This is a genomic window from Catellatospora chokoriensis (assembly GCF_011297315.1).
Classification (GTDB): Bacteria; Actinomycetota; Actinomycetes; order Mycobacteriales; family Micromonosporaceae; genus Catellatospora; species Catellatospora citrea.
In genome coordinates this window covers 1-57671 of record NZ_JAAOTI010000008.1, presented here as the reverse complement: position 1 = coordinate 57671, position 57671 = coordinate 1, and the positions used below count along the sequence as shown (strand labels likewise).

At 68.4% G+C, this 57671-nt stretch carries 48 protein-coding genes, 1 rRNA gene and 1 pseudogene (1 of these 50 running past the window's edge); 24 read left to right on the top strand and 26 right to left on the bottom strand.

Translation table 11 applies throughout. The features are described 5' to 3' along the window. On the top strand, positions 1-419 hold the 3' end of the coding sequence (locus HAV39_RS13825) for an acyl-CoA dehydrogenase family protein (protein WP_191839621.1). 661 nt of this gene lie to the left of the window's left edge; only the last 419 of its 1080 coding nucleotides appear in the window; its start codon lies off the left edge, out of view; it ends in the stop codon at positions 417-419. Positions 420-423: 4 nt separating this feature from the next. Here HAV39_RS13825 and HAV39_RS13820 read toward each other — a convergent pair whose 3' ends face one another. After that, positions 424-1134 carry a response regulator gene (locus HAV39_RS13820; protein WP_203736281.1) on the bottom strand — a complete coding sequence of 237 codons (711 nt, stop codon included), beginning with the start codon at positions 1132-1134 and terminating at the stop codon, positions 424-426. A gap of 194 nt (positions 1135-1328) precedes the next feature. Continuing rightward, positions 1329-1589, bottom strand: coding sequence for a hypothetical protein (locus HAV39_RS13815; protein WP_120319589.1), 261 nt, complete (start codon positions 1587-1589; stop codon positions 1329-1331). Between the two features lie 455 nt (positions 1590-2044). On the opposite strand from HAV39_RS13815, the gene HAV39_RS13810 reads away from it, so the two are divergent. The 4 genes from HAV39_RS13810 to HAV39_RS42220 all read left to right on the top strand — a co-directional run bounded on the left by HAV39_RS13810 (position 2045) and on the right by HAV39_RS42220 (position 5739). Continuing rightward, a complete protein-coding gene (locus HAV39_RS13810; protein ID WP_191839619.1) occupies positions 2045-3007 on the top strand; it encodes a hypothetical protein in 963 nt (320 codons plus the stop codon). A 286-nt stretch (positions 3008-3293) separates the two neighbouring features. Continuing rightward, on the top strand, positions 3294-3800 hold the full coding sequence (locus HAV39_RS13805; protein WP_191839618.1) for an NUDIX hydrolase: 507 nt from the start codon (positions 3294-3296) through the stop codon (positions 3798-3800). 118 nt (positions 3801-3918) lie between these two features. After that, complete coding sequence (locus HAV39_RS13800; RefSeq protein ID WP_191839785.1) at positions 3919-4476, top strand: alpha/beta fold hydrolase; 558 nt, start codon at positions 3919-3921, stop codon at positions 4474-4476. A 369-nt stretch (positions 4477-4845) separates the two neighbouring features. Then, positions 4846-5739 (top strand): helix-turn-helix domain-containing protein, encoded by an 894-nt coding sequence (locus HAV39_RS42220; protein ID WP_239120625.1) that lies wholly within the window; start codon positions 4846-4848, stop codon positions 5737-5739. Positions 5740-5812: 73 nt separating this feature from the next. Here HAV39_RS42220 and HAV39_RS13790 read toward each other — a convergent pair whose 3' ends face one another. From HAV39_RS13790 to HAV39_RS13780, 3 genes are all read right to left on the bottom strand, one after another. Next, entirely contained in the window at positions 5813-7756 is a 1944-nt protein-coding gene (locus HAV39_RS13790) for a hypothetical protein (RefSeq protein ID WP_191839616.1), read from the bottom strand. Positions 7757-7765: 9 nt separating this feature from the next. After that, the gene (locus HAV39_RS13785; protein WP_191839615.1) at positions 7766-8713 is read right to left on the bottom strand and encodes a hypothetical protein; all 948 of its coding nucleotides are present in this window, start codon (positions 8711-8713) and stop codon (positions 7766-7768) included. 250 nt (positions 8714-8963) lie between these two features. After that, positions 8964-9632, bottom strand: a complete 669-nt coding sequence (locus HAV39_RS13780) for an HAD family hydrolase (RefSeq protein WP_239120626.1) — start codon at positions 9630-9632, stop codon at positions 8964-8966. 500 nt (positions 9633-10132) lie between these two features. On the opposite strand from HAV39_RS13780, the gene HAV39_RS13775 reads away from it, so the two are divergent. The 4 genes from HAV39_RS13775 to HAV39_RS13760 all read left to right on the top strand — a co-directional run bounded on the left by HAV39_RS13775 (position 10133) and on the right by HAV39_RS13760 (position 13651). Next, positions 10133-11404 (top strand): pectate lyase, encoded by a 1272-nt coding sequence (locus tag HAV39_RS13775; protein WP_191839614.1) that lies wholly within the window; start codon positions 10133-10135, stop codon positions 11402-11404. A gap of 194 nt (positions 11405-11598) precedes the next feature. Continuing rightward, positions 11599-12135: a hypothetical protein gene (locus HAV39_RS13770; protein WP_191839613.1), complete on the top strand. Its 537-nt coding sequence runs from the start codon at positions 11599-11601 to the stop codon at positions 12133-12135. A gap of 157 nt (positions 12136-12292) precedes the next feature. Continuing rightward, positions 12293-12469: a hypothetical protein gene (locus tag HAV39_RS13765; protein ID WP_191839612.1), complete on the top strand. Its 177-nt coding sequence runs from the start codon at positions 12293-12295 to the stop codon at positions 12467-12469. A 132-nt stretch (positions 12470-12601) separates the two neighbouring features. After that, positions 12602-13651 carry a LacI family DNA-binding transcriptional regulator gene (locus HAV39_RS13760; protein ID WP_239120627.1) on the top strand — a complete coding sequence of 350 codons (1050 nt, stop codon included), beginning with the start codon at positions 12602-12604 and terminating at the stop codon, positions 13649-13651. Positions 13652-13751: 100 nt separating this feature from the next. On the opposite strand, the gene HAV39_RS13755 is transcribed toward HAV39_RS13760, so the two are convergent. The 12 genes from HAV39_RS13755 to HAV39_RS42215 form a co-directional block, all read right to left on the bottom strand. Next, positions 13752-15044 (bottom strand): glycosyltransferase 87 family protein, encoded by a 1293-nt coding sequence (locus tag HAV39_RS13755; RefSeq protein ID WP_191839610.1) that lies wholly within the window; start codon positions 15042-15044, stop codon positions 13752-13754. A 2-nt stretch (positions 15045-15046) separates the two neighbouring features. Then, positions 15047-16546, bottom strand: coding sequence for a glycosyltransferase family 4 protein (locus HAV39_RS13750; RefSeq protein WP_191839609.1), 1500 nt, complete (start codon positions 16544-16546; stop codon positions 15047-15049). Further along, entirely contained in the window at positions 16543-17325 is a 783-nt protein-coding gene (locus HAV39_RS13745; RefSeq protein ID WP_203736283.1) for a glycosyltransferase, read from the bottom strand. The genes HAV39_RS13750 and HAV39_RS13745 overlap by 4 nt, the downstream gene beginning before the upstream one ends. Then, positions 17322-18020: a transglutaminase-like domain-containing protein gene (locus HAV39_RS13740; RefSeq protein WP_191839608.1), complete on the bottom strand. Its 699-nt coding sequence runs from the start codon at positions 18018-18020 to the stop codon at positions 17322-17324. The genes HAV39_RS13745 and HAV39_RS13740 overlap by 4 nt, the downstream gene beginning before the upstream one ends. Before the next feature lie 58 nt (positions 18021-18078). After that, positions 18079-19218: an acyl-CoA dehydrogenase family protein gene (locus HAV39_RS13735; protein ID WP_191839607.1), complete on the bottom strand. Its 1140-nt coding sequence runs from the start codon at positions 19216-19218 to the stop codon at positions 18079-18081. A 5-nt stretch (positions 19219-19223) separates the two neighbouring features. Further along, positions 19224-20669 (bottom strand): AMP-binding protein, encoded by a 1446-nt coding sequence (locus HAV39_RS13730; protein ID WP_191839606.1) that lies wholly within the window; start codon positions 20667-20669, stop codon positions 19224-19226. A gap of 46 nt (positions 20670-20715) precedes the next feature. After that, positions 20716-21504, bottom strand: a complete 789-nt coding sequence (locus tag HAV39_RS13725; protein WP_191839605.1) for a maleate cis-trans isomerase family protein — start codon at positions 21502-21504, stop codon at positions 20716-20718. Continuing rightward, on the bottom strand, positions 21501-23003 hold the full coding sequence (locus HAV39_RS13720) for an MFS transporter (RefSeq protein ID WP_191839604.1): 1503 nt from the start codon (positions 23001-23003) through the stop codon (positions 21501-21503). The genes HAV39_RS13725 and HAV39_RS13720 overlap by 4 nt, the downstream gene beginning before the upstream one ends. Before the next feature lie 7 nt (positions 23004-23010). Continuing rightward, positions 23011-23700: an HAD family hydrolase gene (locus HAV39_RS13715; RefSeq protein WP_191839603.1), complete on the bottom strand. Its 690-nt coding sequence runs from the start codon at positions 23698-23700 to the stop codon at positions 23011-23013. Next, the gene (locus HAV39_RS13710; protein ID WP_191839602.1) at positions 23697-24611 is read right to left on the bottom strand and encodes a pseudouridine-5'-phosphate glycosidase; all 915 of its coding nucleotides are present in this window, start codon (positions 24609-24611) and stop codon (positions 23697-23699) included. Before HAV39_RS13710 ends, HAV39_RS13715 begins: the two co-directional genes overlap by 4 nt. 87 nt (positions 24612-24698) lie before the next feature. Further along, entirely contained in the window at positions 24699-25070 is a 372-nt protein-coding gene (locus HAV39_RS13705; protein WP_191839601.1) for an ectoine synthase, read from the bottom strand. A gap of 87 nt (positions 25071-25157) precedes the next feature. Next, entirely contained in the window at positions 25158-26372 is a 1215-nt protein-coding gene (locus HAV39_RS42215) for an acyl carrier protein (RefSeq protein ID WP_203736284.1), read from the bottom strand. 185 nt (positions 26373-26557) lie between these two features. Here HAV39_RS42215 and HAV39_RS13695 point away from each other — a divergent pair, with 185 nt between their 5' ends. Next, complete coding sequence (locus tag HAV39_RS13695; RefSeq protein WP_191839600.1) at positions 26558-26752, top strand: hypothetical protein; 195 nt, start codon at positions 26558-26560, stop codon at positions 26750-26752. Positions 26753-26870: 118 nt separating this feature from the next. Here HAV39_RS13695 and HAV39_RS13690 read toward each other — a convergent pair whose 3' ends face one another. From HAV39_RS13690 to HAV39_RS13675, 4 genes and pseudogenes are all read right to left on the bottom strand, one after another. Continuing rightward, positions 26871-29900 (bottom strand): AfsR/SARP family transcriptional regulator, encoded by a 3030-nt coding sequence (locus tag HAV39_RS13690; RefSeq protein ID WP_191839599.1) that lies wholly within the window; start codon positions 29898-29900, stop codon positions 26871-26873. A 447-nt stretch (positions 29901-30347) separates the two neighbouring features. Continuing rightward, the gene (locus HAV39_RS13685) at positions 30348-30653 is read right to left on the bottom strand and encodes a hypothetical protein (RefSeq protein WP_191839598.1); all 306 of its coding nucleotides are present in this window, start codon (positions 30651-30653) and stop codon (positions 30348-30350) included. 30 nt (positions 30654-30683) lie between these two features. Continuing rightward, positions 30684-31963 (bottom strand): annotated as a pseudogene (locus HAV39_RS13680) (IS701 family transposase). A gap of 261 nt (positions 31964-32224) precedes the next feature. Continuing rightward, the gene (locus tag HAV39_RS13675; protein ID WP_191839597.1) at positions 32225-32677 is read right to left on the bottom strand and encodes a transposase; all 453 of its coding nucleotides are present in this window, start codon (positions 32675-32677) and stop codon (positions 32225-32227) included. A 274-nt stretch (positions 32678-32951) separates the two neighbouring features. Between HAV39_RS13675 and HAV39_RS13670 the strand changes: the two genes are divergently transcribed. The 5 genes from HAV39_RS13670 to fsxC are packed head-to-tail and all read left to right on the top strand — an operon-like array spanning position 32952 to position 39301. After that, positions 32952-33290 carry a CU044_2847 family protein gene (locus tag HAV39_RS13670; RefSeq protein WP_191839596.1) on the top strand — a complete coding sequence of 113 codons (339 nt, stop codon included), beginning with the start codon at positions 32952-32954 and terminating at the stop codon, positions 33288-33290. After that, positions 33287-34543, top strand: coding sequence for a S1 family peptidase (locus tag HAV39_RS13665; RefSeq protein ID WP_191839595.1), 1257 nt, complete (start codon positions 33287-33289; stop codon positions 34541-34543). The genes HAV39_RS13670 and HAV39_RS13665 overlap by 4 nt, the downstream gene beginning before the upstream one ends. After that, positions 34540-35502, top strand: coding sequence for an AAA family ATPase (locus HAV39_RS13660; RefSeq protein WP_191839594.1), 963 nt, complete (start codon positions 34540-34542; stop codon positions 35500-35502). Before HAV39_RS13665 ends, HAV39_RS13660 begins: the two co-directional genes overlap by 4 nt. Then, a complete protein-coding gene (locus tag HAV39_RS13655; protein WP_191839593.1) occupies positions 35499-36677 on the top strand; it encodes a VWA domain-containing protein in 1179 nt (392 codons plus the stop codon). The genes HAV39_RS13660 and HAV39_RS13655 overlap by 4 nt, the downstream gene beginning before the upstream one ends. Continuing rightward, on the top strand, positions 36674-39301 hold the full coding sequence (gene fsxC, locus HAV39_RS13650) for an FxsC protein (protein ID WP_191839592.1): 2628 nt from the start codon (positions 36674-36676) through the stop codon (positions 39299-39301). Before HAV39_RS13655 ends, fsxC begins: the two co-directional genes overlap by 4 nt. Before the next feature lie 113 nt (positions 39302-39414). On the opposite strand, the gene HAV39_RS13645 is transcribed toward fsxC, so the two are convergent. Further along, complete coding sequence (locus tag HAV39_RS13645; protein WP_239120629.1) at positions 39415-40455, bottom strand: tyrosine-protein kinase family protein; 1041 nt, start codon at positions 40453-40455, stop codon at positions 39415-39417. 274 nt (positions 40456-40729) lie between these two features. On the opposite strand from HAV39_RS13645, the gene HAV39_RS13640 reads away from it, so the two are divergent. Next, positions 40730-40876 (top strand): hypothetical protein, encoded by a 147-nt coding sequence (locus HAV39_RS13640; RefSeq protein WP_191839591.1) that lies wholly within the window; start codon positions 40730-40732, stop codon positions 40874-40876. 297 nt (positions 40877-41173) lie between these two features. Here the strand turns inward: HAV39_RS13640 and HAV39_RS13630 are convergent, their stop codons facing one another. Continuing rightward, entirely contained in the window at positions 41174-42286 is a 1113-nt protein-coding gene (locus tag HAV39_RS13630; protein ID WP_191839589.1) for a hypothetical protein, read from the bottom strand. A 458-nt stretch (positions 42287-42744) separates the two neighbouring features. On the opposite strand from HAV39_RS13630, the gene HAV39_RS13625 reads away from it, so the two are divergent. The 5 genes from HAV39_RS13625 (at position 42745) to HAV39_RS13605 (ending at position 51998) form a co-directional block, all read left to right on the top strand. Then, positions 42745-48507 (top strand): ThuA domain-containing protein, encoded by a 5763-nt coding sequence (locus tag HAV39_RS13625; protein ID WP_191839588.1) that lies wholly within the window; start codon positions 42745-42747, stop codon positions 48505-48507. A gap of 354 nt (positions 48508-48861) precedes the next feature. Continuing rightward, positions 48862-49776 carry a hypothetical protein gene (locus HAV39_RS13620; RefSeq protein ID WP_191839587.1) on the top strand — a complete coding sequence of 305 codons (915 nt, stop codon included), beginning with the start codon at positions 48862-48864 and terminating at the stop codon, positions 49774-49776. A 228-nt stretch (positions 49777-50004) separates the two neighbouring features. Next, on the top strand, positions 50005-50547 hold the full coding sequence (locus HAV39_RS13615; RefSeq protein WP_147433017.1) for a hypothetical protein: 543 nt from the start codon (positions 50005-50007) through the stop codon (positions 50545-50547). Then, the gene (locus HAV39_RS13610; RefSeq protein ID WP_191839586.1) at positions 50547-51503 is read left to right on the top strand and encodes an MvdC/MvdD family ATP grasp protein; all 957 of its coding nucleotides are present in this window, start codon (positions 50547-50549) and stop codon (positions 51501-51503) included. Before HAV39_RS13615 ends, HAV39_RS13610 begins: the two co-directional genes overlap by 1 nt. 9 nt (positions 51504-51512) lie before the next feature. Continuing rightward, complete coding sequence (locus HAV39_RS13605; protein WP_191839585.1) at positions 51513-51998, top strand: hypothetical protein; 486 nt, start codon at positions 51513-51515, stop codon at positions 51996-51998. 187 nt (positions 51999-52185) lie between these two features. Here the strand turns inward: HAV39_RS13605 and HAV39_RS13600 are convergent, their stop codons facing one another. Next, the gene (locus HAV39_RS13600) at positions 52186-52473 is read right to left on the bottom strand and encodes a hypothetical protein (protein ID WP_191839584.1); all 288 of its coding nucleotides are present in this window, start codon (positions 52471-52473) and stop codon (positions 52186-52188) included. Between the two features lie 253 nt (positions 52474-52726). Between HAV39_RS13600 and HAV39_RS13595 the strand changes: the two genes are divergently transcribed. The 3 genes from HAV39_RS13595 to HAV39_RS13585 are packed head-to-tail and all read left to right on the top strand — an operon-like array spanning position 52727 to position 55739. Next, positions 52727-53689 carry an efflux RND transporter periplasmic adaptor subunit gene (locus tag HAV39_RS13595; protein WP_191839583.1) on the top strand — a complete coding sequence of 321 codons (963 nt, stop codon included), beginning with the start codon at positions 52727-52729 and terminating at the stop codon, positions 53687-53689. Next, positions 53686-54408: an ABC transporter ATP-binding protein gene (locus tag HAV39_RS13590; protein WP_191839582.1), complete on the top strand. Its 723-nt coding sequence runs from the start codon at positions 53686-53688 to the stop codon at positions 54406-54408. The genes HAV39_RS13595 and HAV39_RS13590 overlap by 4 nt, the downstream gene beginning before the upstream one ends. Then, positions 54405-55739, top strand: coding sequence for an ABC transporter permease (locus HAV39_RS13585; RefSeq protein WP_191839581.1), 1335 nt, complete (start codon positions 54405-54407; stop codon positions 55737-55739). The genes HAV39_RS13590 and HAV39_RS13585 overlap by 4 nt, the downstream gene beginning before the upstream one ends. Before the next feature lie 98 nt (positions 55740-55837). Here HAV39_RS13585 and HAV39_RS13580 read toward each other — a convergent pair whose 3' ends face one another. After that, positions 55838-57145, bottom strand: a complete 1308-nt coding sequence (locus HAV39_RS13580) for a hypothetical protein (RefSeq protein ID WP_191839580.1) — start codon at positions 57143-57145, stop codon at positions 55838-55840. A gap of 452 nt (positions 57146-57597) precedes the next feature. Next, a 5S ribosomal RNA gene (gene rrf / locus HAV39_RS13575) occupies positions 57598-57671 on the bottom strand; the annotation flags it as partial.

The window sequence follows — 57671 nt, the reverse complement described above, 5'->3', positions numbered from 1 at the left end:
CGGTGGAATACACCGGCTTCCGTCGGCAGTTCGGCACCCGGCTGCGTGACCTGCCGGCGGTCTCGTTCCCCCTGGCCCGGGCCATGGTGGCGTTGCGCGCGACCAGGGCGGCGGTGTACCGGGGAGCCTGGATGGTCGACAACGAGCCGGACGCGGTCGGCACGGAACCGATCATGGCGCTGGCGATGGCCGCGGAAACGGCACGCGACGTCGTGCGGCTGAGCATGCAGAGCTGCGGAGTGCGCGCCATGACGGCAGAACTCGGCCTGCACCGGTACTTCCGGCTGGCCGCGGCCGAATCGGCTCGATACGGCGACCCGGCCGCCCTGTGGCGGACGGTCGGCGTCGATGCCGTTCGCGCGGCTCGGCGCGCCGCGGCCGGCACCGAAGTCCCGACCGCGGCGACGACCGCGGCATAGCTGATCACCTCGAACGCGCTGCCACCGTTGACAGGACACGCTCGTCGCCGAAGGCCGGTCCGTCCGATTGGATGAGACCGGCCCGGTAGGCCAGCGACACCAGCTCGGCACGGTCGCGCACGCCGAGCTTGGTGCGCACCCGGTAGACATGGGTACGGACCGTGGCCTCGCCGATGTACAGCTCGCGGGCCACCTCCTCGGTGGACATGCCCCGCGCCACCATCCTGACCACTTCCCGCTCCCGTGTGGTCAGCTCGTCCGCGCCCGGGTGCACCGTCTCCTGGCGGTGCGGCTGCGTACGGAACCAGCTGACCAGGCGCTGCGCGACACTCGGTGCGAGCACGGTCTGCCCGGCGGCTGCCGCGTGGATCGCGGTGATGATCTCCTGCGGTCTGGCGTCCTTGCCGAGCAGGCAGCTCACGCCGGCGTGCAGTACATCGCTCACCGTCTTGTCGGCGTCGGACTCGGTGAACACCACGACGTTGGGCGGTGTCTCCTCCTTGGCGAGCCTGCGGATCATCTCCAGGCCGGAGATCGTCCGCAGGTTCAGGTCGGTGACCACGACATCGGGCCGCGCGGTCCGAACGAGGACGATGGCCTCCATGCCGTTGTCGGTCGTGCCGATCACGTCGATGCCCGGGACCGCGTCGAGCAGGGTTCTGAGACCGTCCCCGATGACGGGCAGTTCGTCGCAGATGAGTACACGGATGGTCACTGTCTTCCCTTCGATGAAGATAGGTGAGAAGTCCATGGGGTGGCAGCCGTGGTGAACTGTTGAGCCGCCCCCGGCGTGCCGGAGGCGGCCTTGGTCCCCAGTAGTGAGTCTTCGATTCCCTGACGATTGATAAGTGGGCGCGAGCCATCGCGACGACGCCCGGCGGGCGCCGACTTCATTTCGTGTTGCGAGGGTTACCTGATGTGCCAGCCGTCTAGGGCGGGCGCCTTTATCGCTCGTGTCACGATCTCGACCGCCTGGTCTTGGGCGACCGTCTCATCGGCGGAGCGAATAAAGAGGACTATCGTCATAACATCCGTGCCGATCTGTACCCGCACGTGTTCGACGGCGTCGCGTTCTTCCGCGTAAGCCCAGATCAGGTCCGTTGCCACGGCCTGACTGAGCTGCTTGCGAGCAGAGCCGGCATTGTCCAGCGTCACTCTGACCAGATGCATGTCAGCCCCATTCGTTACCTCCGTCAGTCTTGGGGTCGCCAGAATCGCCAGTGGCCGTGACGCTCGGCTGTGCAGCCATGGCGCTCGGCTGTGCAAGAGCCATTCCGAACATCGTGACGATCGCCGCAACAATGATGGTCCGTGCTGTCCACTTCATGTCCGCTACCCGTTTCCGAAGTCTTCGGGACCTCTCTTCGGCCCCGCTGAAACAAGTGTGTAGGAGCGCGCGGGCGAAGTGAATGGAAAGCAATTGGCACCAAAATGCATGGCGTCTTGGTGCCACCTCCCCGCCGTCCGATACCCCAGGCCACGGGCGAGGTGTCGACATGGTCGTCGCGGGCGGCTGGGGGCAACTGCTGGCTCAACGAACTCGGCAGGGGTGAGGTGGCGGCAAACCGTCCCGAGCGCGTCCCGGTTAGATTGCGCCGGGCCACATCGACGGACAGGAGCCAGCCGTGGAGGAGCACTTCACCCTGGAAGTCCAGCTGAACGTGGACCACACGGCCGGCTCCTTCGGCGACATCGCATACCGCTGGCTGGACGAGGTGTCGATGATCGTCGCGCCGGACGCGCGAGCCGAGATCGGGCCGCTGGCCGCCCAGGTCCGCCGGTCCCCGACGCCCTTCGGGCCGCTGGGGCAGCCCGGCACGGTCTTCGGCATCGTCGAATGCAGGCGGATGAAGACGGCCCTGGCGTCCAAGGCCATCGAACGCAACGCCTCCGTGGCGGGTATGCGCTGGCTGCGCACGCAGCTCGCAGACATGCCCGCGCAGGCGTCCATGTGGTTCGGCCGGTTGGACGAGCGCGGCCACCGCTCGGGACGGGCGCTGTCCCTGCGCGCGCGCCGGGTGGCGGAGTCACCGGACTGGCTGCGGCTGGAAACCCATCTGGACGAGTCGGAGTTCACCGACCCGGAGCACGGACCGGGCCTACAGCGGCGATACCTGGAAGCGGTATGGCCGTTCGTCGACGGGTATGACCCCGGCTACGGCGGCATCGACTACACCTTCGACGGGTCGACCGTCTTCGAGACCTCGATGCGCAGCCCCGAACGTCCCCGGCAATGGTGGGACCACACCATGTCGGTGAACCACTGCCGGGAATTCCTGCGGGGCTACTCCTGGCTGACGGTCCTGCCGAAAGAACTCGTCGCCGTCGTCGGCGGCGCCGAGGCGCTGGCGGCCACCGGCGCCTTCACCCAGGTGCGATCCCTGCGCCACGGCGGTTTGTGGCTAGTGGCCACCGACGACTACCGCGACTACGACCAGGCCGCGGTGGAGCGCGTGTTCCGGGCCGTGGCACCGGCGCTGCGGCCGGGCACACCGAAGCTTTGGCCACGCATGAGAGGCCAGTCACCGCAACGCCAGGTGTTCCAGGACGCCGCCGGAGCCGACGAACATCTCCCAGCTAATTGGTGAAGCGCCTACCTACGAACCAGGTTGTATTCCTCGGCTGGCGGACGGGAACCCTGCGATCGCGTGGCCGGCTGGGGTTGTGCCGTGATCCTGGCCGCCGCCGACGAGCACCACCGCTTCGCCGACCGTCGCATCGCCGACCTCGAAGCCCGCATCGCCGAACCACGACCGGGACAGGGAACGAGGTTGATCAGCACAGCGCCAACGGCGGGCCACAAAGACCGGCTGAGGGCTGATAATCTCCAGAGATGTCGATCATTGTTCGCCCCGACGCCGCGTCCGACATCCCATGACGCCGAACCTGCGCCGGTCCGTTCGTGCGATCGTGCTCGACGAGGACGACCGCATACTGTTGTGCCGGTTCGTCCCCCCTCACCCGGCAGTGCCGGCCCAGGCGGAGGGCGTGTGGGCGGCGCCAGGCGGCGGCATCGAACCCGGCGAGGACCCGCTGACGGCCTTGCGTCGCGAACTTCGCGAGGAGACAGGTCTCACGATCACCGTGGACCCACCACACGTCTGGCGCCAGGAACTCGTCGGCAACGGCCTCGCGCCCCGTTTCGACGGCTTGATCAATGACTACTTCCTCATCCGCGCGAGCCACTTCCAACCCCGCGGCGAGCTGACCGACGACCGACTCGCCGCCGACGAATGCCTGGCCGCGTTCCGCTGGTGGCAGCTCTCGGAGATCGTCGACTACACCGGCCGTGAGCTGTTTTCGCCCCGCGACCTCGCCACACCGTTGACCGCGCTTCTCACCGCAGGCACGCCGACGCATCCGGTCCAACTCGGCCTATAGCGCCGTGACCGCGTACCTTCACCGTGGGAGGTAGGCCCATGGCTACGTTCGCGAGAACGGGAGCCAGACGCTTGTCCAAACGCGACCGTGATCAACGCTTGTACGCTCGCCCGTGGAGATGCCGGGCGTCAGCGGTGGGGCAAGGCGCGAGCGTGGAACGATCCGGTTGGCCGGAGCCCGTGCGCTGTGCCGACAGGTCGACGGTGCCGCCGACGACCCGACGCTGCTGTGGCTGCATGGCAGCACCGGTAGCTCCCGGACCGCCCCGGCCCTGCCGGGAGCACGGATCCTTTCATACGACCGGCCTGGCTATGGCGGATCCACTCTTCATCCTCGGCGAACCCTGATGACCGATGCCGATGACGTCGAGGCCTTGCTGGATCATCTTGGGATCGGCCGGACCGCTGTATTGGCGTTCTCCGGCGGGGCCGCGATCGCTTACGCAGCCGGGGTCAGGACACCTCAGCGCGTGACTCGGCTGGGCATGGTCTCTGGCGCGCCCTGGCCTACCGCACCCGCACCGTCCGCGGAAGTCCTGCTGAGCGCCGCGACCGCACTCAGCGCCGATCCCGGTGCCGCGGTGGATCGGCTCGCCGAGCACGCGTCCCTTCGTGATGTTCAGGTCTTGAACACCCCAGCGCTGCGCCATGAGCTGCCGGGGCGACGACCAGGCTGATACCGGCAGCCCACGGAATCCGCAATCCCGTCAACCATCGGCCGCCTACCCGCCGCACCTCGACGCGGCGGCATCGCAGTGCCATGACAGCGACAACGCCCATCGACTGTTACAACTTTATTAACCACCCGAAACAGGCGTATTTCCACTTGTCGATCACGCCCGATCCTCCCGTCTTAACAGGTGGACGGTCCGCATCGCCGATCGGGCACATATTGGACAGTGGGCCTCTCGCAGGTTGCCTGATCAGTGATACTTGCCGATACTCGGACCATGCCACGAGGGGGGCGGTCGATGCTTGCATGGCTCGGCATAGGCAATCTCACGGAGTCGGTGTACAGAGCCATGCTGGCCGATCACACCGCCAGCGTGCAACAGCTCGCACAGCGGCTCGGCGCCACGGAGAAACAGATCCGGCAGGCACTCGATCAGCTCGCCGACCTGTCGCTGCTCACCAACGACGAATCCGGCTCGCTGAAGGCGGTCGGCCCCTCGGTCGGGCTGACCGCGTTGCTCGCACAGGCCGAGCAGGAGGTGCTGGAACGGCAGCAGCAGATCTCCGCGACCCGCGAGGCCATCGCCGCGATCGCCCTGGAACAGGAACGGCAGGCGCAGCGGGAACTGTCCACGCGGCTGGAGGGCATCGACGCGGTACGGGCCCGCATCGAACAGCTCAGCCGCAACGTGCACAGCGAGTGCGTGTCCCTGAACCCGCGCAGTACGCAGACCCCGGACGCGAAGTCGGCCAGCACACCGTTGAACCAGGCGATGCTGGCGCGCGGGGTCGCCATGCGCGCGATCTACCAGGAGAGCTACCGTAACGATCCGGCGCTGGTGACCCATGCGCGCTGGCTGACCGGTCTCGGCGCCACGTTGCGGACGGCCTCCACCATCCCGATGCTGGCCATCGTGTACGACCGCGAGGTCGCGCTGCTGCCGCTCGATCCGCACAACAGCCGGCTCGGCGCCGTCGAGGTGCGCAGCCCCGGCATGGTGGCCGCGGTGTACGCCCTCTTCGAGCAGATCTGGGCCGGCGCGATGCCCTTCGGCGAACCCGCACCGATCGACGACGACGGCCTGAACCCGCAGGACAAGCAACTGCTGTCGATGCTGGCCGAGGGGCACACCGATGAGATGGCCGCCCGCAAGCTGGGCGTCTCGCTACGGACGGTGCGCCGTATGGCCGCCGACCTGATGGAGCGGCTCGACGCGCGCAGCCGCTTCCAGGCAGGGCTGGCAGCCGGGCGCCGCGGCTGGGTCTGACCGCTGCTCGTGCCGGCGGCCACGAGTCACCAGGTCGGGTGATCGACCAGCCCTGCCCGGCCGCCGTCGACGGTCAGCGGATCAGCGTCTCGACGGCCATCGCCGCGTTCGTCAACGACTCCTCGATCTGGCGGACCATCCCGGATACGAGCTTGCGGCGGTTGGCCACACCGGCCGTCGTGCTCTCGGACAGGAACTCGTCCGTGCTGACCCGGACCTGCTTGGCGAACGCGACACGAGACTCGCGCATGCGCTGGCGGACGAGCTCGTCGGTGAACTTGGCCCGGCTGGGCACGGGGATGTTGCGGTTGAGGAACGCCTCCTCGGTCTCGGCACCGGCCAAGGCGCCTACGAGAAAACCGACGACGCCACCGATGATGGTGCCCGCGCCGGGCAGGATCAGCGACCCGATCGCCAGACCGGTGAGGAACGTGACACCGAAGGCCCCGAACGCGAGCACCGCCCCGCCCTGGCCGAGCACCTGCGCTCCCTTGGCCTCCGGAAACATGGTGTGCTCGAACTTCGCTTCGACGATCAGGTTCTTGACGAGCTTGTACGGGATGTCGTAGCGGGCGCTGACCTCCTTGATGAGCCCGCCGACGGTCGTGCTGAGCTGGGTGTGCCATGGCTGCAGGTACTCGTAGAACCGCGTCTGGGCCTGCTCGCCGCCGAGGTGGACGGACAGTTCATCCGACAGCTTTCTGCTCACCTCGGCCAGGGTGTCGATGTTGCCGCTGCGCCACTGTCCGATCAGCCGCAGCGCCAGCTCGTACGCCTCGTGCGTGTACCAGTCCGTGTAGATCCTGATCAGATCCGGCACGGCGTCGTTGACCACCGAGCCGATGACGTTGTCGTCGATCATCGCGGCGACGCTCGTGCGGAAACCCAGCGCGCGCCGGTGGATCGCCCCAGCCCGGGCCAGACCGAGCGAGACGGCGTGTTCAGGCTGGCTCGCCCGGACCACCTCGGCCGTCGGGAAGACGGCCTTGGCCACCGTCAGGGTCGGCTCCATGCGGCTCGCCCCACCCGCAAGGATGACCTTCGAGGGCCGCTCCACGCGGGATGCGACGTCCTTCAGATCGCTCTCGTAGCGGCTGAGCCAGCTCGCGCCGCCCAGGGCCGGTAGTGGCGAGTTCAGCGAGTCGTCGAGGTCGCGCGCGGTGATCCGGTAGGTGAGGTCGATCGGGCCGTCGGCCATCAGCGCCACCGCGGCCAGCAGGCCCGCGGTCTCACCGGGCTCGAACCGCTCGCCGGTGAAGAACACCTCCTTGCGGTGCCGGAACTCGATCAGGGCCCGGGCCCGCTCCGAGGGGTGGCGTTCCATGATGCGGCGGATCCGCCGCCGCTTCAGCAGGCGCTGGCTGTCGATGGCCCGCTCCAGCAGGAATTCCTCGATCAGGGCGCCGCCGAGCGCGGCATTGCCGTCGTCGTCGAGCGCGTTGCTCGTCTCGGACTCGATCGCCAGGGTGAAATCCGTGGTGGAGGAGCCGATGTCGATGATGACGACGCGCTCGCCGAGCGTGGCCTGGTTGAGATCGGAGCCGGCCTCCTCGACGATGGTCAGGAATGCGGCCCGCGACTCGGGCATGACCAGCGTCGCCGCCGGTCGCACGATCTCGGACAGGACCTTCTCGTAGTTGGCGACATCGTCTTCGGACCATCCGGACGGGTGCCCGAAGACCACGAGTGTGTGCTCGTCGACCGGTTCGCCGTTGTTCTCCAACTGCCGGATGACGGCGTCGACGAACGTCCCTGTGGGCCGGCTGACGGCGCGGTCCTTGAGGTTCGCCTTCTTGAACGCCACGGACAGGTCGGTGACGTCCGACCGTCGCAGTGCCTCATCGCCGATCACGCTGACGCCCCCGGGCGCGATCCCGACCGCGGTGGTGATCACCCTGCGCCCGGGGGTGATCTCCAGGACGGTCGGCTGCGACGCGGTGGCCGTCAGGCGCGACACGGATGTCTCACCGTGACCGAAGTCGAACCCGATGATGCGACGGATGTCCCTGTCAGCCATGCGGCTCCCTCACGACTTGGCGACCTGCCCGCGTGCGATCACGCGAGCCGGGTCGACGGCCGAAACGAGTGCCGGGCGCAGCACCACCGGCTGGCGCGGCCCGGGGATCGACTCGAACAGCGCCGCGTTGCCGGCATCGGGCTGCACGGCCCGGATGCCCTCGGCCAGCAGCGCGGGACCGAGACGTTCGGCCGCATGCGTCAGACGCTGCTGGTCCTGCCGCTTCGCGGCACCGAGCAGGTCCTGCAGGACCGACGTGGTGCTGTCCCGCCACGGCCAGGCGTCGCGGCCGGTCGGCAACTCCCGGACCTTCGCCAGGACACGGTCGGCACGGGCCAGGGACTCCCGTACCCAGCGGGCGAGCGCTGCCACGTCAGTCTCGGTCCAGGCGCGCAGCTGCGGTTCGGGCAGGTCGGTCGGCCTGGTCTGCTGGGCGGCGGCGTCCGACAGCAGGCCGAAGATGACCCGGTAGAACCAGGGCACGGCCCGTCTGCCGCGCAGCCGGGCCAGGCGCCGGGCCAGTGGGCTCACCTTGGCCAGCGTCACGCAGAGCCCGATCGTCGACAGCACCCATAGCAGGCCCATGCCGATCGGTGCCAGCGGTTCGAGCTCTCGCAGGTAGAACACGAAGAGTCCGAGACTGGCGACGTTCACGACAGCGAGCCAGAGGGGCCCGTCGATGATGTCGTCGCGCATCACCGCGAGTCTGGCGTCACCGTCGGACAAGAATGCGGCCTTGGCGCGGGGAGCCGCCAGCAGGCGTCGGGCCGTCAGAGCCATGTCGTCGAGCAGCAGCGTGGCGTATGCCGCCTGGGGTTGTGTGATGCCGGGCAGGTCGGCGTATGGGCGCGCCAGCCCGCGCAGCGCCTGGTCGACCGCGTCGGCGACGTCGGCGGCCTGACCGAAGGCATTCTCGTGCTCGGCCTGACGCTGCTTCCAGAGACTGACCAACGACATCCGCACCACACCCCTGAACGCGACGTGACTGGATTGTGGCGGGAGCCGCTGGTTTCGGTCGGCGGCCGCCACGCCGCCGGAAGATGCGCTCACCGCGCCGGTACGGTCCGGTGCGGTGGTGCCACGCAGTCTATGCAGTCAGGCAAACCTGAACCCATCCCAGAAGTCTGGGATGGATGGAGCACCGAGGTGTCTCGCCCAGGCGAACTTGTCGAGACACCTTTCAACCAAACCAAGTACCGAACCAGTTTCAAATTCCGGCCAACGTCAGCACGTGATCGAATCCGCGAAGCTGGGCCGGCGAACTCGTCATCGGTAGCACCAGGGCCGGTATGCCGGCGGCCACGGAACCGCCGTCGCCGCTGGGATGGTCGCCGACCATCAGCGTCCGATCTGGCTGTGCCTCCAGGGCATCGAGTGCAGCACGCCAGATCCGTACATCGGGTTTGAGGAAACCGACCTCGTAGGAAAGTACGAATGCATCGATGTAGCGGTCAAGCCCGTGCCGGACAAAGCATTCGCGAATATCCCAGCCGATGTTGCTCACCACGCCGAGGCGAATGCCGCGCGCGCTCAGGGCGGCGAGAGTGGATGACGTGTCCACGTACGGCTCGAGTGCTTCGGCGTGCGTTTCGTGCAGGGCTCGCGCAAACGGCAGGTCCACCCCACGGATCTGCCGCAGGACAGCCAGAATCGCCCGGTCCCACACCTGCGGGTCCAAGTCGCGGGCAATATGAGCAGGGTCCGTAGCCGTTGTCCGCAACAACTCAGCGAATTCCGCGGCGATGCGCTGAGCGTCACCGGCAGCCACCTCCCGGCCGATCAATGCCGCGGCGCTGGCGACCCAGCGGTCGGGGTCTCTGGCGAACAGGGTCCAGGCGAAGTCGAACAGAACGGTTGTCACGGGGTTCGAAGCCACCAGGTCAACCTAGATCAGCGGAACGACTCCCGTGGGGCCATGATCCTCCTGACTGCGCTCGACCGGAACGATACGCGAGTCTGCCGCAAAGCGCGCGATGCGCAGGGGTCGTCGGTCTTGTGATGGTCGTCGATCGCACCGGTGCCCACCACCCGCTCGACCCCTTCATCGCGTTCCGGTCGGTGGGCGTGAGGTCAAAGCAGCGGTGCCGTGCCCCGGTCACCGACCGTAATCGTGCCAAGAGTCGCCTGCCGTCCACACACCGCGGCGCGTCCGACTCGGCTTGGCCAGCCGGCACGCCTTCGGGCTCGTCAGCCTGGTACAAGTAGCCGCAGCATAAAACGGGAACGCTCCCATCATCGACCGTCTCCTATTGACCAGCTCCGCCAGATGCCCTACGGTACGGCTTGGTAAGCGCTTACCCGATTACACACCGTCCCATCCCCACTCCCCATCCTCAACCCCGAATTGGATCATCGGCGGACCAAACGGAGGAACCCATGCACTCGTCACCCATCGCCCGGAGGCGACGACCGCGGCTGCGCCTGGCACTCGCGATCACCACAGTCGCCACCGTCGTCGGCGGCGTCGCCCTGGCCGCGATGATGCCGGCGTCAGCCGCCACCATCGACACCAGCGCCTACTACCAACTGGTCAACGTGTTCAGCGGCAAGGCGATCGAAGGCAGCAGCGGCTCGGTCGTCCAGCGCACCCCGGACAGCTCGGCGTCCAACCAGCAGTTCCAGTTCCTCGACATGGGCAGCGGTTACTACCGCCTCAAGTCGAAGGCCAGCGGCAAGGTCATCGAGATCGCCGGCAGCAGCACCGCGGACGGCGCGACCGTCCAGATGAACTCCGGTGCCGGCAGCAGCGCCTACCAGCAACAGTTCTCCCTGCTGGACAACGGCAACAACGTGGTCCGGTTCAAGAACCGCAACAGCGCGAAGACGCTCGACGTGTGGGAGTGGTCGTCGGCCGACGGCGCCCGCATCTCGCAGTTCCAGGACCTCAACGGCACCAACCAGCAGTTCCGGCTCGTGAAGGCGGGCAGCGGCGGAACCAACCCGACCCCCACCCCGACCGGTGGCAGCGGCGGCCCCAGCACCACGTGGCCGACGTCGGCCGGGTCGGTCAGCGTCTCCGGCACGATCAGCGTCTCCGGCACGTTCGACGGCGGCATGAAGACCTACTGCTGCATCGGCGACGGCGGCCAGAGCGAGAGCCAGGACCCGATGTTCAAGCTGGCCAACGGCGCCACGCTGCAGAACGTCATCCTCGGCTCGCCCGCCGGCGACGGCGTGCACTGCGAGGGCACCTGCACGCTCAAGAACGTGTGGTGGACCGACATCGGCGAGGACGCCGCCACCTTCAAGGGCACCGGCGGCGGCACGTCGTACGTCATCGGCGGCGGCGCACGTTCCGGCAGCGACAAGGTGTTCCAGCACAACGGCAACGGCACCGTGAGCATCAGCGGCTTCTACCTCAAGTCCGCCGGCAAGCTCTACCGCGCCTGCGGCAACTGCTCCAGCTCGTACCAGCGCAACGTCAAGATCGATAACGTCATCCTGGACGACATCGACATGGTCGCCGGAATCAACAGCAACTGGGGCGACATCGCGACCATCACCCGGGTCACCCTGCTCAACAGCTCCAGCGCCACCGTGTGCGGCAAGTACAAGGGCGTGCCCAAGGGCAGCGAACCTTCGTACCTCGGCGAAGGCTGGAACGACAGCAACTGCAAGGTCAAGGAGAGCGACATCACCTACCGGTAGGCCCGCGTCGGCCTGACCGAGTTCTCACACAGGCGGCGTCCACCGGTCGGTGGGCGCCGCCCGCCGGCTGGTCAAGTGAGGCACCCCGAGTCGGGCCACCGGAGCCGTGGCGGACGCCTTTGGCCCGCCCGCCGCCCGCCGGTAGCTTCGGCGGCATGAGTCGTGCGGCCGCTTTCCGGGAGAGGGCGTCCGTCGTGTTCGTATGGTTGGGCGTGCTCGCCGTCGCGCTGGTCTGGATGTGGTTCAACGCCCAGCTCGTGCAGGAACTGGGCACGGAGTCGCTCGGGCGCTCCGGATGGGTCGGCGTGCCTGGCACCGTCGTGGTCTCCCGCTGCTCCTCGGAGATCATCGACCAGGAGACCGCGACGGAGTGGACCGACTGCGTCGGGTACTTCACGCCCGCGGAGCCGTCGCTGCCGGACCGGACCGTCGGCATGTCCAACACGGGCGGGGCGATCGCACCGGGGACCACCGTCGAGGTGCGGCTGGTCAACGGCTTGGCGTTCGAGCGGTCGTTGTTTCGAGCCGGTATGAGCGGGGCCGGGGCACTGCTGTTCGGCCTGCTGGGCGGCATCCCGATCGCGGCGGCGGTGATGGTGCCCTATGGACTGACGGCCCGCGCCGAGCGGTCGCCGCTGCGGCCCGGGGTGCAGGCCGGCGTGTTCGCGGTGATCGCGCTCGTCGGCCAGTTGCTGCTCACGCTGCTGCTCGCCCGATGGGCCGTGATCTGAGCCGGCACAGCTTGCGACGTTAGGCCAGGCCCTGCCTTGCCCTCGTGATCATGGTGGTGAAGATTTCTGTACCGGTCCAGTAAATCTCTTGACCGGTACAGAGCCGCGGGCTTACTGTATCGGTACAGAAGAAGTTTTCCGAAGTCAGGAGACCGTCGTGGAGATGCCAGCCGCCTTCGTCAGCGCCGTCGACAGCGTCACGTACGAGTTCGCCAGCGCCCGCCCCAACGCTCCGGTCGTCCCGCACGTGGAGCGGCCCCGCCGCATCCGGGCGGTCCGCAACGGGCTCGCCCGCGGCATCACCCGGGCCGCCGGTTTGCTCAAGACGGCCTGAGCCGCCCGACTGCTAATGTGAAACCTCGTCCCATCGGCAACCGCGGCGGCCCGCCGCGGCCGAACCGGACGAGCCGCCGCCGGCCGGTGCGGCGGACGTGGCTCAGCGAGTGGCGGTGACGTGGCGGCACGGGTGACCCTGCAGACGATCGCCGACCGTGTCGGCGTGAGCCGGATGACCGTGTCGAACGCGTTCTCGAAACCGGACCAGCTCTCCGCCTCGCTGCGCGAACGGATCCTCGCCGCCGCCCAGGAGGTCGGCTACGTCGGGCCCGACCCCACCGCCCGTGCCCTGGCCAAGGGCACCACGGGCGCGGTCGGGATCGTGCTGACCTCCTCGCTGCGCTTCGCGTTCACCGACCCGGTCGCCACCAGCTTCCTCGGCGCGATCGCCGAGCAGCTCGGCCCGACCGGTCTGGCGCTCACCTTGCTGACCTCGTCCGATGACGGCGAGGTCGTTCCCGCGCGCGACGTCGCCATCGACGGCGCGCTGATCTACTCCTGCGATCCGACGTCGCTGGCCGTGCAGTACCTCACGCGCCGGCGCCTGCCGCTGGTCTACATCGACCAGACCCCGGTCGACGGCATCGCCGCGGTCAACGTGGACGACCGTGCCGGGGCCCGCGCCGCCGCCCAGCACCTGATCGACCTCGGCCACCGCCGGATCGGCCTGCTGATGTCGGGCGTGCACGGCAGGCACGGGCTGATCGGACCGGAAGACGTGACCGTCGACGGGCACGCGTCGGCGCAGCGGCTGCTCGGCTGGCGCGACGCGCTCGACGCGGCCGGGATCGTGCCGCTGATGGCCCGCCAGGACGGATCCGTGCTGGAGCTGGCGAAGGCGGGGGCCCGGCTGCTGCTGGACCGCCCCGACCGCCCCACCGCCATCCTGTGCTTTTCCGATGCGGTCGCCTACGGTGCGCTGCAGGTCGCCGAGGAGCTCGGTATCAGCGTCCCGGCGCAGCTTTCGATCGTCGGCTTCGACGACAGTCCGCTGGCGACGCAGATCCGGCCGGCGTTGACCACCGTCCGCCAGGATGTCGTGGCCAAGGGCCGGGTCGCCGCCGAGGCGCTCAACGCCGCGATCGAGGACACCCGCGCCGGGCGCATCGTCGCCGCCGAGCACGTCGTGCTGCCCACCGAGCTGGTCGTGCGAGGCAGCACCGCTCCCCCACCGGCCTGAACACCGTGGTTCGCGGCATCCGTGTGCCACGAACCAGTCGCCACGCACACCGGTGCCGCGGGGGACGCCAGGACGTCGTCCCCCGCGGCACCGGTACGGCTCAGCCCGCCAGGGCCTGCACCGGTTCGCGGACCGGGGCGGCCGTGGCCACCGCCGGCGTCACCGCCGGGGCAGGCAGGTTACGGCGCACCCAGAACGGGCCGACGATGAGCAGCAGCAGACCGGTCAGCGGGAACATCGCGCCGATCACCTGCTCCCAGGCTGCCAGCGCCATCGGCGCGGGTGGCGACTCCTGGATGCCCAGCAGCGAGAAGATCCGCACCGTGAACGCCGTGACCAGCAGCGCCGTCGTCACCGCCAGGCCCACCGAACGCTTCTGGTACGCCCGGACCGCCAGCCAGATCAGCAGCGGGATCACGTACACCCAGTGGTGCTCCCAGCTCACCGGCGAGACCAGCAGGCCGGTGATGGCCGCGGCCGAGAAGCCCAGGAAGTCCGAGCCCTGCTGGTGCACGTAACGGGCCACGGCCAGACCCGCGACCGCGACCACGGCCAGCACGACGAGCCACCAGTTCGCGAACTGCTCGACCGACATCGCGCGGGCCATCGCCCCGGACAGCGACTGGTTCGGGGTGTCGAAGACGCCGCCGGCGCGGGAGGAGTGCAGGACCAGGCCGCCCCAGTAGGTCGCCGAGTCGCCCGGCATCAGCACGAACCCGGCCGCGACCGTCGCGAGGAACGCCCCGAGCGCGGTGCCGGCGGCCCGCCACTGGCGGGTGACGACCAGGTACCCGATGAAGATCAGCGGGGTGATCTTCAGGCCGGCGGCGATGCCGATGCCGATGCCCCGCCAGCGGCCGGTGTAGCCGCGGAAGTCGAGCAGCACCAGCAGGAGCAAGAACATGTTGATCTGTCCGGCGATCAGCTGGATCCGCACCGGCAGCAGCCAGGTCGCCAGGGCGAGCACGACGACGGTCAGCACGGCGTGCACCCGCGGGTCGCGGACTCCGGCGATCCGCAGCGACAGCCACGCCACCGCGCCGAGCGCGACCAGCGAGACCGCGTTCCACACGAAGCTCGCCGCGCCGATGGGCAGGAACGACAGCGGGACGAAGAACAGGATCGCGGTCAGCGGCGGGTACAGGTACGGCATCGGGCCGTACAGCGGTGACTGGATCACCACGTCGTACAGGGAGGTGCCGTCGCGCACGGCCAGGCCGCTGGCCAGGTAGACCTTGAGGTCGACGGTCCAGCGCTGGACCCAGTAGGCGTCGTGGGTGAACACGGCCTCGGCGATCAGTGCCAGCACGATGGCGCTGAGGACCACCGCGATCGCGGTGCCGATGACGAGCCGACGGCTCGGGCGGGTGGACGGGGTTTCTGTGGTGTACATGGTCAGCCTCTCTTGAAGGTGAGTGGGCGGCGGTTGGCGGGGATCGGGCTCGGGTCGCGCGGCAGCGACGGTGCGGCCGGCTCCTGTTCCCGGATCGGGGGTCGGGGTCGGGTACGCCGGGCGGATGGCCCGGCCAGTAGCGGGGGCAGCGGATGCGGTCCGATGAGCAGGTCGTCGTGCCCGGCCAGGCGGTGCCCGGCGTCGGTGACGCCCAGGCGGGCCAGCACGCCGAGCGCGTCGTGCTCGTCGCAGCCGTTGAGCATCACGTTGACCTGCCCGTCGGTGGTGGCGACCTCGTCGGTCGGGCGCAGTGCGCCGACCGGCACGTGCGCGCCCGCGGGCAGGCGCACCAGGGTGGCGATGTCGGAGCGGGCCGAGCGGCGGCGGGCCGTGCCGGTGTGGTGCGCGCGGATCTGGTGTTCGACGACCCCGGCCAGCAGCGCGGCGCTGCGCTGCCAGGTGAAGCAGCCGGCCCAGGTCCGGCATGCCTGCGCGGCCCGTCGGACGGTCGCGGGGTCGGCCAGTGCCGTCAGCTGCTCGATCAGTGCTGCGGGCAGGTCGTCCGGGGAGTCGACGAGGTGTCCGGTCCGCCCGGCCCGCAGGAAGTCCCGGGTGCCGGGTGCCTGCAGCGCCACGCCGGGTACGCCGTATGCGGCGGCGGCCAGCAGCGGGCAGCCGCAGGCGGTGCCGGTGGCGGTGGACACGGTCAGCCAGGCGCGGCGCAGCCAGGCGTCCCTTTCGGCGTCGGTGACCCGGCCGTGCAGGGTCACCGTCGCCAGTGAGGTCGCGGCCCGGTCGCGCAGTGCGGCGAGTTCGGGGCCGTCGCCGAGAATCTCGACGCGCAGGCCCGGCACCGCCGAGGCGACCTGCGGCACGGCTTTGAGCAGCAGGTCGATGCGCTGCTCGGCGACCAGGTCCACGTCGACGACGATCGTCGGCGCCGGGGACCGGGCCGGGTCCACACCGGACCCCGCGGACGGTGGCGTACCGGGCGGGACGACGAAGATCGGGCCGCCGAAGCGGTGCCGGTGCCGCAGGTCGTGCCGTGCCGACGGGGACAGCACCACCACGGCCTGGTCGGGGCGGTTCCAGCGGGACACCGGCCCGGTGATCAGCCGGCGCAGGCGCCCGGCGGGGCGTCGGCGGATCCGGTGCACCACCGGCACCACCGGCACGGACTGGCCGGTGACCAGCGGTATCACTGCTCCGTGGTCGCCGCCGTCGAGGATGGCGTCGAACCGGGCGCCTTCGCCGACCAGGCGGGTGAGGGCGCCCAGCGGGCTGAGCGAGCGCAGGATCCGTACGCCGGCGATGGTCTGCTCGGCGCTCAGGCCCGGTGTCCGGGTCGTCGACCAGGTCACCTCGCAGCCGTCGGCGGCCCAGCGCCGGGTGATCTCGTGCAGGTAGTGCTCGACGTCGCCGGCGTGCGGGTGCCCGATGTCGTACCGGCTGAGCACGAGCACCCGCCGGGGGCTGCGCGGGATGGGGTGTGGGGTGTTCATCGGGCACCTGCCTGGCTGGTGCCGAGCCGGTCGGCCCGGTAGAGGCGCAGCAGGTCGGTGAACGCGGCCCGGCCGTCGCGCAGCGGGCGGAACGTCGAGCGTGCGTCGTCGGTCCAGGTGACGGGGATCTCGGCGATGCGGCCGCCGGCGCGGCGCAGCTGGCGTAGCAGTTCCACGTCGAAGGCGAATCCGTTGACCTGGCAGCGGTGCAGCGCCTGCTGGACCGCGACCCGGTCGAAGATCTTGAAGCCGCACTGGGTGTCGTGGATGCCGGGCACGAGCCGGCGGGCCAGTAGCCGGAACACCGACCCGCCGAGCCGCCGCAGCAGCGGCTGCGGGTGGGTCAGTTCGGCGCCGGGTGCGTGGCGGGACGCGATCGCGGCGGTGGCGCCGGCTTCGAGTTCGGCGACGGCCCGGTTGAGGGTCGGCACCGGGGTGGACAGGTCGGCGTCGATGAAGCCGACGAACCGGGCGTTGCTGCCGGCGATGCCGCGGCGCACTGCCGCACCCTTGCCGGGCCGGGAGCAGCCGACGACGACCACCTCCACGTCCCAGCCAAGAGCGTCGACGATGGTGGCGGTGTCGTCGGTGCTGCCGTTGTCGACGACGACGACGCGGGTGTGCCAGGGCTTTGCCGACAGGAAGCCGGTCACCGCGGCGAGCGTCGCGGGCAGCCGGGCGGCCTCGTTGAACGCGGGTACGACCAGTTCCAGGTCGGCGTGCTCGCGTCGGTTCGGTGCCCGCCCCGGCGGCGCCGTGCTGGACTTCAACGGGTTCACCACCCACCTCCCGGGGCGGCGGCATCGGCGATCAGGGAGCCGCGGGCGGTGGTGTGCTCGCCGGCGAACAGCTTGGGGTGGGCGGTGCGGATGCCGCCGACGACCATGTCGTAGGGCACGTCGTCGAATTCGCCGTGCTCGTGCAGGAACTCCATGTGCCGGCGGCCGTCCTCGTCGTACGGGTGGTACATCGAGTCGGTGCGTCCGTCGAACTCCAGCGGCTTGATCTTGTAGAGGTGGCAGAGCAGCTTGTTGAAGACCGGCGTGGCGCGCACCCAGCGTCCGTCGAGGTACACGGTGGTCAGGCTGTGGAAGGTGAAGATGTTGCCGCCCATCAGCTCCTCGAGGCGGGGCGAGGCGAGGTGGTTGCGCACGTCGCCGTAGTAGATGCGGCTGGGCACGCCGACCGAGCGCACCGCGGCGGCGTACACGATGGACTTGTGCACGCAGAAGCCGGTGCCGCGGGTGATCGTGGAGCTGGCCCGCAGTCCGTGGCGGGACAGGTCGGCGCCGTACACCTCGTAGTGGATGCCGTCGCGCACGGCGTAGTAGAGCGCGACGGCCTTCTCGATCGGGGTCAGGTCCGTGCCGCCGCCGGGCAGTGCCCGGGCGACGAAATCACGCACGACGTCGGAGTCGTAGTCGAGGAACTCGGTGGTCTGGAGCAGGGCGGTGTCGACGGCTTGGGTCGGCATGGTGGTTTCCTCCCGAGGTAGGGCTGGTCGATGAGGGCGGAGCGGGGTGGGGACGGCCTCATAGGCCGAGCATCTTGGCGATGCGCTGGCGCTGGATGTCGGAGGTGCCGGAGTAGATGGTCCCGGCGACGGCGTCGCGCAGGTCCTTCTCCAGGCCGTACTCGGTGGTGTAGCCGTAGCCGCCGAAGATCTGGACGGCGGACAGCGCGGAGGCCAGGTTGCCTTCGCTGGCGATCAGCTTGCTGGCGGCGATGTCGACGGTGACGTTCTCACCGTTGCCGAGCCGCTGGCCGGTGTCATACAGCCATTTGCGGGCGTTGTTCACGCTGATGTGCATGTCGGCGATGCGGTTGGACACCGACTGGAAGCTGCCGATCTTCTGGCCGAACTGCTCGCGGGTGCGGGCGTAGTCGATCGAGCGCTCCAGCCGGTGCTGCATCTCGCCGACGTTGATGATGAACGAGCAGAGGATCTCCCACTTCATGACGTGGTCCATGACGAGGTAGCCGGCGCCGAGCGAGCCGATGACGTTGGCTGCCGGAACCCGGCAGTCGTCGAGGAACAGCTCGCAGAACGGTGAGGTGCTCAGGCCCATCTTGGTGACGGGCGGTCCGACGACCAGGCCAGGTGTGTTGCGCTCGACGAGGAACGCGGTCAGCGCGGCGGGGCTGCCGCGTTTTCCGGTCAGCGCGTAGACCACGATGACGTCGGCGATGGGGCCGTTGGTGACGAACGCCTTGCTGCCGTTGAGGACGTAGTCGGCGCCGTCGCGTACGGCGGTGGTGCGCATCGCCATCACGTCGGAGCCGCCGGACGGTTCGCTGATCGCGTGCGCGCCGATGATCGATCCGTCGCAGACCCTGGTGAGGTAGCGGTCCTTGAGGTCGGTGGAGCCGAAGCGTTGCAGCGGCACGCCGGTGCTGACCAGGTGGGTGGACACCGAGAAGCTGAATCCGCCGTCTCGGCAGGCGTAGCCGAGCCCTTCCAGGACGTACATCGTGGTGAGCAGGTCCTGGCCGAGGCCGCCCCAGCGCTCGTCGAAGGGCAGGCCCAGCAGGCCGGTCTCGCGGACCGTCTGCCATGCCGCGGTGCCGAACTCGCGGTGCGCGTCGCGTTCGAGGTGGTCCTTGCCCGCGGCCTCGCCGAGCTCCTCGGCCAGGGCGCGCAGGTCGCGCTGCTCCTCATTCCAGGTGATCATGGTGGTCAGCTCCCTTCGGCGGCCGCGTGCGCGGCACGGCCGCGGCGCTGGCGCAGGACGTTGCGGTCGACCTTGCCGGTCGAGGTCCGGGGCAGGGCCTCGTCGACCAGTTCGAACGAGCCGGGTATGGCGGTGCGGGGCAGGGCGGCGGCGCAGTGCACCCGCAGGTGCAGCCCGTTGACCGCCGACGCGGTCCGGGCCCGGACCACCGCGTGCAGGATGTTGCCGGCGTGCTGGTCCGGCACGGCGATCACGGCGGCTTCGACGACCTCCGGGTGGGCGAGCACGACCTGCTCGACCTCCTGCAGGTTGGTTCGCACGCCGCGGACCTTGACCTGGTGGTCGTTGCGGCCTTCGAGGAAGACCAGCCCGGACTCGTCGCGCCGGACCAGGTCGCCGGTGCGGAACCAGCCGTCGTGCCAGCGCCCGTTGTCGGTGCCGAGGTATCCGCGGGCCCGGAACGGGGTCCGTACGACGAGTTCGCCGGTGCCGGCGCCGGTGAGCTCGGCGCCGTCGGCGTCGACGACGGTGGTCTCGACGCCGGTGATCGGGTGCCCGATCGGCATCGCACCGTGGGCGCGTACCTGCTCGGGGTCGACGTGGTACAGGAAGCTGTCGTTGGTCTCGGTGCAGCCGTAGACGTTCCACAGTCGGGCGTTGGGGAACGCCTCGACGATCCGGTCCAGCAGGGCCGGTGGCACGACGTCGCCGGTGAGCAGCACGTCGCGTACGCCGGGGAAGCGGTCGCCGCCCTCGGTCACCAGCCGGAAGAACAGCGGGACCGCCTGCACCACGGTCGGCTGCCGGTCCCGGCAGAACGCCGCCAGCCATGCCGGGTCGGCGGCTCGTTCCGGGTCCACCAGCTGCGCGCACGCGCCGGCGGCGAGTGCGGCCCACACGTCGAGCAGGCACAGGTCGAAGTTGAGGGGTGCGTAGTTGAGCACCCGCGCGCCGGGCGCGATGTCGAAGGTCATCGCCGTCCAGTCCAGGAACGCGTCGACGCCGTCGGTGGACAGTTCGACGACCTTCGGTGTGCCCGTCGATCCGGATGTGGTCAGCAGCAGGCCGGTGCCGGGCAGCGGCCGGCCGGGGGCGCCGCTGGGCCGGGCCGTGACGCGGCCGTCGGTGCTGTCGAGGATGTCCGCGCAGCCGACGAGCGCGCACAGCCGGGTCAGCGCCTCGGCGCCCAGTGACGCCGAGGGCAGCAGCACCCGGCGGCCTGCCGCGAACGCGGCGATCAGCAGCGCGATGGTGTCGGGGGTCTTCACGGCCGGGATGCAGACCGGCAGCTGCGGGTCGATGCGCAGTGCGGTCAGCGCCTGCCGGGCGAGCAGGACCCGGTTCTGCAGTTGCCGGTAGGTGACGATGTCGCTGTCGGTGGCCAGGGCCGGGGCGTCGGGTGTGGCGCCGACCTGGTCGGCGAAGGCGGCACAGAATGATGGCGTGGGCACGGTTTTCTCCTGTTCGGGTCGCTGAGGGTGGGCGGTGGTGGGCGGGTCAGGGGTGCGCGTCGACCAGGCGGCCGCCGCCGGGGACGGTGTCGTGCAGGCCGGCGATGCTGAGCAGCCGGCGCAGGCAGGCCTGGTTGGAGGTGACCACGGGGACGTCCAGTTGCCGTTCCAGCGCGGCCACCGCGTCCCAGGAGCGAAAGCCGCTGCCGGGGATCAGCACCCCGTCGGCGTCGGGCGGGAATGCGGCGGCCACGTGCCGGCTGACCTCGTCCGGGTCGACCGCCCAGCGGCCGCCCTGGTCGAACAGCCGGTGCCGCTGCACCGTGTCCCAGCCGGCGCCGAGCTGGTAGTGGACCAGGCCCGCCACCTCGTGGCCCGCTTCGGCCAGGTAGCGCTCGGCGGCGGCGAACGTCGGCGCGGTGAACCACGGCGGGGCCACCACCAGCGGGCGGCGTATGCCGAGCTCGTTGAGCCCGGCGCGGATCGCCTCCCCGGCGGTGTAGACCGGGGTGCCGCTGGCGAGTTCGCCGGCCGCGGCGGCGAAGCCGCGGTCGAACTCCAGGCCGCCGAAGAAGCTCGCCGAGGCGAAGCACAGGCAGATCGCGGTCAGGTCCATCTGGCCGAGCTGGGTCAGCCCGCGGCGGATGTCGGGGTGGGCGATCAGGTGCTGCCAGGTCTCGTGGGTGTATTCGGCGCCGGTGCTGGTGGGGCTTTCGAAGCGGGCGGCGTGCACGCTGACCCCGGCCGGTGCGCGGCGCGACAGCTCCGCCTCGACGACGGGGTCGTTGTGCACGACCAGCACGCCGAGCTGCGCGACCCAGGCCGCGGCCCTCACGGCCGGCTCCGGTCGCCGGCCGTGCCCGCGCCGACCCGCGGCTCGGCGCCGGCGGTCGGCTCGCTGTCGGCGAGCGGGGTGTCGTGGCTGGTGCCCGCCGGGCTGCCGGGGCCGGCCGGTGCGCGGCGGGGCAGGCCGAACCAGGCCAGGGCAGCGCCCGCGGCGGCGGCCACGGCGGTGGTGACGAACGCGGCCCCGAAGTCGCCGGGTCCGGGGTCGACGCCGAGGACCAGCACGAGCACGGCGACGCCGAGGGCGCCGCTCATGTACTGCGCGGTCGTCATCAGTGCGCTGCCGACGCCCTGGTTGCGGTCGTCGATGTCGGCGGTGCCGGCGATGAACATCGACACGTACGTGATGCCGTGCGCGAAGCCGGTGATCAGCAGCCCGGGCAGCAGGTGCAGCAGGTAGCTTTCGCCGTGCACCTGCACGGCCAGCAGGCCCAGGCCCACGGCGTTGCCGACGAAGGCCAGGCACAGGGTCGCCCGGACGCCGAGGGCGGCCACGATCCGGGCCGCGACCGAGTTCGCGACGGTGATCGCCGCGGCCATCGGCAGGAACGCCATGCCCGCCGCGATCGGGCCGTAGCCGCGCAGCTGCTGCAGCAGCATGGTCAGGACGAAGAACTGGTTGCCGACGCTGGCCATGTACAGCGCGGTGCTGCCGCAGCCGACCAGCAGCGACCGGGTGCGCCGCAGCAGCGGGTCGACCAGCGGGTGGGCGCTGGCGCGTTCGCGCAGCACGAACCCGGCCAGCAGCACGGCCGCGACGGCGAAGGCGGCCTGCGTGCCGCCGTAGCCCCACCCGTTGCTGGACGCCCAGGTCAGGGCGAGTGCGGTGGACAGCACGGTGCCGGTGCACAGGATCGCACTGGGCACGTTCAGCTGGCTGGCCGTGGCCGTGGTGCCGCGGCCGCGGGAAAGCCACCGCACGGCGCCGATCGCACAGATGAGGGCGAGCGGCAGGTTGATCAGGAACACCCAGCGCCAGGACACGGTGCTGAGCAGGCCGCCGATGACCACGCCGGTGGCCAGGCCGGATGCGCCGACGGTGCCCCATACGCCGAGCGCGCGGTTGCGGGCGGGGCCGGCCGGGAACGACGTGTTGATCAGGGCGATGATCGCCGGTTGCAGTGCCGCCGCGGCGACGCCCTGCACGGCGCGGGCGATCAGCAGCAGTGCGGGGGCGGTGGCCAGGCCGCCGGCGAGGGCGGCGACGCCGAACACGGCCATCGCCGCGATGAACAGGTTGCGGGGCCCGAACCGGTCCGAGGCCCGGCCGCCGACGACCAGGAAGCCGGCGAAGAAGACCGCGTACCCGCTGACCACCCACTGGATGGAGCTTTCGGACAGGTCGAACTCGGCGCCGATGTTGGGCAGGGCGATGTAGACGATGGAGTAGTCCAGGGCGATGAGGAACTGCGCGATCGCCAGGATGGTCAGGGTCGCGGCGGGCGACGTCGGCTTGGCGACGGCCCCGGTCCGCTTGAGAGAGGTCATGATCGGGTCACCTCGGGGTGAGGTCGAAGGGGCGGGCGGTGGGCGCGTCGAGCAGTGCCGGGCCGAGTGCGGCCGGGCCGGCGTAGACCGCGCGGGCGCCGGCCAGGACCAGCTCGGCGCGGGTGGCGACGCCGGTGCTGACACCGATCGGGCGCATGCCGGCGGCGTTGGCCATGCGCACGTCGTCGACGGCGTCGCCGACGACGATGCAGTCGGCCGGGGCGGTGTCCAGGGCGGCAGCGGCGAGCAGGGCCAGGTCGGGGTGCGGCTTGCCGCGCTCGGTCATGCCGTGGCAGGCAAGGGTGTCGAAGGCGTCGAGCAGCCCGGCGGCATCCAGCAGTTCGATGGCGCTGGGCCGTACCTTGCTGGTGACGACGGCCAGCGGGTGGCCGCGTTCGCGCAGCGCGGCGAGCAGTTCGGGTACGCCGGGAAAGACCAGCCGGGACGCGGACGGGATGACGGTCTGGGTGAACAGTTCCCGGGCCCGGTCGGCGGCCTGTGCGACGGCGGGGTGGTCGGCGGGCAGGTCCAGCAGCCCGGCCAGGGACGCGGCCAGCGGGCGGCCGACGGTGGCACGCAGCCGGTCGTCGGCGGCGGTGCGGCCGTGCTCGGCGACGACGGTGCGCAGCACCTTGGTCATCGCGGCGGGGGTGTCGACCAGGGTGCCGTCGACGTCGAACAGGATCGCGGTGGTCATGGCTGCTCCCGCAGGGCGCAGGCGACCTCTGCGGCCAGGGCGCTGGTGGACAGCAGCACCGACCGGTTGGCTGCGGAGGTGCGGCCGCGGGTGGCCGCGGAGACCCGGCTGAGGATGTACGGGGTCATCGCGGGTCCGTGCACGCCGGCCGCTTCGGCCTCGGCCTGGACCTCGCTGATCAGCGCGTAGACCTCCGCCGAGGGCAGCGCGTCCAGTTCGCTGATCGGATGGGTGACCAGGAATCCGCCCTGGTTGCCGACCTGCCAGTGCAGCCGGATCGCTTCGGCGAGTTCGGTGAGGTCCTCGACGCGGCGGGGATTGCGTACGCCGCTGGAGACGCTGTAGTAGGCGGGGAAGTCGTCGCAGCGGTAGCCGACCACGGGCACCCCGAGGGTCTCCAGGTATTCCATGGTCAGCGCGGGGTCGAGCAGGGACTTGGCGCCGGCGCAGACCACGGCGATGCGGTGGCGGGTGAACTCGACCAGGTCGGCGGAGATGTCGAGGCTGCGGGTGGCGCCGAAGTGCACGCCGCCGATGCCTGCCACCGCGAACACTTCGATGCCGACCTGCCCGGCCGCGACGAGGGCGGCCGAGACGGTGGTGCCGCCGTGTCCGCGGCCGGCCAGCACGGAGCCGATGTCGCGGGTGCTGACCTTCGGGATGTCCGGGGTGGTCGCGAACAGTTCGACCTGCTCGTCGGACATGCCGATGACGAACTTGCCGTCGACGATGCCGGTGCGGGCGGGGGTCGCGCCGCCGGCCCGGATGGTCTTGTCGATGTCCAGTGCGGTCTGCAGGTTGAGCGGGTAGCTCAGGCCGTGCACGACGCCGGACGATTCCAGGGCCACCACCGGTCGGCCGTAGGCCAGCGCGTCGGCGACCTCCTCGGAGATCGTGAAATAGCTGTTCATGGGTCCTCCTATACGACGGTGTGGCAGGTGTGCGGGGCCGGGGCGGCGGGCGGGGTGCGCTCCCCGCCCGCCCGCGCCGGAGGCGGTTCAGTACTCGGAGTAGCCGTCGGCGTCGAGGTTGTGCCGCTCGTGGCCCTGCAGCGGCGGGTTGAACACGCTGATCAGTTCCATGTCGGCGTCCGGGTCGGCGATCAGGAAGTGCTCGTCGTGCTGGTCGAGGGCGTAGATGACGCCGGGCTCGATTTCGTGGGTGACGCCGTCGGAGATCACCTGTCCGCGGCCGGAGATGCAGTAGCAGGCCTCAAGGTGGTTGCGGTACTGCAGCGGCGACTTCGAGCCGGCCTTCACCACCGTGTGGGCAACGGCGAAGCCCATGTTGTCCTTGGCGACGAGCAGCCGGAAGCTGGTGCCGTTGCCCCAGTCGACGGCGGGAACCTCGGTCCTGGCCTTGACGATCATGTTCGTATTCCTTTCTGTGTCCGCGCCGGGTTCGGTGGGCGGCGCGGTCGGATGGTGGGTTGGTGCACCTGGCGGTACGGGGGTGGGTCAGACGAGGCTGTGGGCCTCCTCGACGAATGCGGCGATCGAGGCCACCGAGCTGAACTGGGCGGGCGAGATGTTCTGGTCCTCGACGGCGATGTGGTAGCGGTCGGCGACCCAGGCGATGAGCCGCAGCAGCCCGAGGCTGTCGACCAGCCCGTTGTCGAGCAGGTCCAGGTCTGCCTGGAGCTGCTCGGCGGGGACGTCGGGGGCGAAGGTGGTGACGATGAACTGCCGGATCTCGGCCTCGTGGGACATGTGGGGTCCTTTCCTCGGGGCCACCGGCGGCGTTGCCGGGGCGGGCTGGTGGGGCGGGTTCGCCGCGCCGGGGTGCGCCGGCGCGCCGTCGGCAGGGTGCGCAGGGCCGGCGGCTGCGGTGCGGCTGCTGAGCAGCTCGACCAGCAGCACCTGGTCCGGGTCGGCGCGGCCGGCGTTCTCGCCGAGCACGACCTGGCGCAGATCACCGGCGATGCGGTGCGCGCCCCGGTGATGGCGGCGGACGGTGTCGGTCGTCGGGCCGAGGCCTGCGGTGGTGTCGGGCAGCGTGAGGTCGTCGACGAACACCTGGTTGACCTGTGCGAGCACGGCCGGCGGCAGGTCCTGACCGGACACGTTGACCAGCAGCGCGCCCTTGGCCAGGTGCATGGCCGCGGGTGGGTCACCGGCGGCGTAGCCGACCGGATCGGTGATGACGATCAGGTTCGCGCCGAACGCCGACTCCGCGGGCGAGGCCGCCGGGGCCAGCACGATGCCGGCCAGTTCCAGTTCCTCGACCAGCTGCGCGTCGAAGACCTGCCGGTCCGACGGCTGCCGGTGGAGCAGGTCGCGGTGGGGCCGGGTGTCGTGGTCGGAGGTGTCGTGCCGGGCGGCCCGCTGCGGGCCGGCGGCCCCGTCGGTGAGGTACACCGACAGGTGGCTGATGCCGGGCACGTGGCGCGCCAGCACGGTGGTGTGCAGTTGCGCGGCGTCGCGGGAGCCGATCACCGACGCGGTGACCACACCCCGGCCGAGCAGGTGCCGTGCCGCCAGGGCGGCCAGCACCGCGGCGCGGTACGCCGGCCGCTGCGCGGGCAGCCCGGGCGGGCTGTCGATCCGGTCCCAGATCTCGGCCGACAGGATGGACGTCGCGCCGATCATCAGCTGCACGGCCACCGTGTCGACCGGGTCGGCCGCGCCGCCCCAGAGTTCTCCGGGACCTGAACGGGCGAACAAGGTGCCCATCGGGCTCTCCCTCCGTGGTCGTGGTTGCGACTCTCACGGTGGGTGCCGGCGCTATCGGCGCGCCTTCAGGAAGTTATCGACGGGCTTGCCGCCGGGAACAGCGTTCGAAGTCCGCTTCGATAGCGGACTGCGATTTGGTGATGACACAAAGCCACGGCACAGCCACCACCTGGAGGAAAGTCACCATGTTTGTCACCCGCAACGCCGCCGCCATCGCCGTCAAGTTCGCCGTCACCGCGGCCGCGCTCACCGCCGCGTTCGCCATCGGTCTGGCCGGCGGCGCCGACGCCGGTCAGAACTCGGCGGGAGAGGTGATCTGCCCCGCGGACACGCACTGGAGCATCCAGCTGGGCACCTGCGTCCGGGACGACACCTTCTGAACCGCCTTGCCGACATAGCGCTGGGGCCGCCCGCTTAGCGGGCGGCCCCAGCGCTATGTCGGCCTCGGGCGGTCCGGCAGCCGAGCGCCAAGACCCGGCCGGCAGCCCGACCCACCGGCTAGACCGGCCGGTTGCCTGCCAGTCCAGCCCAGGCCGCGACACCTTCGGCCACCGGCGGAGCGAGCTGATCCGCCTTCGCCAGCAGCAGGTTGGCCCGCTCCTGCCAGAACGTGGAACCGAGCCGACCGAACAGTTCCGCGGCCTCCCACAGGTGCGCCGCGCCGGCCTCGGGCCGCCCGGTGGCCAACGCGATCTCGCCGAGCGAGAACCGGCAGCGCGCCTCGACCAGACGCTCGCCGAGGCTGCGGGCCCGCTCCAGGGTGTGCGCGATGATCACCTCGGCGTCGTCGGACCGGCCTTCCCGGTGGCGCAGCAGGCCCAGGCTGTACAGGGCGTGGGTCTCCCCGATCCGGTCGCCGGTGTCCCGGACGATACGCAGCACCTGGTGCAGGCACGGCTTGGCCAGATCGAGCCGGCCCGTCGCCAGGTGGACCTCGGCGAAGCGGTGCAGGACCTGCGCCTGCACCCGCAGGCAACCGGTCTGCTCGCAGATGACCAGCGCCTGGTCCAGCAGTTCGGTCGCCCCCTGGTAGTCGCCCTCGTCCATCCGGTGCTTGGCCAGGTTGCGCATGATGTGGGCCTCACCGATGCGGTCACCGACCCGGCGCATGATGTCCAGCGAGGCCGTGTACTTGCCCAGCATCGACGCGACGTCGCCGCGCAGGCCGTCGATGTGCGCGGCGTTGCGCAGCACCAGGGCACAGCCGTGCTCCAGCCCCTCCGCCCGGAACATCTCCAGCGCAGTGGCGAAGCAGTCGTCGGCTTCGGCGAGCCGGCTCTGGAACAGGTACAGCGTGCCCAGCGAGTAGCGCATCGCCGCCATGCCGATCCGGTTGCCGTCGCGTTCGGCGGCCTGGTAGGCGAGGCTGGTGCACTCGCGCCAGTCGTCGAAGTAGCCCTTGGACTCGAACAGGCTGATCATCGTCAGGCTCAGGTCCCAGCACAGCTCGCTCAGACCCGCCTCGGCCGCCTGGCGGACGGCGACGGCCAGCGCCCGCCGCTCGGCCTCCCACCAGTCTGCCGGGTCGCCGATCTGGCGGGCGGCCTCCTCGCGTGGCATGGTCCACCGCTGCGCACCGCCGTGCAGGGTGGTGTAGTTGCCGCCGTAGTCGATCTGATGCGCGGCCTCGGCCAGGGCCAGCCACCCGCCGAGCACCCGGGCCAGCGCCGCCGCGCTGTCCTGATCGGTCTCCTCCTCGCCGAGCTTCTCCGCCGCGTACACCCGGATCAGGTCGTGCAGGCGGTAGCGCACCGATGTGTACGGGTACTGCACGATGTCGACCAGGCGCGCGTCGACCAGGCTCTCCAGGATCTCCTCGGCCTCATCCGTGGAGCAGTCCAGCAGGGCCGCGGCGGTCCAGCCCGGAAAATCGGGGGCCCGCAGCAGCGAGCAGAGCCGGAACAGCCGCTGTGCCCTGCCGTCCAGCGCCCGGTAGGCCAGCCGGATGCTGGAACGCAACTCCAGGCCGTGATGGGTGAACTCGTCCAGGCGCTTGGCCTCGTCGCGCAGCCGGTGCACCAGCCCACCCAGCCGCCAGTGCGGGCGCGACGCCAGCCGCGCGCCGGTGATCCGCAGGGCCAGCGGCAGCCCGCCGCACAGGTCGGCCAGTTCGGCGGCGTCGGCGCGGTCGGCGAGGATCCGGTCCCGGCCGACCATGCCGGTCAGCATCTGCAGGGACTGCTGCAGGTCGAAGACGTCCAGGTCGATCTGCCGGACCCCGGGCAGGCCGGTCAGGCGCAGCCGACTGGCGATGATCACCCCGCATGAGGAGCTGCCGGGCAGCAGCGGCAGCACCGGCACATCGGGTGGGACGTCGTCGAGCACGACGAGCATCCGCTTGCCCGACAGCATGCTGCGATACAGCTCGCCGCGCTCGTCGACGCCGTCGGGGATGGCCGAGCCGGTGACGCCGAGCGCGCGCAGGAACCGTGCGAGCAGTTCCGCGCTGCGGTCCTGGCCGTCCCAGGTGTGCATGTCGGCATACAGCTGACCGTCGGGATAGTGTTCGCCAAGTTCGTGGGCTGCGCGGATGGCGAGGCTGGACTTGCCGACCCCGTCCATGCCCGAGATGACCACCACGGGCATGCCGCGATGGTCGCGGTCGTCGTCCGGGGAACGGCCGAGGACTTGCCGGATCTGGTCGAGCTGGTCGTCGCGGCCGACGAAGTCGGTGATGCTGGCCGGCAGCTGGCGGGGTAGGACCGGAGTCGGCTGGCGGGGTTGGGGCGGTGTCCACCTCGGCGCCGGTGGCGCGGCGGCCGGTGACGCCTCGTCGGTGGGCCCGAGCGAGGGGTCGCGCTGCAGGATGGCCCGTTCCAGGTGCTGCAGCTCCGCGCCCGGGTCCAGGCCGAGTTCCTCGGCGAGGATCTCCCGGGCCCGGCGGGCCGCGGCGAGCGCGTCGGCCTGCCGGCCGCACCGGTAGAGGGCCAGCATCAGGTAGGCGTGCAGCCGTTCCCGCATGGGTTGTTCGACCACGAGTGCCCGCAGTTCGAGGATCACTTCCTGGTGGCGGCCCAGCTCGAGGTCGAGTTGGATGCGTTCCTCGACGGCGGTGAGGCGCTGGTCCTCCAGGACGGTGGCGGCGCGCTGGACCTGGTCGCTGGAGATGCCGGACAGTGCGGCGCCGCGCCACAGGGCCAGGGCTGCGGTGAGGGTGGCGGACGCTTCGGCTTTGGCTCCCGCGTCGGCCTGCCGACGCGCGTCGGCCAGCTGGGCGGCGAACTGGAGGCTGTCGACGTGTTCGGGGGCGAGTTGCAGCAGGTAGCCGGGTGGTCGGGTGTCGATCGCCTCGGGGTGGCCGATCTCCTGGAAGATGCGGCGCAGTGCGGAGATGCAGATCTGGATCTGGCTGCGTGCGGTGGTCGGCGGGTCCGCGCCCCAGACGGCGTCGATGAGCTGGTCCACCGGCACGACGCGGTTGGCGTTGAGTCCCAGGACGGCCAGGACGGTGCGCTGGCGTGCTCCGCCGAGGTTCACCGATCGGTCGCCGATCGTCATTTCCACAGGGCCGAGAAGTCGCAGACCCATCCAGTGTCTCCCCCGCTGGCTGTATGGTCGGCTTACAATAACTCACGACAATTCTCATGTCGACGATAATCGATATATTGTATATGTTTAGGACCCCCGCTCACGCGAATCCCAATCCCTGGACCATTGCATTCACGCAGGCCCAACCACCTGCGGCACGAATTCACAAGGCAGCCGCAACGCCACTGTCCGGCGTTCACCGATCGGCATCACCAGTCCCAAGGCCCCGCCGCTCGGCGAGGCTCGGCCCCCGTTCGCGTCTCCGGGCTAGCATTCGTCAACGGTGCTGGCCGAGCCCGGGCTGACCAGGCCCCAGCGAGTGGGGCACCTTCGGGCACGACGACACCCCGTTCGACCGGGCAGTGGCCGAACTGGTTTCATACGCAGCCGGTAGAAGCTCCCGGGCGTTGGCGACGCTTTCCGGAGCGCCGGGCATAAGCCGCCAGCTCACGCGTAATACTTGTGCGCCGTCTCCGGCGGTTCACCGAGTTGCAGGAACTTCGCGACGATCGCGCCGGCAACGCGTACCACCGTGACTCGATCCGAGAAAGAATCATGCCCGGTGACCGCCAACCGGGGGCCGAATATCAGCAGGTCGCCCTGGATGACTCCGGTCTCGGTGCATGGTCGGACTGCCGGACCTTCAGATTCGAACAGCGCAAAGCCCGCGGCGGTTTTGCCACCGTCGGCCTCCCAGCGGTAGAGAACTCCGCCTGGCAACTCGGTGACCCTGAAAACGCCAAGTACGAACACTCGCTGATCCCTTCGACTGCCACTGAGACCCTAGTACGGCAGGTGCACTTCTAGTGACCTGCCGAGTTCGAGCTGGTGGCGCCGTTTGTAGTGGCTGACGCGGGCTTGGGCTTGGTGTCGCCGTCGCCATCTGGACCAGGCGATCACGCGATCTGGCTGAGCGTGGCGGATGCTCAGGTGGAGCGCGTTGATCAATCGGCGGGCTTCGGGCACGGTGATCGCGATGAGGCCGGAGGCGCCGCCGCGTTGGCTGCGGTGACGATGGTGAGCACGGCCAGGGCCAGCATCGCCAGGATCGTGAACCGATGCCAAGCAGTCCAGCCGCGGCACTGGTAATGATCCAGGCCGACCTGGCCTTTGGCCTGCTGGAAGGTCTCCTCGACGGCCCATCGTGCGCCGGCGACACGGACCAAGGTCGCCAGGGGCACCGGTCGAGGGCTCCAGCAGCGGTAGAAGGCCAGCTCACCAACGCTGTTGCGGCGGATCAGGAGGCTGTGCAGGCCGGGTCCGTCGTCATGGATGCTCACCCATGCCCAGTCGTAGAAGCGCTCACCTTTGGAGCCGGGTCCGCAGCTGCGCCGCTGCCAGGCCAGGCTCGACAGCCATGATTCGGTGACGTCGACGCGTTCCTTCACCCTGGTGGTGACCTGGGTGTAGTGGTTGCGGGCGACGGCCAGCACGTAGCCGACGCCGTGTTCGCGCAGCGTGGCGCGTAGCAGCGGGTCACGGCCGTAGGCTTCGTCGGCGGTCACCCATCCGGCGGAGATCCCGGCCGCCAGGGCGGCGGTGAGCATCCGCAGAGCCAGCAGCGGCTTGGTCGCGAACCCGGTCTCGGGCGGGATGCCCGCCACGGTGCATCGGTCGGGGTCGTCGGTCCACGATCGGGGCACGTAAAGACGGCGATCCAGCAGCGCCCGGCCCAAGGGTGAGGCGTAGGCCAGGAACACTCCGACCTGGCTGTTCTCGATCCGGCCGGCGGTGCCGCAGTACTGGCGCTGGACACCGGCCGAGGCGGTGCCCTTCTTGAGGAAGCCGGTCTCGTCGACCACGAGAACGGCGTCGGGGTGGGCGAGGTGTTCGGAGACGAAGTCGCGCAGGTCGTCGCGTACCTGGTCGTGGTCCCAGACCGCGTCACGCAGCAGTCGCTGCATCCGGTACGGGGTGGCGTGACCGGCATGTTCGGCCAGCCACCAGCAGTTCTTGCGCTCCAGTGGCGCCAACAGCGCCAGCAGCAGGTCACGGGCAGTGGTACGCGGCTCAATCCGGGCGAACCGGCCACCGATACGGGCGAGCGCCTCGTCGAGCACCAGCTGCCGCCCGATGCGCGTGTATCAGTACCGCGGAGGCCGTGAGGCCGGCGCTGTCGTCATGCCGACGGCCGCTCCGCCGGCGGTCTCCCGTTCGATCAGCTTGCCCACCGGCCCCCTGCCTGTCACCCGGAACCCCCTCATCGGCGGCCGACTCGGCGCGGACGCCACTTTGAGGATCTCGCTGGCTCTGCGCAGCTCGGCGTTCTCCTTGCGACGCGGGCGCAATTGCTCGGCCTCAGCGGTCGCCGACTGGTCGAAGCGCTAACCGCTGTCGGCCTGATCCTGCCGGTTCCAGCTGCGCAGGGCCTCGAGATCCGCGCCGAGTTGCCCGGCCAGGCATTTGGTCACTGACTGGCTCCGGGCTGCTCCCAAGATCCCGCTCACCATCAGTGAACCGGAACTACCGTCGCGGGTCCAGGTCCGAAAGTAGTGGTACACGGTCGGCCAGGGCGGGAAGTCGACCGGCAGTGCCCGCCAGACGCAGCTGTTGTGGTCGAGGTAGCGGATCGCGTCGACGATGTCACGTCGTGAGTAGACGACCGGGCGGCCGCCGTGGTCACCGGTGCCGCCTGCCGGCAGGTATGCGGCGATGAGCTGCCACTCGATGTCGGTGGTATCGGAGGGGTAGCGGCGCGGGCGGGTCGTGGGCTGGTGCTCTGCGCCGGGGGTCGGGGGTGCGGCCGCGGCCTGGCCGCAGACCAGGTAGAAAGACACGGTAGGGCCTTCAGGGTGGCATGGCTTCGACAACCACAGCCGTACCTGAAGGCCTACCTCGCGCCCGCGTGACACACCGAGAACGATCCGGATTCCCACACTCTCAACACCGATTCGCCAGGCTGACCAGGTTCTTCAACGGGCACTCAGACAGTCCCCAGTTCTGCCTTGTGGTGGGCCGCATCGACGACGTTCAGTTCACCTTCAGCAGCGTGACGTCGATACCTGTCGGGTTTGCGTCAGCGCGTAGGCGCACAGTTGGCCATAATGGCTGATGGCATTGAACCACAAGAACGCACCGGAGCCCGTCGAGCAAAACGGCTCGGAAATTGTCGTTCAGGTCATAGAGATCTCAACTGGACGTGAGATCGACTGGGGTGCGCACGCAGTTGAGAGACTTGTCGCCAGGGTCGCCGACGTCAAGCGCGCGGTGACAGCGGGAGCCAGCGCCATTAGTGCCAGCCTCGACGACATTCCGGCCAACCCACGGTGGCGCGTGCATGAGGTCTCGGCGTCGTTCGGCATAACACTGGCTGCGGAAGCCGGAGTCATACTGTCCAAAGCGGCGAGTGAGGCGACGTTCGAGGTGACCGTCACCTTCCAACGAGCATGATCGATGGCAGGATCGTCGGCAGCACCCGCGATCTCGGTTCAGGCTTCTGCTTGACCGACCGGGTGGTTGCAACCGCGGCGCATGTGGTCCGCGACCACGATGAAACCACGCTTGCATTCGTCACTGGTTCTGGCAATCGGATCGCTGTGGACCGCGTCCAACGTGATCCGACGATCGATGTGGCGATGCTGTGGTTGTCGAGATCGCTGACGTTGGTTCCCGAGCTGGCTGATGTCGTTTCCGATTCGCGCTGGCGGGTGTCGTCTCGTCCATTTGCTAGTGATCCGTTGCTGTCAGGAACCGTCACGGCGATCGATCACGTCATCACCAATGCTTCGGGGCACGAGGTGGAGGTGTTGCAGCTGGAGGTGGACCAGGTCGGGGTCGGCAGCTTCGGAGGCTATTCCGGTAGTGCTGTCACCGTCGATGGTGCCGTGATCGGCGTCCTTGTCGAACAGGTGACCGAGCGCCTCCAGCGCGAAAGGCGGAAGGCTGCGGCCAATGTCTTGTACGCGGTACCCATCGGTCGTGTGGTGCGTACATTCCGCCTACGGGTACAGGTTCCGGCTCCGCGAAGTTCGTCGCCGATGCTCCAACTGCTGGATACAGCTCATTTCGATCTTGATGCGCTGAAGTCTGTCATCCTCGAAACCAAACGCAACACAGACAGTCGGCTGCTCGGATTCGGCATCGCCTGCCCCGAGACAGCGGTCATGCGACGGCTTTGTGACTGGCTGCCATCCTATTTCGGCGAGATCGAGTGCAGGGACTGGATCACCCTCAAGCCGACGGTTTCGTCGGTGAGCGCGGCCGTCCGCAACGTGCAGCGATACATGACGGGCGCGGGAAGTCGGATGAACGTAGTCTGTCCGGTGCTCGTACATGACGCATCCGAGAGCAGCGTGGCCCAGTTCTGGGACGAGATACAAGGCCTGCTCGCCGATACTAGGCAGTGGCTCATCGTCATGTTCTCGGGTGACCCGAGCGTTGTTTACCCAGCTGGGGTCACTAGGCTTGCTTCCCCGCGGTTCGAGGCCGATGACCTGGCGGCGTGGGTTCGTGAGGTGACGCGATTCAAGCGGTGGCCGTCGAGGCTGGCAGAAGCCTGGGCGGAGATTTTGTTGGAGGAGGCCACCGACGGCAATGAGCTCAGTATTCCGCTCACATACGACCTGCTACGCACGTCCATCCGGCGTGTGTGTTATGAGCCCGAGTTGCTGCGCGAGCAGCTGGAGGAGAGGGTGGCGCGATGAGCCGCCATAGTGTGGATCCGACTCAGCGGTTCAGCCGGGACTCAACGCAGCCCGCTGAACGTGAGGTGGAGGTGACCGGCTGCGACCCACTTCCAGAGGGGTTCGCCACCGAGATAGTCAGGCGCGAGCCCTACATCGCTAGCGACGATCTGGAAAATGCGGTCAACATGGCCATGGCCCTGGGTAGACCGCTGCTACTTCAAGGCGATCCCGGCGCAGGCAAGACGCGCCTTGCCCACCACGTCGCCTACACGCTGGGACTACCGCTTGAGGAGGCCCATGTCAAGTCCACCAGCCGTGGCCAGGATTTGCTGTACACCTACGATGCGGTGAGCCGCCTCTACGACGCGCAGCTTCAGCGTGGTTCGGAGGAGTCGGGTGGGCGCAAGTTCGACAACGCGCGCGATTACATCCGCCTCGGCCCGTTGGGCCGTGTCATCGTTCGTGCCTGCTATGGGCGCCGATCGGTCCTGCTCATCGACGAGATCGATAAGGCTGACCTGGATTTTCCCAATGATCTACTCCGCGAGATCGATCAGCTTGCGTTCGAGGTCGCCGAGGCGCCCTCAATGCGGTACGCCGTCAGCGCGCCCGACGTTCGACCAATCATCGTCGTGACGAACAACGAGGAGAAGGCTCTGCCAGGAGCATTCCTACGCCGCTGCATTTTTCACTACGTGGAGTTCCCATCCTCTGCGCGGGATTTGGAAGCCGTCCTCGGCTTGCACGGAGTCGACAACGCACCGCTCCGACGGGAGGCTGCTCACATGCTACTGCGGCTGCGTCAGGAGCTGGACCTACTGAAACAGCCGGGGTTGAGCGAGCTGCTGGACTGGGCCATTTACATGCAGTCCCGCGATGTCGATCCCGCATCTGTTGAACAGCTTCCGCACCGGGGGGCGCTGCTCAAACAGCACAGCGACCAGTTGCGGGTCACCGAGTGGCTGGCTCAGCCATGACGGCGAGGCTGCCTGACTTCCTCTACGAGGTCATCAGTCATGTGCGGCGGCAAGGGCTTCTGCTAGGTATCGACGAGTGCGTCGCGCTGCGTCGGGCGCTGTCTGCCGGCTTCGGCCTAGAGTCCGACACGGATCTGGTGCGAGTATGTGTGGCTTTATGGGCGACAACGCGCGAGGAGGGCGATGCAATTAGATCGGCTTTCGCACGCACGGAGCTGCCGAGATGGAACCTCGCGTCACCGTCGGTGGACAGCGGCCATACCAGCGTAAACGGCTCCGGCATCGCATCTCACCCCGCGGCGATCGCCGCAACGGAGCCCGGAATTGAGCTCCAAGAAGTGCCAGCACTAGATGTGACGATTGCACGACGGGTGCCGAAGGGGCCAGGCCGGCACCGGCTGCCTGCGATACCGATCGCCGCACAGCAGGACCCTTCCCTGATCTACCACCCGCACTACCCGCTTTCACAGCGTGAGATCGCACAGATCTGGCGGCGGTTACGCCGCCCGCGCCGTGACGGTCCAGCTGTCGAACTCGACCCTACGGCCACACTGCACGAATTCGCCCGCAGCGGTGTGGCGACCCCACCGATGATCGTCGCGACGCGACGCAACACCGCCAGTGTGCTTGTGCTTGTGGACCGGCGCGGCTCGATGACGCCATTTCACGACTACACCGACCACGTGCTGTATGCGATTACGAAGCACGCACAACTGGACGCCGTCAGTACTGCGTACTTCCGCAATGTCCTCGGCCGGTCAGCCCAACACGACCTGATCGATCAGCTCCCCGAACCGTGGATTCCTGCCCTGGATGCCATCGCCAGGCAGATCACACCCCTACGAAATGGACGACTTTACCGTGACGCCGAACTCGTCACGCCGCTCGAACTAAACAGCATTTCGAAAGCATCCGGCGTTCTGATCATCAGTGACGCCGGCGCGGCGCGCGGCTGCTGGAGCGCCACCCGCGTCGTGGACACCGTCGCCATGCTCGCTACCCTGCGTGGCATTGGATCCGCTATGGCCTGGCTCAACCCGCTCAAATCCCAGCGTTGGAGCCGGACGACCGCCGAGCACATTGCACGCCAGGTGCCAATGTTCTCCCTCACCCGCGAAGGCATGTATGCGGCTGTCGACGTGCTTCGAGGCAGACCGGCGGAGCCCGCACGATGAGAACCTGGCCGCAGGCGCCTGCCGCAGTCGAGAGTCTGATTGCGGCACGACAGAAGCTGTCCCTGCCAGTGATGGATCTAGCCTGTCACGCGGCCGTCGCGGTTGCACTGGACGCCGGCTTCGTGCACCTGCTGCGGATCAACTTCTTCCTCGACACGCCTGTTCCACTGACGTACGAATGCGAAGCAGACCTCTTGCTCTCACCGCTGGTGAACGAGCTCGGCGACGGCCTGTATGAGATCGACCCCCAGGCACGGCGCCTCCTGTTACACGGGCTACTCGCGCAACACGGCACGCGGCGGCTACGTGAGGTCGCGTTGCTGCTCGAACGTTACACGCTCACCCACCCGACATGGCGTCACCTGCCGGAGCTCAGCCACGCGCAACGCCTCACCGTGCTTAACATAATTGACCCGCATCGTGCCGCAGGCTGGCTGGCCGAGGCTGCTGCCGTCGGCGAAGCCGGCACGGAGGAACTGGCACGGGAATGGTTCGTGGTGATGCAGCGCCAGATTCATGACGACAGCCAAACCCAAGCCGCGGACGGTGTGGCCGAGGCCGTTACCGCGTTGTCGAGCCCGGTCGACGCTGACCGCATCGCTGCTGTTCACCAACTCGGTGTGCTCGCACTCGTACCAGGCAACGACCTGGATAGTATTTGTGAGGCTCTTTACGCCACCATAGCCGATCGTACGGCGGGGCCGGTTGCCCGCGTTGTACTGGACTCGCTTGGGTCGCTTTTGCCGACGCGTCGCCGAACCATGCCCGCTGGCTCAGAACCGGCACCGAAAGTGCGCATGCCAGTGACCGTGGTCAACGCCATGGTGGATTCCATGCTGGCGATGGCGTTACACAATACCGCCGCATGGACGGCATGCATCGAGTTGGTTGAGGGGGAATTGGGGCCACTGGGCGTAAGCCGGAACGACGCACCCCGGCTCGATTTCTTCCGTGTTGTTCGAGCGTGCGAGCGGCTTCCCGACGGTGTTGAAGTACTCCTATCAGCGATGAGCCTGGTCCTGCCAACCCCCAGTGAGTTGACCGCGCTATATCAGCGGTATGCCGAGTGGCAGCTGACCGAACTGTTGGTGGCAGTGCCTTTCGACTCTGTCCACGATGCCGCTGCGGCCATAACTGGATCAGTGCTCGCCGGCGACTCCGTGTCGGCAGTGTTGCAGGAGGTCGGCTGGCAGATAGCGCCTGCATGGGGTGTGCCGGGTTTGCTGGCGTTGGCTGATCTGGTGGGTGAAGGCGGGGACACTCCACCCGGTCACTTTGACCCCTGGCTGAATTTTATCGGGCCGCCGCTAGGTGTAAGCACAGAACAACTTGAGAGACTGCGCCTGGCAACAACCGCATTTCGACAGACATGGCTAGTCGATAGTGCTGCGGCCCACGGCTCGAATGGATCAAGCCAGTCATTAGAGACAACGTCAGCCCTTTCCGATCCTGACCAGTCCAACTTTCATCGGAACTACTACTTCTTCCTGAGCTTCTCCGGATCGCGAGCCACGGGCGGCGATCACTGGATCCGCCTCTTCTACCGAGAACTCAGCCACGAGGTCCGAAGCCTCGCGACCACATCCAACGACATGAACGTCGGATTCGCCGACTTTGGGGCAAGTGGACATGAAGGGGATAACTCGGTTCGGCAAGCGCTCGACGGCTCCCGTGTGCTAGTGCAGCTCTACTCCCCCGAGTACATGGACCGAAGCTCGGCGCGGCTTCAACGAGCCCAGTTCCTTCAGCGCGTATTTCACTCGGTGCCCGATGACATACCACATCGCCTACAGCCCGTACTTTGGTTACCAATGGGCGCGAGCGAACACGTCAGCGACCTCAGCCGGGCGCTAGAACTCGGCTGGGACATCCCCGAGTACGCTCGACTCGGCCTCGAGACGATGCGCAGGTTGAGCACGCATCGCGGCAGCTACGAACTCATCCTGAGCCGACTGGCACGCCGGATTGTCGACGCCGCCGAGCGCAGAGCCGTCGCACAGGACTTGCCGCTGCCGCCTAGCGGTATGGCGACCGCGGACTCTCCGGATACGCCCTTTGTGATCGCGGTGATCGCACCGACTGAGGCCAGCCTTCCCTCGTCGCGGCACACAGCGCCCTACGGGTTACGAAGCGCAATGTGGCGTCCGTATCGCAGCGCTCATGAGTTGTCAGTCGCCGAATATGCCGCAGGTATCGCCCGCAGTTTCAGGATGCCCGTGAGGATCGTTGACTTCGCTGTTGGCGACCACTTGATTGAAACCTCACCTGGCGTAATTTTGGTGGACCCCTGGATTCTTGCACGACCAGATGGGCGCTCGATGTTTCAAACCGTGACCAGCATTGTCAATACATCGATGTCGGTTTTGATAGTCATCGACCACACTGATCCGCAGTATGCGCCTCGCGGCGCCGAACTGGCCCGCGAGGCAATGGCCGCCCTCGCAGGAACGCATCACCAACTTGCTCGTGAGGCAAGAGAGTTTGAGCACCTCATTTCAAGAATGGTAGTCCGCAACCGGCGACAATTCCTGAGCGCACGACGGCCGCCAGACGATTCGCCAACTCGGCCACATCTCACAGAGGCTGAGGCACCCCCTCTGCCAGAGGACGAGTTAGAACATTGAGTCTTATGCGGAATGCCACTTTGGCATGACCACCTACGAATTGGATAATGACCTTCTCGAGGCGCTACATCGTTCGCGATGTACACGAAAGCGACGGGCCGACGCTCCTTTCATCACTGGCGCTCGACGTCAATGCCCGCATCCTCATCCTCGGCGCGAATGAGCGGGCGCTCAAACCTCGCCGCCAAGCGGCTACGGATCGCATCATCCAGTGGCGGCAGCGCAGTCACCTCACCCTGGGTGATATAACCTGCCAAACGCTCATAAGCATACAGAAGGGTGCCTTCAGTATTGTTGCCGTCGGCGATGGTAGCCAACAGTTCCTCGTAGGCGTAATACGTTTGATACGGCACCGCGACCTCTCGCCAATAGGCTCGTCTTTCCACATCAGACATCCTATTTGGCAGGTTGGCGAATCGCCTCCGGGCAAGCGCTCGGCCAGCATCTGCCTTTGACATCGCCGCGAGGTCAACGCGCATCGGCACTGGCAAGATTTGGATGTTCCGCTCACGGTATTTTTCATGGATGGTCCTCGCGACCTGCGCTGTCCCGTCGATGTTTTGGTCACTGAGGGTAAAACACGCGACCACAGTGTCCGGTAGATGAATGGTGCAGATGTCCGCCGTGTCGGACAACCCTGAGCAGCTATCGATCAGTACATAGTCGTAATGTTGCTTCATATCTGCGCGCAACGCATCGACGAACTCCCCACCCCTTAGGAGCTCGTAAAAGTCTTGCCAGTCTAGCCCCATCAAAGTTGACACATATCCGGGGCTCATCTGTCCCGATGACAGGAAGTCCAGCGTTGCCCCCAGCGGAAACCGACGCCAATCCAGCGAGAACGAATATCTTCGGACACTGGCGTGTTCCTTGAACCGCTCGAGCCAGTTCCTGCCGGTGCCAGAGTGATAATCGGCACGGGTCGTCGCCCACTCATAATCCTGAATCAGCTGGATTAGACCGGGCGTACTCGAAAGGGCCTCGGCTCCAATGAACGGCATGAAGAACCGATATAGGCCTGGTACCTCCAGGTTCCAGTCCACTACGAGAACACGCTTGCCGTTGGCAGCAAGGATCCATGCGACGTTAGCCAGCGCCATAGTACGGCCCGAACCGCCTTTGTATGAGTAGAAGGTGACGACTTGACCGTCCACCGCAGCTCCTTCACCAGCACTCAGCGGACCGCACCCGCCGCCGACGATTAGCGGCTGCCAGCAGTCACATGTTGCGGCCTGACCATGACCGCCAGGTCTCGCCGTGGGCAGCCCTCACCAGGCATCCAGCCTGCTCGCAGCTTGCGTCGGCACGCGTCAAATGTCGACCATCGGACACGGATTCGCTCAGAAGCCATCCGCGGACAACCCTGGGTCTGCGCGGCAAGTGATAACACACAAGATCTTCGCGGACAGACCGTCGCGGGTAGAGGCTATGACGGGCCTGACCGGCGATCAAGTCGACCGGCTGCTGCTCGACGTCTACGCCCGCGTCGACCTGGACCCGGCCCGCCGCCGCGGGGTCGGCCTCTACCGCACCGTGCTGGTCGTCCTGCTCTATCTGCGCCACAACCTGTCCTAGGCACTGCTGGCGGAACTGTTCGCCTGCTCCCAGCCGACCGCGTCCCGCCTGCTCACCCGGCTCACACCTGCCGTCACCACGGTGCTGGCCCCCAACGCCGAGCAGGTCGCCGCCCGGGACCTGCGCCTCCACTGTCCGCGTCGACGGGTTCGTCGCTCCGACCGGTGACCGCTGCAAGTACTCCTACACCTCGCAAGCGCTTTGACTGCCTGGGCGCGCACCTGTGGGTCCTGATCTGCGGCGAGCGTCAGCAGCGCGTCGACCGCTGCCGGTCCGCCGACCGAGCCGAGGGCGTGCCTAGGACTCCAGATGCCCGACCACGAGGACCTGGATGTCACCGAGCTGTTCGACAAACGCCAACCGGCCGCCATCGGAGTGCACGAGGTAGAGGTGGTCCAGCGGTAGCCGGGAGATCGTTCCGTCGAGGCGAACCAGGCTGTAACCGTCCGGCGCGGAGACGAGAAGGGCGTCCGGACCAAGCCAGTACAGCGCATAGATGTCAGGTGCCGCGAAGACCTTCCGGCAGGTGTGCGGGTCGGGCAGGTCGGCCACGCACAGCGCTCGCGACTGCGGGCTCTCGTCGACGCGGAACGCCACTCGCGATCCGGCTACGGTCGCCAATCCAGCGGTCGGCGGGAGCGCGACACGGATTGCGGCTGCCGCACCCGAGAGGGGTAGCCGGTAGATCGCGGCATCGCCCACGGGGGTGCCGACCCAGACCTGGTCGGCGGTGGCCGACAGGATTCCGGGCCGCACCTGGGCGCCGATGCGGCGGGGCTCGCCGCCTGGCTGGTAGGCCCAGACCTGCGCGATGCCGTGGTCCGTCGTCAGCCACGCCACCCCGCTGCCGTCGGTCACCGGCTGTGGCACCTCATTGGCGGCGGTCGGTCGGTCTCCGGTAGCGATCACGCGAGGCTTACCGGCCGTCATCAGCTCGTCGGTGATGCGCCACCGATAGCAGGTCACGGGGATGTCGGGGCATTGCGCCGGCGGCAGCTCGACCGCCTCGACGCGAATGAGATGACTGCCACCCGCGGCAGCGACGATCGCCAGGTAGTCGGTCAAGGCGCCGGCCTGGCTCGCGTCGCGGAACGTGAGGCGACCATCGGACAGCGTGACGATGCCGTAGCTGCCGGCCGCGCCGGCGCGCCGCCCTTCCGGTGGGTCTACGCCGAAGACGACCCGCGTGCCGTCGGTGTGGGCGCCGTAGTGAGCCACGCGAACGCCGGCCGGCAGCCCGAACGCGTGGTCAACGGAGATCACACCCGCGAGACCCAACTCCGCAACGTCGGTGACCTGAGTCAGCCGCAGCGTTGGATCGCCTCCGTCGCTCTGGCAGGCGGCCAGGGCGATGAAAACGGCGACCACGCCGAGCGCAGCCGCCGTTCGTCCGACTCGAAACGGCTTCACCAGACGAGGCCATGCTGGAGCGCTGCTCCAGCGTCGTACAGCGTGGACGTATGGATCGTCTTGCGACTCGCGCGCGAGTCGGTCCACGGGTCGTACACGTAGGCCTGGGACATCTTCGTAGCGTAGTAGTACCCGTGGCCGTCGGGCGGCTCGATGGCAAGTGGTCGTGCCCGGCTTTGACAGCATCCTAAAGGGATTGACCAGTGCGGACTTTGCCGGTGTCGGGCGTGTTATCGAAACGTTACTAAATTGACCGGCATCATTCTGACCACAACTTCGGCAGCGCCGCTAGTTTGTTCAGGGCATGAACTATTACCCCCATTGGTCTTCGGCGAGCCGCGGCGGGCCCTGAAGTCCCGTCCAGGCATTGGAGACTCTTCGTGTCCGCACAACGTCGCAGCCGCAGCCATCCGAATGTCAGAGCGCGATCACTCCTAGGTTCGGTGCTCGCGCTCGCCATGACCGTGACCGCGCTTGCCGTCGGGCAGTCGCCCGCGCAGGCCGCGCCGGCAACCACCCATCAAGCCAATGCGGCGCTTGCTCCGTTCTCGGTGCTGGTCTTCTCGAAGACCGCCGGGTTCCGGCATGATTCCATTCCCGCCGGTATCGCGGCGATCCAGCAGCTCGGCGTCGACAACGGGTTCACGGTTGCCGCGACGGAGGATGCCGGCGCGTTCACCGACGCCAACCTCGCGCAGTACGCGGCGGTGATCTGGCTGTCGACCACCGGTGATGTGCTCGACGCCGCTCAGCAGGGGGCCTTCGAGCGCTACATCCGCGCCGGTGGCGGCTTTGCCGGCGTGCATTCGGCATCGGACACCGAGTACGGCTGGGCGTGGTACGGCAGCCTGGTCGGCGCCTACTTCTCGGCGCACCCGAACAACCAGCAGGCGACCATCAAGGTCGAGGACCCGGCGCACCCGTCCACGGCTTCTCTGCCGGCGCAGTGGTCACGGGTCGACGAGTGGTACAACTACCAGGCGAACCCGCGCAGCAAGGTGCACGTGCTGGCCAGTCTGGACGAGCGGTCCTACTCGCCGGGCACCGGCGCGATGGGCGCCGACCACCCGATCGCGTGGTGCCAGGATTACGACGGCGGCCGGTCCTGGTACACCGGCATCGGTCACACCATCGCGTCGTACACCGAGCCTTCATTCCTGGCTCACCTGCTCGGCGGCATCCAGACCGCGGCCGGCGCGCTCGACTCCGACTGCAGCGCGTCGCTGACCAGCGGGTACGAGAAGGTGACGCTGGACAGCAACACGCAGAATCCGATGGAGCTGGACATCGCGCCCGACGGTCGGGTCTTCTACATCGAGCGCGACGGCCGGGTGCAGATCATCAAGCCCGCCACCGGCACCACGGTGACCGCGGTCGACCTGGACGTCTTCACCGGCAACGAGGACGGCCTGATCGGCATCCGGCTGGACCCGAACTTCGCCACCACCCACTGGGTCTACCTGTACTACGCGCCCAACGACGGTGTGACGCGCAACCGGATCTCCCGGTTCACGGTCAGCGGCGACAGCATCGACCTGGCCAGCGAGAAGGTAGTGCTGGAAGTGACGACGCAGCGCACCACCTGCTGCCACGCCGGCGGTTCGATGGTGTTCGACAGCGCCGGCAACCTGTACCTGGCCACCGGCGACAACACCAACCCGTTCGAGTCCGACTCGTTCACCCCGATCGACGAGCGGGCCGGGCGCCAGAATTATGACGCCCAGCGCACCGCCGGCAACACCAACGACCTGCGCGGCAAGGTGCTGCGCATCCACCCGGAGGCCGACGGCACCTACACCATCCCGAGCGGGAACCTCTTCCCGCAGGGCACGGCGATGACCCGGCCGGAGATCTTCGCGATGGGCTTCCGCAATCCGTTCCGGATCGGCATCGACGCGAAGACGAACACGCTGTACGTGGCCGACTACGGCCCCGACGCGGGCGCTGCGAACCCCAACCGCGGCCCGGAAGGCACCGTCGAATGGAACATCGTCCAGCCCGGCAACTACGGCTGGCCGTACTGCCACGGGGCTAACTACGCCTACAACGACTACACCTTCCCGAGCGGACCGTCCGGCGCGAAGTTCGACTGCGCGGCGCCGGTCAACAACTCGCCCAACAACACCGGTCTGACCAACCTCCCGCCGGCGGTCAGCGCCACCGTCGACTACGACTACAGCGGCAACGCGCTGTTCCCGGAGATCGGTGGCGGCGGCGCGCCGATGGGCGGGCCCGTCTACCGCTACGACCCCGACCTCGTCTCCGAGCGCAAGTGGCCGGCGTACTACGACGGCAAGGCGATGTTCGGCGAGTGGAACCAGAACAAGATGTACGCGTTCCAGGTCGCCGCCGACGGCAAGTCGCTGGTCGACATCAACAACATGCTCAGCGGCATGACCTTCCTGCGGCCGATGGACTTCGAGTTCGGTCCGGACGGCGCGCTCTACCTGGTCGAGTGGGGTACCGGATTCGGCGGCAACAACGGCGACTCCGGGATCTACCGCATCGACTACATAGCGGGCGAGCGGGCCCCGATCGCGGTCGCGACCGGCACGCCGGACTCCGGACCGGCGCCGCTTACGGTGCAGTTCTCCAGCGCCGGGTCGCGTGACCCGAACGGCGGGGCGCTGAGCTACGCGTGGACGTTCGGTGACGGTGGCACCTCCACCGCGGCCAACCCCTCGCACACCTACCCGGCTGCCGGTGACTACACGGCGCAGCTGACGGTCACCAACGCCGCCAACCGGACGGCCGTCGCGAACGTGACGATCACGGTCGGCAACACGGCACCGACAGTCACCATCTCGTTCCCGCCCGATGGCGGCTTCTTCGAGTGGGGTGACCAGGTCAAGTACACCGTCGCGGTGACCGACCCGGAGGACGGGACGATCGACTGCTCGCGGGTGAGGCTGCAGTACTACCTGGGTCACGACCAGCACGCGCACCCTCTGCAGTCGTACACCGGGTGCACCGGCACCGTGCAGACGTCGCTGGCCTCCGGTCACGGCGCTGACGCCAACGTGTTCGCCGTGTTCGAGGCCACCTACACCGATGCCGGTGGAGCCGGCGGCTCCAACGCGTTGACCGGCAGGGCGATCGAACAGCTGCAGCCCAAGCGCAAGCAGGCCGAGTACTTCACCGCCACCGGACGGGCTCCGGACGGCGTCGGCGGCGGCGACCCGGGCGTGCAACTGGAGACGACGACGGACACCGCCGGCGGCTTCCAGAACATCGGCTTCATCGAGGACGGCGACTTCTGGTCGTTCGCCCCGGTGAACCTGACCGGTATCGACGCGCTGCGGTTCCGGGTGGCGTCGAACGCCGCCGGTGGACGCATCGAGGTACGGGTCGGCGCGGCGGACGGGCCGGTGCTCGCCACCGCGACAGTGCCGGGCACCGGCGGCTGGCAGACCTTCACCGATGCCACGGCGACGCTGAGCAGCCCGAGCACGGTGACCGGGCCGCTGTTCCTGGTGGCGAAGAACCCGGTAGGCGACACCGGCACGGGTTCGCTGTTCAACGTCAACTGGGTCGACTTCCTGGGACGCGGCGTGACCGACAACGCGCCGCCGGTGGTCACCGCGTCAGCGACGCCGACCACCGGCACCGCGCCGGTGCTGGTCACCTTCACCGGCTCGGCGACCGACGCCGAGGGCGACAACCCGCTGACCTACCTGTGGGAGTTCGGAGACGGCGCCACCGCCGGCACCGCCAACGCCACGCACACCTACGCCACCCCCGGCACGTTCACGGCGACGCTGACCGTGTCCGATGCGCGCGGCGCGAAGTCGTACGCCAATGTGGTCGTCAGGGTCGAAGCGCCGAACAACGCCTGCCTCGGCGCCCGGTCGGACAACTTCGACGGCACGGCACTGGACAAGGGCCGCTGGTCGACAGTGGTCCGGGAGAACCAGCTCTACTCGGTGGCCGGTGGCACGTTGCTGCTGCCCACCGCGGCCGGCGACCTCTACGGCGCCCGCAACGACGCGACCAACCTGATCCTGCAGCCGGCGCCGGACGGCGCCTGGCAGGCGACCACCAAGGTGTCTGTCACCGTGGCGGCCGACTACCAGCAGGCCGGCTTGATCGTGTACGGCGACGACGAGAACTACGCCAAGCTGGACCTGCTGTACGGCGGCTCCAGGAAGTTCGAGTTCATCCGGGAGACCGCCGGCACGCCGCGCAACGGCGCCGCCGACGCGGTCAGCGCCCCGGCAGAGCTCGGCAGCACCGCCTACCTGCGGTTGATCAGTGACGGCGTGAACCTGACGGCGGCCTGGTCAGCTGACGGCGTGACGTTCGCGCCGGTCGGGCAGTCGGCCGCGCTGGCCGGCATCGTCAACCCGAAGGTGGGCATGTTCGCCCTCAACGGCGGCACCACCGCGCCGGTCGTCGACGCGGCGTTCGACTGGTTCCAGCTCACCCCGGACGCTCCGGCCGGGCCGATCGACCCGTCCGACGAGTTCGCCGGGTCAGCCCTGGACCGCTGCAAGTGGAACGCGGTGGTCCGCGAGGACGCCGGCAAGCACCGGGTCGCCGGCGGCAAGTTGGAGATCGATGTGCCCAACGGGGACATCTACACAGGTAACAACACTGGGCCCACCAACTTCATCCTGCAGAACGCGCCGTCCGGCGACTGGACGCTGGAGACGAAGGTGGACGGCAGCCAGCTCAACGAGCAGTACCAGCAGGCAGGCCTGATGGTCTACCTCGACGACGACAACTACCTGAAGCTGGACTACATCGTCGACAACACGGCCGGCTCGCCGGTCAGCCGGCGGATCGAGTTCCGCAGCGAGATCGCCAGTGTGGTGCAGAACCCGCAACCCGGAATCACCAACCTCACCGGCGCGGTATGGCACCTGCGGCTGGCCCGGGTGGGCAGCGTCTACACGGCTTCCTACTCGGCGGACGGCACCACCTGGACGGCGCTGGAGCCGTTGACCAACACGGTCGTAGGTGACACCCCCAAGGTCGGGCTGTTCACGCTCGGCGCCAACCAGACGGCGTCGAAGCCGGCAAGCTTCGACTACTTCCGGTTGACCACGCCGGGCGCCGGTGACACCACAGCGCCGGTCACCACGGCAGCGGTAACCGGCGCGGCCACCGCCGGCTGGTACACCGAGTCGCCGACGGTCACCCTGACCGCCGCCGACGAAGCCGCCGGCAGCGGCGTCGCCAGCACCCAGTACCAGCTCGACAACGCCACGACATGGACCGCCTACACCGAGCCGGTGCTGATCAGCGGGACAGGAGCGCACCAGCTGCGCTACCGCTCCACCGACACCGCAGGCAACGTCGAGCAGGCCAAGGCCGTCGAGGTGAAGGTCGACGTCACGGCGCCGATCACCACGGCGACGTTCGCACCGGCCAACGACGACGGCTGGCACGCCGGGCAGGTGCCGGTGGTGCTCGCCGCCACCGACGCCGGTGCCGGCGTGGCCAAGCTGGAGTGGTCACTCGACGGCGGGGCGTGGACGCCCTACACCGAGCCTGTCAACATCGGCGGCGACGGGCAGCACGAGCTGCTCTACCGGGCCACCGACGGGGCCGGCAACGTGGAGACGCTGAAGTCCGCCAACCTGAAGGTCGACGGCAACCAGCCGACCGTCATCGTGGCAGGGTTGGCCGACGGCCAGCTCTACGGCGACAGCCAGGACGTCCGGGTCACCTTCCAGGCCGTCGATCCGACCTCTGGTATCGCGTCGGTCGTCGGGACGCTCAACGGCTCGCCGTACGCGACCGGCACCCTGCAGGCCATGTACGAGCTGCGCCTCGGCCTGCACGAATTGACGGTCACCGCCACCGACAAGGCCGGCAACAAGACGGTCTCGACAGTGCGGTTCTACGTGACAACCTCGCTCCGGGACATGCAGAACCTGCTGGACCGGTTCAAGGCGACCAGCCGACTGTCGGCCAACGCGCACAAGAAGTTGACGGCCAAGCTGACCGCCGCCCGCCAGGCCGAGGCGAACGGCAACGACACCAAGGCCATCAACCAGCTCAAGGAGTTCCGCGCGCTCGCGTTGAACACCTCGCTGGTGCCCGAGGCCGAAATCCGGGCGGTACTCGTCCGCGACACCGATGCCATGATCATCAGGCTGGGCGGCACACCGCCGACCAACGCCGGGGTCAAGGCCAACGGCGGCACGTCACTGGCCAGCGTCGGCCGGCTGGACGGTGACGCTGTCCGCATCGGCAAGAACGGCCGTCTGAGGTAGACAAGCACCATCTGGTACGAGGTCGCGCCGTCACGGACTCCGTGGCGGCGCGACCTTTCCTGCATGGACACCCGGACGTCGACATGAGCCGTTGTCCCCTATCACATCTCGTACTGCCATGATCGCGAACGGTCGGCTCCACGTCCCTCTGAGACGGTCCGAGTCAGCTCAAGAGCTTTTCCCCCACGGCCCCAAGCGGGTATCGGCGTCCGACTACGCCCGCAGGTGGATCCGGCGGTCGTCACCGCTCATCCGGGGTGGACCGCCGGGGTAGCGCGTCAGGCTGACGCGCGGCGGCCGCCGGGCCGCGACCATCAGAACCGTTACCGCGCCACATCACCGAGGAGGAGTACGATGCAACGACTCAGGTGGAGACGCCGGTTGGCCGTGATGGTCGCCGGAACTGTCGCCGCTACCGGGATCTCGGTCGTCGTCAACGCCCCGGCCGCCCATGCCGGTGCCGTCCGGACGGGCGCGTTCGTCGGAGCGACCAGAATCGGCACCCAGCTCAACGTGGACATGGGTCTGTCGGCGGGTCAGTACATCCTGTCACCCGACGGCCGCTTCGGCCTGCTGATGCAGACAGACGGGAACCTGGTCGCCTACGGGCCCTCACCCTGCGGGTGGTCCCAGCCCAACATCTGCCGGGGCCCGTACGACTGGTGGGCCAGCAACACCGGCGGCCAGCCCGGCAACGCGGTCTTCATGCAAAGCGACGGCAACCTGGTCATCTACCGTCCCAACGGAAGCGTCGCCTGGGCGTCGAACACCGGCGGCTCCGGTGCGACCAAGCTGATGGTCACCGACGAGGGGCGCTTCTACCTTGCACGCTGGGACGGTTCGGTAGTCCGGATGCTGATGGGCCTGTCCGAGCAGCCCAGCTACTACACGTACGCCGGCAGCATGCCGACCAACTATCGTCTCGCCACGCTGCGCTACATGGCCTCGTACAACCAGGTCTTCCACCTGATGCAGCAGCAGGACGGCAACCTGGTCCTGTACGGGCCCGCCAACAGCGTGCTGTGGTCCGCCGGCACGTACCACACCAACGTCTACGGCATGAGTACCCGAGAAACGCGGATGCAGTCGGACGGCAACCTGGTCGTCTACAACAGCTCCGCGCCCACCGCCGCGGCGGTATGGGCGTCCAACACCGTCGGAGCGGGCCCCAGCCCGGAGCTGGTGCTGCAGAACGACGGGAACCTGGTCCTTCGGTCCTGGTCCACCTGGCAGGTCTTCTGGCAAACCGGCACCGGCGGCCAGATCTAGCGGGTACCCACCCCGTTCTGTCCTGGGTGATTTTGCGCCAGTGGGCGGTGGCGCGGCGGCAGGCTGTCTCGCTCTCGGTGACAGTCGCGCACCGTCCGACGGCAGGCAATTCGAACGCTTTCGTCAGCGCCAACCCGCCTCGCATCCCGCCCTGATCGCTGTGGTCATCAGCACGACAGCACTCTGAGCGCAACACCGCGTTCAGATCTACGAGAGGAAGCGCCAGTCATGGCAGCAGATTCGAACGATGTTCTGAAATACCTGGCAGCCAGAGGTGTGCCGGAGAAGTTCGTCTGGCCTGAGGTGCCCGACGGTGGACTGAAGCAGGAGACTGTCGAACTCGTCGGCACGCTTCAGGCCGGCAACGCCGAGGAGATCTTCATCTTTACCGGCGGTGTGGTTCTGAAGCTGCCCACCGACGCGGTGCTGGGTATCAGCGACTCGTCGGTAGGTCCCGTCGGATCGAGCCGGATGCTGGTGAGCACCACTGCGGTGGCGGAGACGAACAACCGACTCCTGCTGCTGCCCGAGGTGCGCGACGGCGTCGCGCCGCTGGTCTTGGAGAACCCGGACGGGTATGTCGAGCACGCCAGCTACACGGACAAGACACTGGAGCGGTTCAAGGACATCATGGAGAAGCTCAAGCAGATGGGCCTGCCGGTGCCGGTCGGTTCGAACGCTGCGACCGAGACCGCCAGCTACATGTCGAGCGCGACGGGTGGCACTGGCGACAAGTCCGACTCGGACCCGATCCGGATGACGGACGACTGATGTTCACATACAGCGGCCAGGTCGAGCCGAAGTCCGTCACGATCGTCGCCCCGAGCGGCGATCTGCACGCCAACGCGGTGAAACGGGAAGTGGAACTGCTCGGATATCCCTGTACGATCGCTGATCCGCGCGAGACTCTGCAGAGTCTGGCATACGGCCTCGACTCCGGGGATGAACTGTCGGTACCTGCCGCCGGCCCCGTCGCCGACACCGCGACGTCGGTCTGGTGGCGCAGGCCGGTGAAAGCGATCGCCGCAGATCACATCAGCAACCGGGAGTTCCGCCGGTTCATCGGCGCGGAGTGGGACGCCGCCTTCTACGGCTACCTGCGTTCGGTCGCGTTGCAGATCGTCAACGACCCGGCCGCGGAGCATAAGGCCGGCCTCAAGGTGGTACAGCTTGCGACGGCCCGACGCGTGGGACTGACGATCCCACGAACCCTGGTCACCAATGATCCAGTCCGTGCGGGCGAGTTCATCGAGACCGGGAGGCGGAAGGGTCGGCGGACTGTGGTCAAGCCGCTGACCCCGCCCGCGAATCAGCTGGGCGAGACGCGGGTCGTCGAAGGGTTGGAGGGCAGGCAGGACGCGCTGCGCCAAGCCCCGGTGATCCTGCAGGAGTGCATCGAGCGCGGCACGGATCTACGGATCACAGTGGTCGACGGTGAGATGTTCGCCGCGACGGTCGACAGCGAGCGGGATGCTCTCGTCGACTGGCGGGCGGATGAGAACGTCAGCTACACCCGTACGAACCTCGATCCGCGGCTGGAGGACCGGCTTGCCGGGCTCATGGACGCGCTCGGTCTGCGTACCGGATCGATCGACGTGCGGGTCTCGGCGGACGGGACGCCCTTCTTCTTTGAGGTCAACCCTTCGGGACAGTTCCTGTTCCTGGAACTGGAACTCGACTACCCCATCGCGGGTGCCCTGGCCCGCGCCCTGCTCACCCTTCGCTGAAGGAGAACTGTGCACATTCACGTCTCACGACGCGCCCTGCTGAGGACCGCCGCGATCGGTGCGGCCTCGCTAGCCGCGGGAATGCCGGTCGCCGCGAGCGGCGCACCTGTCCGTGGCGGGCACCTGCTGGCCGTAGCCGGTCTCGGCTTCGGGCTGACCGGTCAGGGCGTCGTCTACGGCTACCGCATCCTGGCCCCAGCCGGGACCTACCGATCCGCCGCCGACGGCGCCACCCCGGTGGCCACCGTGCTGGGTCAACTTCGGGGTACCAAGATCATGGTCACCAACGGCGTGGCCGCGGAGCTGAACCGGTCCCTGACCGCTATCGCCGGCGGCACGTGGACCGTCGCCAATCCAGCCACGTCCATGACTCCACCGGCGGGGATGGAGGTCATCGCGTTCCTGCCCAGGCGGTCGCTCGGCAGCCCTCTCACCATCGCCGGTGAGCCGACCGCTGTCCGTCACATCTACGCCCTACCCTATCGATACGCCTGATCCTCTTCGCCCGCGTCAGCCGCGACATCGCTCGCTCCTGTCGAGTATGGGGTCGACGCAGGCGGGCGCTGCCGGCGTCGGAAAGATCGGACTCAATGCCGAGTAGACGGCGGGGCCTTCGGGTACGGCTACGGCTGTCGAAGCCGTACCCTCCCCAAGGTCCCGCCGCGCCTTCAGCCCGACGTCGTCATGCCTGTTCAGGGGCGGGGCGCGGCGAGCCCTGTCTGATCGTGGCCGACCGCCGGTATCCGTCCTCCAAGACCTGCTCAAGCTGCGGCGCGGTGAAACCAAACTCGCCCTGCACGAGCGCATTCAAAGTTGCGATGTGTGCGGCCTGGTCCTCGACCGCGACCTCGACGCCGCCCAGAACCTCGCCGCCCTCGCGCATGTCGGCACTGCCGGGAGTGGCCCGGTGGCAGGACGTGGAGCCATCCAGAAGACCCGCCCCCGCGGGCAGGAGGCGCAGGAGCGTCAACCCGGCACCGCCACCGCGGGTCAGACCGGGACCGTCCCACCGCAAGGTAGGACTACTGACCCTGTGCTCACCAGAGCTCATTGAGCGGTAACGGTGACGACAGGGACAGCGCGAATGATGGATTCCCGGTTACGGTCAGCGCGCCATGGCCGGACGCTGAGACAACGCCGAGGTGTGTTGCGGCGTCTGCTAGATGGCCGGCTGGATGCGCGAGTGAGGGGACCCGGTGCGCAAAAGACTTTTGATCTGCCTGATGGCTGCCGTCGTGGCGGCGGCAACGGCTGCAGGCTGTTCCGGCAACCAGACGCCGGCGGAGACGCCGGGTCTGGCGGCTCGGGGCACGGTGATGACGACGGTGAAGCCGACGCGGCAGGAGCTCACCAACCGGGTGAGCTTGACCGGCAAGGTGTCCATCAACCCGGTGTTCGGGCTGGTCGCGCCGGTGTCGGGCCAGATCCGCTATCTGAACGTGCAGCCGCCGACGTCGACGCCGAAGAAGGCGACCCGGGTCGCGTCGGTGTGGAAGGGCGGCAAGGCCTATCACGTGACCGTACCGGCGGGGGCGGCGTTCGCCGGGCGGCTGGTCGACGACCGGTCGACGGTGCAGGCGGGGATGCCGGTCGTGTCGGCCAAGCACGTGGGTTATGCGATCGTCGCCGAGATCGACGGCGCGCAGGCATACAAGTTGTCGGCGGCGTTGACGGCGGTGCGCGCGCAGATCACGAACGGCCCCGGACCGTTCGCGTGCAACGTGCTGGGCACGATCGCGGCGTTGCCGTCAGGGACGTTGCCGGAGCCGCCCGCTCCCCCGGCACCGGATCCGAGCGCGTCGCCGGCGCCTCCGGTGCAGAAGGCGCCGCAGCAGAACGTGCAGCCGTCGGAGGCGACCGGCATGCGGCTGGTCTGCCTCGCGCCGGCCGGGGTCACGCTGATCAACGGCGCGTCGGCGACGCTGGAGGTCGTCACCGCCAGGGCGGCCGACGCGCTGGTCCTTCCGGTGGAGGCCGTGGCGGGCGGTCAGGGCAAGGGCCTGGTCGACGTGGTACGCCCGGACGGCACCCGCGAGACGCGGGACGTGGTGCTGGGGCTGACGGACGGGAAGGTCATCGAGATCAAGTCGGGGCTCACCGGCGAGGAGAAGATCGCGGTGCCGGGACCGGATCTGCCGCCAGCGCAGCCGGAGAACAAGGGCCCGGAAGGCGTGATCAGCAAGTGACGCCACTGATCGAACTCGACGGCGTGACGAAGACACTGAAGGGCCAGCAGGAGCCGCGCACGATTCTGTCCGGTGTGGACCTTACGGTGCATGCCGGAGAGAGCGTGGCGGTGCTCGGCCGGTCGGGGTCGGGCAAGAGCACCCTGCTCAGTATCGTCGGGTTGTTCGACCGGCCCGACGGCGGCGCGTACCGGATCGACGGCAAGGACATCTCGCGGATCCCGGAGCGCAAGGCGGCCGCGCTGCGCAGCGCCGAGTTCGGCTTCGTCTTTCAGCGGTTCTTCCTCCTCAAGCATCTGAACGCGGCGCAGAACGTGGCGATGGCGCTGGTCAACGGGCAGGGGTGGCTGCCGCGGCGGCAGCGGCGCGCCAAGGTGATGGCGGCGTTGGAGCAGGTCGGCATCGCGCACCTGGCCAAGCATCGGCCTGCGAAGCTGTCCGGCGGCGAGCAGCAGCGGGTCGCGGTCGCGCGGGCGCTGGTACGCCAACCGCGCATCCTGCTCGCCGACGAACCCACCGGAGCGCTGGACACCGAGACCGGCAACCTGGTCATCGATGTGCTGCATGAGGCGACTACGCAGGGCCGGGCGCTGATCCTGGTGACGCACGACTGGGACCACGCCCGCAAGATGGGCCGAGTCCTACGGCTGGAAGACGGCAAGTTGCACGACGTCGACGAATACGCACACGAACACGCACACGCGGAGGTCGCCGCATGATCCGCCTGTCCGGCCGGCTGCGGTCGGCTCTGATCATCGGAGGTCAGGGCATCCGGGCACGCAAGACGCGTACCCTCCTGTCGATCGTGAGCTTGTTCCTCGGTGTGCTGGCGGTGGTGGTCGTGCAGGCAGGCGCGGAGGCCGCGAACCAGGCGGCGCTCGCGGACATCGAGCTGCAGGTCGGCAAGGACGGCACCCGGATGATGTATGTCTCGCCGGAGAAGGCCGGGGCGATGACGGCGGCGCTGGAGACGCTGAAGGGCCGCAGCGACGCTGTCGGCGTCATCGGCACCAGCGTGACCATCGGCGAGCCGGGCGTGAACCCGGTCAACCCCGGTGGCGCTCCGTTCGATCAGCAGGCCGGCGGACCTGACTACTATTACGGCGGCGGCCCTGGCGCGGAGATGATCTGCGACGAACGGGGGTGCAAGCCGGTAGACAAGGCGGAGCAGGGGGAGCAGACGCCGAACGGCCAGGCGATCGAGCTGCGGCTCTCGGCGCTGACCGGAGACGTGCTGCCGTTCCGGCCCTACCGGATGAAGTCCGGGCAGTGGCTCGACTTCACCAACGTGCCGTCACTGTCGCCGGGCATCGTGGTCAACCTGGAGGCCGCCAAGGGTTTCGCCCGCTATCAGGTGCCGGCCGAAATGCGCATCTACGGCGCGAGCACGAACGCGACGCCCCGGATCATCGGAGTCGTCGACGACGGCCTGCCGATGCCGACGGCGTACACCCGGGTCGATGAACTGCTGAACTGGGTGCCGGCCTCGTCGCTGAACATGATGGGCGGGGTGGAGACACTGCTCGCGCCGGACGCGTACGCCGTCGAGCAGACGTTGCGCGCCCGCCTGGTCGGCCTGGGTGTGCCCGCCGACCAGCTACGCGCCGAGCCGGTCAACGCCCGCAAGGCGATCGAGGAGCAGCTGCGGCTGGTGCGGCTGGTGTTCCTCGGGATCGCCGGGCTGGTACTGCTCATCGGAGTCGCCGGCATCCTCAACGTCGGCCTCGCAACGGTCGGCGAGCGGGTCGAGGAGTTCGCATTGCGGCGCGCGGTGGGCACCCCGCGGACTTTGCTGGCCGGGATCGTCCTGGCGGAGACGCTGCTGACCGGTTTGTTCACGGCTGCCGCGGCGATCGGGGTCGCCTCACTCGCCTTGAAGTTCGTCGGGTCGATCCTCAGCGGACGTACGCCGATCCCGCTGGACATGGAGTTTCCGTGGCAGGCCGGTGTTGCGGGGATCGTCGCCGGACTGGTGGCCGGACTGCTCGGCGGGCTGATTCCGGCGATCCGGGCGGCGCGCATTCCCATTGCCACGGTGATGCGCGCCTAGCGATACGCCTGCTGCGCCGTGCCGGGGCGCCTTTCGGCCGGTGGAGAACTGCATGCGTTCTCCACCGGCCCCCTGGTCTTCATCCGCGACGCCCCACGTTAGAGGGTTGTTCGGGCGGCCTCCCGCACCTGTGGTGGCAATGAATCGTCGGCCGCGATACGGGACAGGGCCTCACTGCTGCGGGGAACGGTGTCGTGCCAGCGCAGCATCGCCACGGCCTGCTCGACTGCCACGCCGTGGCGCGCGTACCGCTCGGCGAGTTCCATCGCCCACGGGGTGATACGGACGTGGTGGTCGACGTACATGCCGAGCCACGTGAAGACCTCGCCCGCGATCCAGGCGCTGATCCACGTCACCCACCGCCGGACGAACCGCTGCGCCTGCTCACCCTCCGGATCCTGCGGCGTTCCGGGTATGCCTAGCAGCGCGCACTCCCGCACCGCCTCGGTCATGCGCTCGCGGGTCACCTGCCGCGCGTACGGCATCAGACGGGACATGACCGAACGGACTTCAAGCCACGCGGGCGGCTCCTCGTCCTCGTCTCCCTCCCATGAGAGTGCGGGGGCGGGTTCCGGGACCGGTACGGCTGGCACGCATGCTTCCAGAACCGCCCGTGCGCGAGCGATGTTCTCTTCGGTCTCCGGCAGGCCCGACGGCCACTGGAAGCCGGACCCCCACGCATGGGGCAACTCCCGCACAGCCGGAGGCAGCAGAGGTTCCTCGCCGTACGCCTGTTGCCGCCCGCGGCTGTCGTAGCCGGGCCGCCGTATGGCGATGAGCCACTCCCGTGCCCACGCACGATGGTGTTCGCTCACCCCGGCGTCCCGCACCACGCGCAGCAGAGCCTTCTCGCCATGGGGCGCGCCGAGAGCATGGAGCAGGTTCACCGCGTCCTGAGCCGACAGGCCGGCACGGATGCAGCGCTTGGCCACCGCCGCGATGCGCCGCCCGTCTTGCGGCTCACGCTTCAACCACCACAGCACGTCATATGCCCAGACCGACAGGACGGCGCGGGCCCATGTTCCGGGGATCCTGTCCGTCTGTTCCTCGATCCACCAGTCCGGCACAGACCCGGCTGTGTTCTCCGCCCATTCGCGAAGTACGCCGATGACGCCTTCACGGGTGAGCAGGTCGGCTGCCGGCATTGCCTGCGCGAGCCGGTGCCCGCATTCCGCACGGAACCGGTAGTAGAGTTCCCAGGATTCGTCGCTCCAGCCGCCGGGCGACGCCGGCGGCATGTCTGACAGCACAGCGGTCAGCGCGTTCAGGGCTGCCTGCTCGTTGGCTTCGGTGTGCGGGAGTTCCTCCAGTCTCCGCCTGCGCTCCGGGGTCAGGTCGTTCCACGGCGAAGGCAGTTCATGCATGGGCCGCGGCAGAAGATGGTGTGCGGCCACTTTCCCGGCCACCCCCGTTCCTTTGCATCATTGCATTGCAGCGTACGGAGCGGGAGACGACCGCCGACGGGCTGAAGTCCAAGCGCAGCTGGAGCCCCGGTCAGCCAGTGGGCTGTGCGGCGTGCGCATGTTCGCCGGTGAGTCGGCGCACCACCGCCAGCAGTTCGTCGGGCAGACGCGCGTCGCCGCGCAACGCCGTAGCCACCTGGTGGTGCCCACAGGTTCATGATCGATCGGCCGCGGGTGTCGAGGCTCGGCTTGTGGTGATCGCTGTCTGGTGTCGAAACCTCGGGTGAGACCGCAGGTTTCGACACCAGACAGCGATCACTACTTGGATGCTCCGAAAACGCCATTCGCGGTACGGCAACACGGGCGTGAAAAAGGGCCCCGTGAGGGGCCCGAAAAGGGTCTGGATACGCGTCAAGGCCCACCCCGTGAGGGGTGGGCCTTGAACAGCGATGTTTGTCCGGCGGCGTCCTACTCTCCCACAACGTCCCCGTTGCAGTACCATCGGCGCTGGAGGGCTTAGCTTCCGGGT

Bases quoted from the DNA above. Each gene is read 5' to 3' on its own strand.
- HAV39_RS13815 (WP_120319589.1), bottom strand. From the start codon at position 1,589: ATGCATCTGGTCAGAGTGACGCTGGACAATGCCGGCTCTGCTCGCAAG.
- HAV39_RS13805 (WP_191839618.1), top strand. From the start codon at position 3,294: ATGACGCCGAACCTGCGCCGGTCCGTTCGTGCGATCGTGCTCGACGAG.
- HAV39_RS13800 (WP_191839785.1), top strand. From the start codon at position 3,919: ATGCCGGGCGTCAGCGGTGGGGCAAGGCGCGAGCGTGGAACGATCCGG.
- HAV39_RS13790 (WP_191839616.1), bottom strand. From the start codon at position 7,756: ATGGCTGACAGGGACATCCGTCGCATCATCGGGTTCGACTTCGGTCAC.
- HAV39_RS13785 (WP_191839615.1), bottom strand. From the start codon at position 8,713: ATGTCGTTGGTCAGTCTCTGGAAGCAGCGTCAGGCCGAGCACGAGAAT.
- HAV39_RS13775 (WP_191839614.1), top strand. From the start codon at position 10,133: ATGCACTCGTCACCCATCGCCCGGAGGCGACGACCGCGGCTGCGCCTG.
- HAV39_RS13755 (WP_191839610.1), bottom strand. From the start codon at position 15,044: ATGTACACCACAGAAACCCCGTCCACCCGCCCGAGCCGTCGGCTCGTC.
- HAV39_RS13750 (WP_191839609.1), bottom strand. From the start codon at position 16,546: ATGAACACCCCACACCCCATCCCGCGCAGCCCCCGGCGGGTGCTCGTG.
- HAV39_RS13740 (WP_191839608.1), bottom strand. From the start codon at position 18,020: ATGCCGACCCAAGCCGTCGACACCGCCCTGCTCCAGACCACCGAGTTC.
- HAV39_RS13735 (WP_191839607.1), bottom strand. From the start codon at position 19,218: ATGATCACCTGGAATGAGGAGCAGCGCGACCTGCGCGCCCTGGCCGAG.
- HAV39_RS13720 (WP_191839604.1), bottom strand. From the start codon at position 23,003: ATGACCTCTCTCAAGCGGACCGGGGCCGTCGCCAAGCCGACGTCGCCC.
- HAV39_RS13715 (WP_191839603.1), bottom strand. From the start codon at position 23,700: ATGACCACCGCGATCCTGTTCGACGTCGACGGCACCCTGGTCGACACC.
- HAV39_RS13710 (WP_191839602.1), bottom strand. From the start codon at position 24,611: ATGAACAGCTATTTCACGATCTCCGAGGAGGTCGCCGACGCGCTGGCC.
- HAV39_RS13705 (WP_191839601.1), bottom strand. From the start codon at position 25,070: ATGATCGTCAAGGCCAGGACCGAGGTTCCCGCCGTCGACTGGGGCAAC.
- HAV39_RS42215 (WP_203736284.1), bottom strand. From the start codon at position 26,372: ATGGGCACCTTGTTCGCCCGTTCAGGTCCCGGAGAACTCTGGGGCGGC.
- HAV39_RS13695 (WP_191839600.1), top strand. From the start codon at position 26,558: ATGTTTGTCACCCGCAACGCCGCCGCCATCGCCGTCAAGTTCGCCGTC.
- HAV39_RS13690 (WP_191839599.1), bottom strand. From the start codon at position 29,900: ATGGGTCTGCGACTTCTCGGCCCTGTGGAAATGACGATCGGCGACCGA.
- HAV39_RS13670 (WP_191839596.1), top strand. From the start codon at position 32,952: ATGGCATTGAACCACAAGAACGCACCGGAGCCCGTCGAGCAAAACGGC.
- HAV39_RS13665 (WP_191839595.1), top strand. From the start codon at position 33,287: ATGATCGATGGCAGGATCGTCGGCAGCACCCGCGATCTCGGTTCAGGC.
- HAV39_RS13660 (WP_191839594.1), top strand. From the start codon at position 34,540: ATGAGCCGCCATAGTGTGGATCCGACTCAGCGGTTCAGCCGGGACTCA.
- HAV39_RS13655 (WP_191839593.1), top strand. From the start codon at position 35,499: ATGACGGCGAGGCTGCCTGACTTCCTCTACGAGGTCATCAGTCATGTG.
- fsxC (WP_191839592.1), top strand. From the start codon at position 36,674: ATGAGAACCTGGCCGCAGGCGCCTGCCGCAGTCGAGAGTCTGATTGCG.
- HAV39_RS13640 (WP_191839591.1), top strand. From the start codon at position 40,730: ATGACGGGCCTGACCGGCGATCAAGTCGACCGGCTGCTGCTCGACGTC.
- HAV39_RS13625 (WP_191839588.1), top strand. From the start codon at position 42,745: ATGACCGTGACCGCGCTTGCCGTCGGGCAGTCGCCCGCGCAGGCCGCG.
- HAV39_RS13620 (WP_191839587.1), top strand. From the start codon at position 48,862: ATGCAACGACTCAGGTGGAGACGCCGGTTGGCCGTGATGGTCGCCGGA.
- HAV39_RS13615 (WP_147433017.1), top strand. From the start codon at position 50,005: ATGGCAGCAGATTCGAACGATGTTCTGAAATACCTGGCAGCCAGAGGT.
- HAV39_RS13610 (WP_191839586.1), top strand. From the start codon at position 50,547: ATGTTCACATACAGCGGCCAGGTCGAGCCGAAGTCCGTCACGATCGTC.
- HAV39_RS13595 (WP_191839583.1), top strand. From the start codon at position 52,727: ATGGCTGCCGTCGTGGCGGCGGCAACGGCTGCAGGCTGTTCCGGCAAC.
- HAV39_RS13585 (WP_191839581.1), top strand. From the start codon at position 54,405: ATGATCCGCCTGTCCGGCCGGCTGCGGTCGGCTCTGATCATCGGAGGT.